45 protein-coding genes and 1 pseudogene (2 of these 46 cut by a window edge) are annotated in these 57,671 nt (G+C 61.9%); 16 read left to right on the top strand and 30 right to left on the bottom strand.

The genetic code is table 11. The features are described 5' to 3' along the window. A protein-coding gene (locus GOX01_RS00710; protein ID WP_062269614.1) for a membrane-bound PQQ-dependent dehydrogenase, glucose/quinate/shikimate family crosses the window boundary here: on the bottom strand, positions 1-353 show its 5' portion. 2,119 nt of this gene lie to the left of the window's left edge; only the first 353 of its 2,472 coding nucleotides appear in the window; its start codon is at positions 351-353; its stop codon lies beyond the left edge, outside the window. Between the two features lie 441 nt (positions 354-794). Between GOX01_RS00710 and GOX01_RS00705 the strand changes: the two genes are divergently transcribed. Further along, positions 795-1,688 (top strand): helix-turn-helix domain-containing protein, encoded by an 894-nt coding sequence (locus GOX01_RS00705; RefSeq protein ID WP_011252095.1) that lies wholly within the window; start codon positions 795-797, stop codon positions 1,686-1,688. Here GOX01_RS00705 and GOX01_RS00700 read toward each other — a convergent pair. Continuing rightward, the gene (locus tag GOX01_RS00700; RefSeq protein ID WP_011252096.1) at positions 1,663-2,043 is read right to left on the bottom strand and encodes an ArsC family reductase; all 381 of its coding nucleotides are present in this window, start codon (positions 2,041-2,043) and stop codon (positions 1,663-1,665) included. The genes GOX01_RS00705 and GOX01_RS00700 overlap by 26 nt on opposite strands. 193 nt (positions 2,044-2,236) lie before the next feature. On the opposite strand from GOX01_RS00700, the gene GOX01_RS00695 reads away from it, so the two are divergent. After that, on the top strand, positions 2,237-5,548 hold the full coding sequence (locus GOX01_RS00695; RefSeq protein WP_011252097.1) for a Hint domain-containing protein: 3,312 nt from the start codon (positions 2,237-2,239) through the stop codon (positions 5,546-5,548). Positions 5,549-5,656: 108 nt separating this feature from the next. On the opposite strand, the gene GOX01_RS00690 is transcribed toward GOX01_RS00695, so the two are convergent. Next, positions 5,657-6,967 (bottom strand): lipase family protein, encoded by a 1,311-nt coding sequence (locus GOX01_RS00690; RefSeq protein WP_062269618.1) that lies wholly within the window; start codon positions 6,965-6,967, stop codon positions 5,657-5,659. A 45-nt stretch (positions 6,968-7,012) separates the two neighbouring features. Then, the gene (gene ggt, locus GOX01_RS00685; RefSeq protein ID WP_011252099.1) at positions 7,013-8,716 is read right to left on the bottom strand and encodes a gamma-glutamyltransferase; all 1,704 of its coding nucleotides are present in this window, start codon (positions 8,714-8,716) and stop codon (positions 7,013-7,015) included. A 224-nt stretch (positions 8,717-8,940) separates the two neighbouring features. On the opposite strand from ggt, the gene GOX01_RS00680 reads away from it, so the two are divergent. The 4 genes from GOX01_RS00680 to GOX01_RS00670 all read left to right on the top strand — a co-directional run bounded on the left by GOX01_RS00680 (position 8,941) and on the right by GOX01_RS00670 (position 13,818). Further along, the gene (locus GOX01_RS00680) at positions 8,941-9,894 is read left to right on the top strand and encodes a LysR family transcriptional regulator (protein WP_231101040.1); all 954 of its coding nucleotides are present in this window, start codon (positions 8,941-8,943) and stop codon (positions 9,892-9,894) included. Positions 9,895-9,926: 32 nt separating this feature from the next. After that, complete coding sequence (locus GOX01_RS00675) at positions 9,927-10,988, top strand: MFS transporter (protein ID WP_228119115.1); 1,062 nt, start codon at positions 9,927-9,929, stop codon at positions 10,986-10,988. Beyond that, complete coding sequence (locus GOX01_RS13085; protein WP_228119114.1) at positions 10,889-11,152, top strand: hypothetical protein; 264 nt, start codon at positions 10,889-10,891, stop codon at positions 11,150-11,152. Before GOX01_RS00675 ends, GOX01_RS13085 begins: the two co-directional genes overlap by 100 nt. A 176-nt stretch (positions 11,153-11,328) precedes the next feature. Continuing rightward, positions 11,329-13,818 (top strand): TonB-dependent receptor, encoded by a 2,490-nt coding sequence (locus GOX01_RS00670; RefSeq protein WP_011252102.1) that lies wholly within the window; start codon positions 11,329-11,331, stop codon positions 13,816-13,818. Positions 13,819-13,860: 42 nt separating this feature from the next. On the opposite strand, the gene GOX01_RS00665 is transcribed toward GOX01_RS00670, so the two are convergent. Then, entirely contained in the window at positions 13,861-14,592 is a 732-nt protein-coding gene (locus tag GOX01_RS00665; RefSeq protein WP_011252103.1) for an SDR family NAD(P)-dependent oxidoreductase, read from the bottom strand. A gap of 136 nt (positions 14,593-14,728) precedes the next feature. On the opposite strand from GOX01_RS00665, the gene GOX01_RS00660 reads away from it, so the two are divergent. Next, positions 14,729-16,417: a SulP family inorganic anion transporter gene (locus GOX01_RS00660; RefSeq protein ID WP_062269622.1), complete on the top strand. Its 1,689-nt coding sequence runs from the start codon at positions 14,729-14,731 to the stop codon at positions 16,415-16,417. Here the strand turns inward: GOX01_RS00660 and GOX01_RS00655 are convergent. Further along, a complete protein-coding gene (locus GOX01_RS00655) occupies positions 16,404-16,754 on the bottom strand; it encodes a zinc ribbon domain-containing protein YjdM (RefSeq protein ID WP_011252105.1) in 351 nt (116 codons plus the stop codon). The two genes, GOX01_RS00660 and GOX01_RS00655, sit on opposite strands and share 14 nt — an antisense overlap. Before the next feature lie 152 nt (positions 16,755-16,906). Here GOX01_RS00655 and GOX01_RS00650 point away from each other — a divergent pair, with 152 nt between their 5' ends. Beyond that, positions 16,907-17,836: a Dyp-type peroxidase gene (locus GOX01_RS00650; RefSeq protein ID WP_011252106.1), complete on the top strand. Its 930-nt coding sequence runs from the start codon at positions 16,907-16,909 to the stop codon at positions 17,834-17,836. Here the strand turns inward: GOX01_RS00650 and GOX01_RS00645 are convergent. The 8 genes from GOX01_RS00645 to GOX01_RS00610 form a co-directional block, all read right to left on the bottom strand. Then, a complete protein-coding gene (locus GOX01_RS00645) occupies positions 17,812-18,678 on the bottom strand; it encodes an NmrA family NAD(P)-binding protein (protein WP_011252107.1) in 867 nt (288 codons plus the stop codon). The genes GOX01_RS00650 and GOX01_RS00645 overlap by 25 nt on opposite strands. Before the next feature lie 38 nt (positions 18,679-18,716). Then, positions 18,717-19,550 (bottom strand): energy transducer TonB, encoded by an 834-nt coding sequence (locus GOX01_RS00640; RefSeq protein ID WP_011252108.1) that lies wholly within the window; start codon positions 19,548-19,550, stop codon positions 18,717-18,719. Next, on the bottom strand, positions 19,550-19,999 hold the full coding sequence (gene exbD, locus GOX01_RS00635; protein ID WP_011252109.1) for a TonB system transport protein ExbD: 450 nt from the start codon (positions 19,997-19,999) through the stop codon (positions 19,550-19,552). Before exbD ends, GOX01_RS00640 begins: the two co-directional genes overlap by 1 nt. A gap of 6 nt (positions 20,000-20,005) precedes the next feature. After that, positions 20,006-20,731: a tonB-system energizer ExbB gene (gene exbB / locus GOX01_RS00630; RefSeq protein ID WP_011252110.1), complete on the bottom strand. Its 726-nt coding sequence runs from the start codon at positions 20,729-20,731 to the stop codon at positions 20,006-20,008. A gap of 160 nt (positions 20,732-20,891) precedes the next feature. After that, positions 20,892-21,467, bottom strand: a complete 576-nt coding sequence (locus GOX01_RS00625) for a hypothetical protein (RefSeq protein WP_011252111.1) — start codon at positions 21,465-21,467, stop codon at positions 20,892-20,894. A gap of 58 nt (positions 21,468-21,525) precedes the next feature. Continuing rightward, positions 21,526-22,101, bottom strand: a complete 576-nt coding sequence (locus tag GOX01_RS00620) for an O-methyltransferase (protein ID WP_011252112.1) — start codon at positions 22,099-22,101, stop codon at positions 21,526-21,528. A 104-nt stretch (positions 22,102-22,205) separates the two neighbouring features. After that, positions 22,206-22,931, bottom strand: coding sequence for a tetratricopeptide repeat protein (locus GOX01_RS00615; protein WP_011252113.1), 726 nt, complete (start codon positions 22,929-22,931; stop codon positions 22,206-22,208). 76 nt (positions 22,932-23,007) lie between these two features. Then, entirely contained in the window at positions 23,008-25,329 is a 2,322-nt protein-coding gene (locus GOX01_RS00610; protein WP_174787462.1) for a TonB-dependent receptor, read from the bottom strand. A gap of 285 nt (positions 25,330-25,614) precedes the next feature. On the opposite strand from GOX01_RS00610, the gene pstS reads away from it, so the two are divergent. From pstS to ppk2, 3 genes are all read left to right on the top strand, one after another. After that, on the top strand, positions 25,615-26,604 hold the full coding sequence (pstS, locus tag GOX01_RS00605) for a phosphate ABC transporter substrate-binding protein PstS (RefSeq protein WP_011252115.1): 990 nt from the start codon (positions 25,615-25,617) through the stop codon (positions 26,602-26,604). Positions 26,605-26,694: 90 nt separating this feature from the next. Continuing rightward, complete coding sequence (locus GOX01_RS00600) at positions 26,695-28,149, top strand: carbohydrate porin (protein WP_011252116.1); 1,455 nt, start codon at positions 26,695-26,697, stop codon at positions 28,147-28,149. Positions 28,150-28,251: 102 nt separating this feature from the next. Next, positions 28,252-29,169 (top strand): polyphosphate kinase 2, encoded by a 918-nt coding sequence (gene ppk2, locus GOX01_RS00595; RefSeq protein WP_011252117.1) that lies wholly within the window; start codon positions 28,252-28,254, stop codon positions 29,167-29,169. 70 nt (positions 29,170-29,239) lie between these two features. Here ppk2 and GOX01_RS13080 read toward each other — a convergent pair whose 3' ends face one another. From GOX01_RS13080 to GOX01_RS00575, 5 genes are all read right to left on the bottom strand, one after another. Beyond that, the gene (locus tag GOX01_RS13080; protein ID WP_011252118.1) at positions 29,240-29,431 is read right to left on the bottom strand and encodes a TonB-dependent receptor; all 192 of its coding nucleotides are present in this window, start codon (positions 29,429-29,431) and stop codon (positions 29,240-29,242) included. Beyond that, a complete protein-coding gene (locus GOX01_RS00590) occupies positions 29,413-31,545 on the bottom strand; it encodes a TonB-dependent receptor (RefSeq protein ID WP_255314055.1) in 2,133 nt (710 codons plus the stop codon). Before GOX01_RS00590 ends, GOX01_RS13080 begins: the two co-directional genes overlap by 19 nt. Before the next feature lie 67 nt (positions 31,546-31,612). Further along, positions 31,613-32,947, bottom strand: coding sequence for an MFS transporter (locus GOX01_RS00585; protein ID WP_011252120.1), 1,335 nt, complete (start codon positions 32,945-32,947; stop codon positions 31,613-31,615). 103 nt (positions 32,948-33,050) lie between these two features. Beyond that, the gene (locus tag GOX01_RS00580) at positions 33,051-34,205 is read right to left on the bottom strand and encodes a M24 family metallopeptidase (RefSeq protein WP_011252121.1); all 1,155 of its coding nucleotides are present in this window, start codon (positions 34,203-34,205) and stop codon (positions 33,051-33,053) included. 180 nt (positions 34,206-34,385) lie between these two features. After that, positions 34,386-35,030, bottom strand: coding sequence for a TetR/AcrR family transcriptional regulator (locus tag GOX01_RS00575; protein ID WP_011252122.1), 645 nt, complete (start codon positions 35,028-35,030; stop codon positions 34,386-34,388). Between the two features lie 291 nt (positions 35,031-35,321). Here GOX01_RS00575 and GOX01_RS00570 point away from each other — a divergent pair, with 291 nt between their 5' ends. After that, positions 35,322-37,475: a TonB-dependent receptor gene (locus GOX01_RS00570; RefSeq protein ID WP_228119113.1), complete on the top strand. Its 2,154-nt coding sequence runs from the start codon at positions 35,322-35,324 to the stop codon at positions 37,473-37,475. Positions 37,476-37,482: 7 nt separating this feature from the next. Here GOX01_RS00570 and GOX01_RS00565 read toward each other — a convergent pair whose 3' ends face one another. From GOX01_RS00565 to GOX01_RS00545, 7 genes and pseudogenes are all read right to left on the bottom strand, one after another. Continuing rightward, a complete protein-coding gene (locus GOX01_RS00565) occupies positions 37,483-38,691 on the bottom strand; it encodes a DUF1501 domain-containing protein (RefSeq protein ID WP_024716568.1) in 1,209 nt (402 codons plus the stop codon). Between the two features lie 3 nt (positions 38,692-38,694). Beyond that, positions 38,695-38,883 (bottom strand): hypothetical protein, encoded by a 189-nt coding sequence (locus GOX01_RS13075; RefSeq protein WP_011252125.1) that lies wholly within the window; start codon positions 38,881-38,883, stop codon positions 38,695-38,697. A gap of 15 nt (positions 38,884-38,898) precedes the next feature. After that, positions 38,899-39,729: pseudogene (locus tag GOX01_RS13070) on the bottom strand (DUF1800 domain-containing protein); the annotation flags it as partial. Positions 39,730-39,741: 12 nt separating this feature from the next. Beyond that, on the bottom strand, positions 39,742-40,008 hold the full coding sequence (locus GOX01_RS13065; protein WP_011252127.1) for a hypothetical protein: 267 nt from the start codon (positions 40,006-40,008) through the stop codon (positions 39,742-39,744). A gap of 107 nt (positions 40,009-40,115) precedes the next feature. Further along, entirely contained in the window at positions 40,116-41,315 is a 1,200-nt protein-coding gene (locus GOX01_RS00555) for a glutathionylspermidine synthase family protein (RefSeq protein ID WP_011252128.1), read from the bottom strand. 9 nt (positions 41,316-41,324) lie between these two features. Continuing rightward, positions 41,325-41,642: a hypothetical protein gene (locus GOX01_RS00550; protein ID WP_131973766.1), complete on the bottom strand. Its 318-nt coding sequence runs from the start codon at positions 41,640-41,642 to the stop codon at positions 41,325-41,327. Positions 41,643-41,723: 81 nt separating this feature from the next. Further along, positions 41,724-42,518 carry a deaminated glutathione amidase gene (locus GOX01_RS00545; protein ID WP_011252129.1) on the bottom strand — a complete coding sequence of 265 codons (795 nt, stop codon included), beginning with the start codon at positions 42,516-42,518 and terminating at the stop codon, positions 41,724-41,726. Between the two features lie 525 nt (positions 42,519-43,043). Between GOX01_RS00545 and GOX01_RS00540 the strand changes: the two genes are divergently transcribed. Then, complete coding sequence (locus GOX01_RS00540; protein WP_011252131.1) at positions 43,044-45,023, top strand: hypothetical protein; 1,980 nt, start codon at positions 43,044-43,046, stop codon at positions 45,021-45,023. Between the two features lie 21 nt (positions 45,024-45,044). Here GOX01_RS00540 and GOX01_RS00535 read toward each other — a convergent pair whose 3' ends face one another. From GOX01_RS00535 to GOX01_RS00525, 3 genes are read right to left on the bottom strand one after another with little or no spacing between them, the layout of a single operon-like run. Next, a complete protein-coding gene (locus GOX01_RS00535) occupies positions 45,045-48,122 on the bottom strand; it encodes an efflux RND transporter permease subunit (protein WP_011252132.1) in 3,078 nt (1,025 codons plus the stop codon). 9 nt (positions 48,123-48,131) lie between these two features. Beyond that, positions 48,132-49,295, bottom strand: a complete 1,164-nt coding sequence (locus GOX01_RS00530) for an efflux RND transporter periplasmic adaptor subunit (protein ID WP_011252133.1) — start codon at positions 49,293-49,295, stop codon at positions 48,132-48,134. Then, entirely contained in the window at positions 49,292-50,590 is a 1,299-nt protein-coding gene (locus tag GOX01_RS00525; protein WP_024716570.1) for a TolC family protein, read from the bottom strand. Before GOX01_RS00525 ends, GOX01_RS00530 begins: the two co-directional genes overlap by 4 nt. Positions 50,591-50,797: 207 nt before the next feature. Between GOX01_RS00525 and GOX01_RS00520 the strand changes: the two genes are divergently transcribed. Next, positions 50,798-51,481, top strand: a complete 684-nt coding sequence (locus GOX01_RS00520; protein ID WP_011252136.1) for a Fe2+-dependent dioxygenase — start codon at positions 50,798-50,800, stop codon at positions 51,479-51,481. 274 nt (positions 51,482-51,755) lie between these two features. Next, complete coding sequence (locus GOX01_RS00515; protein ID WP_161630914.1) at positions 51,756-53,492, top strand: putative bifunctional diguanylate cyclase/phosphodiesterase; 1,737 nt, start codon at positions 51,756-51,758, stop codon at positions 53,490-53,492. Between the two features lie 29 nt (positions 53,493-53,521). Here the strand turns inward: GOX01_RS00515 and GOX01_RS00510 are convergent, their stop codons facing one another. Next, positions 53,522-55,828, bottom strand: a complete 2,307-nt coding sequence (locus tag GOX01_RS00510; RefSeq protein WP_011252138.1) for a TonB-dependent receptor — start codon at positions 55,826-55,828, stop codon at positions 53,522-53,524. A gap of 235 nt (positions 55,829-56,063) precedes the next feature. On the opposite strand from GOX01_RS00510, the gene GOX01_RS00505 reads away from it, so the two are divergent. Then, a protein-coding gene (locus GOX01_RS00505; protein WP_011252139.1) for a TonB-dependent receptor crosses the window boundary here: on the top strand, positions 56,064-57,671 show its 5' portion. 741 nt of this gene lie beyond the right edge of the window; only the first 1,608 of its 2,349 coding nucleotides appear in the window; the start codon lies at positions 56,064-56,066; the stop codon falls past the right edge of the window.

The raw sequence follows: 57,671 nt of genomic DNA, 5'->3' as shown, positions 1-57,671 counted from the left end.
CGCTTGTCCGACACCCAGTTATGACCGGTGCGCCACACCCATGGCAGCAGCATCCAGGCTGCGATGCCGACGAGCGTGAACAGACGGACTTCCAGGCCCCAGATGTCGAAGCCGACCTCAAGAACGGACCAGACGGTCGCCACCAGCAGAAGCGCTGCGTACAGACGCGCGCCCAGCAGCGGGTTACGGAAGCTGACACCAGCAGCCGCGAGCATCACGAGGCCCGCAAGGGCATAGAACCACGAACCGCCGAGAATGAGGAGATATCCTCCCCCTCCCAGCAGGAAAAGCCCGACAAGCGCGAGCAGGATAGAGGTTAATGGAGACATTACCCTCTGGAGTGAAGCAGACATGACACCTCGTTCTTGCGAAAAACGAAAACCATTCTCTCTGAAATGATTTGTCTTTCCTGATCATCGGCGGAACGCGATACCGTTTGCGCTCCGTCATGGCTGTGGCGGACGGGTCAGCCCTGTTCGTACGTCAGGAAGGACAGTGACCGGCGCTTGCAAAAGCTCCGGCTTCATGCCTGCTTCCCTTCCGATCCACAGCACTGAACCGGAAAAGACAAGGAGCGCTGCGTTACCGATGGTTTGCGAAAAAACCCACCTGACACACAACGTTTTACCTTTTCCGGGACCCGTCATTCCTGATTCAGTTCGCCGGGGGCTATCCCACATCGTTGAACCCTCACCCGATTGTGACCGTCCGCGTCGCACCTGTCGCAGAACTGCGACAGGTTTTCGACACCCGGTGTCTTATGTCGCCGCCCGGGGGGCGCGATGAGCACAACCATGTCCCGCACCTGCCTGTCCGATTCATGGGCAAGGTGCTCCACGAACTACAATCTGGATCCGTCCGAGCGCTGGGAAACACAGGTCCTCAGCCAGCCGGAGCTGCGCTTCGTCAGCGGCCGCACGCAGCGCCTGATCCAGAGTGCGCTACCCGAAATGCAGCATCTGCACCGGCTGGTGGATCCGCTGGACTTCACGGTTATGCTGGCCGACCCCACGGGCATCGTTCTCTCCCGACACACCCAGCGCAGCCAGCTCAGTGGCTGCCGGCGCTGGCGCTTCCAGGCCGGAGCGGTGTGGGACGAGCAGAATGCGGGGACCAATGCCATCGGCACCTGCCTGCGTGAAGAACGGCCCGTCATGGTCGTGCATGACCAGCACTGGCGGCTTTGTTTCCGCAAGCTCACGGGCATGGCCGTGCCGGTCTATAATTCCATCGGAGAACTCGCAGGCGCGATGGATATCAGTTCATTTACGGCCGAGAACGTCGTTCCTGCCGCACCGCTGCTGATGGACGCGCTCCTGACGACGGCCCGGCGCGTGGAGGAGAAACTGTTTCATGACCGCTTCGGGCAGGACATGATCGTGACGCTCGGGCCGTCCACGTCATCATCGTCGATGCTGGTCGCTCTCGACCGGGATGGTCATGTCCGGGGGGCGACCCATGCCAGCCGACGGCACATGAACTGGCCCGAGGGCGAACTGTCCAGCCTTCCGGCCCTGCTACCCCTGCTCGATGCGCAGGAAGAGGCGAGTTTCCGCAGGGCTGAAGCGCAGGTCATTCACTCCGCGCTGGCGACGGTCCACGGAAATGTCAGTGCCGCCGCCCGCCTTCTGGGGGTGAGCCGCTCCACGCTGCACCGCAAGATCAGGGCGCTGGGTCTTGAGCGCTGAAGTCTGACAGGGCCGCCACGTACTCGTCCGGGCGGAAGCCCACCAGAAGAAGGCCCGGGCCTTCCAGAACCGGACGGCGGATCATGGCCGGCTGTTCGAGCATGAGCTCAATGGCCCGCTCCGCATCAAGGCCCTCCCGAAGCGCCGGCGCCAGCTTGCGAAACGTCGTTCCCGAACGGTTCAGCAGTTTTTCCCATCCCAGCCGGGCCACCCAGCCTTCAAGACGTGAGCGATCCACACCGTCCCTGCGATAGTCGTGGAAAGTGAACGCGACGGCATGGTCGGTGAGCCATGCGCGCGCCTTGCGCATCGTGTCGCAGTTGGGAATTCCATAAATCGTGACGGATGCGGCCATGAATCCTGTTCCTTTTGTCCCGCCGCAAAGGGGGCGATCGCGATCATGAAACCATGCGCCGGGCGTTCTCACAAACCTGTCGAAAGATGTCCCGAGCAGTCACGTTTTGTTGGAAAAGCCAAAAACCGGTTGTTAATTTTTTTGTGGAGTGCATAGTTAACAAACTATTAACCTTCTTCGGGGCGGCTATCTCATGAGCGAACAGACAGTTACATCTGGCAAGTCAGTCAGCGGTTCCACCGTTTCCAGTGGCGACATCCTGATCGTGTCCTCCGGTGGAAGCACGGTTTCGACCACCGTTCTCGACGGCGGTTCGGTTGACGTTCTCGATGGTGGCGTGATTTCCGCCACCTCCATTTCCGGCGCGGCCGGAACCGAGGACCAGAGCCAGTCCGTCATCGTCCGCAGCGGCGGTTCGGCGGTGGATACGACCGTTTTCCATGACCAGTTCATCGTCCTGAATGGCGCGAGCGCCTCGGGCGTTGTCCTCAACGACGGCGGCATGACGGTTCAGGGCACGGGCTCGGCCACGAACGTCACCGTGAACTCGCAGGGCAACTACGCGGTCTATGTCGACGGCGGCACGATGACCAACACCGTCATCAACAATGGCGGCGGCATGGTCGAGTACAGCGACTCCGGCGACACGACCGGCAAGGGCGGCTCGTCCTACAACACGGTCGTCAACAGCGGCGGCTTCGACGTCGTCCTGAGCGGCAAGTCCGTCAACGAGACCGTCAATGCCGGTGCCTACGAGCAGGTTTATGCCCATGGCGTTGCCAGCGGCACGACCCTTTCCGGCGGCAATCTGTATGACGCGGGTTCGGCGCTCGGCACCACGCTCAGCGGTGGTACCCTGACCGTCGAGGCCGGTGGCGTCGCGGTTGGCACGCAGAACACCAGCGGCTGGTCGGTTGTCGAATCCGGCGGCGTCACGAGCGGGGCCGTCATCAGCGGCCGCGCCGCGTTCCAGAGCGTCGCTTCGGGCGCCGTGGATTCCGCATCCACGATCGCCAACGGCGCCAAGGAATGGCTGTCCGGCACGGCCGTCAATGACGCCGTCTCCGGCGTCGGCGAGCTGCACATCGCATCCGGCGCAACGGCTGCCAACACGACCGTCAGCACGCATGGCCATGAGTATGTCAGCGCAGGCGCCGTCGCTTCCGGCACGACCGTGTCCTATCAGGGCATGGACTATGTGGATGGGACGTCGCAGGACGCCACGCTGTCCACCAACAGCCTCCAGATCGTCAACGCTGACGGCCTGGCCGACCATGCAACGCTGTCCACCGGCGCGGTCCAGTACGACAACGGGATCTCGCAGAACACCGTCCTGAACGCAGGCGGCACCGAAATCGTCGGCCAGTATGGTATGTCCTTTGACACCACGATCAACAATGGCGGCGTCGAGAAGATCAATGCCAGCGGCACGGGCGCCAGCGAGACCGTCAACGCAGGCGGCGTGCTCGATGTCCTGTCCAACGGCAAGAGCTACAATGCCAGCGTGACCGGCGGGACGGAAACGGTCGAGGCCGGTGGCCGCAGCGTCAGCACGAACCTGATCAGCGGCAGCGAAGTTGTCAGCGCCAGCGGACAGGCCATCAACACGGCTGTCAGCGGCGGAACGCTCCTCGATGCCGGCCTTGCGGAAGGCACCACCATAACGGGTGGTTCCATGACGGTTGCAAGCGGCGGCTTTGCCAGCGGCACGACCGAAACCAAGGGTAACATCACCGTCCAGTCCGGCGGTTCGACGGTCGGCACGCTGCTCAGCGGCAGCCAGGCTTACGAGACGGTTCAGGCCGGCGGCGTCGAGAACGGCGCGACCATCATCCGCGGTCAGGACACGGTTGCAGGCTCGGCCTTCGGTGACACCGCCACCACGCTTGGCAAGATCAACGTCCTGTCCGGCGGTTACACCAGCGGCAGCACCGTCACGCGTCATGCCCATGAGACTGTCAGCGCAGGCGGCACCGCCGTCGGCACCGTTCTTGACCAGCAGGGCATGGACTACGTGTACGGCGCCTCCGTCAGCGCCACGGTGAAGGGCGGAAGCCAGCAGTTCATCAGCGCGGGCGGCACGGCAAGCGAGACGACGGTCGGCAGCGGGTCCACCCAGTATGATGCGGGTCGTACCGATCACACCACGCTGCAGCAGGGCGCTTTCGAGACGGTTCTGTCCGGCGGCGTGGCTGACGAAACCACCGTTGCTTCCGGTGCGTGGCTGACGGTGGATGCCGGTGGCGAGATCGACGAGACGGTCCTTGCCGTCGGCGGTCATATCGACATCGACAGCCTCCAGTATGGCGGCGTGGCCAAGGCCGCCATCAATGGTGACACCCTCGTCGTCACGGAAGGCGATGCGAGCTACACCATCGACCTCGAAGGCGATTATTCCGACTATCACGCCGAGATGACCGAAGACCGCGACGGCAGCACGGTTGTCACGCTCGCCAAGGGCAGCGAGATCTGCTTCCTGCCGGGCACGATGATCACGACGCCTTCCGGCACTGCGGCCGTCGAAGACCTGCGCATCGGCGACGAGGTTACGGCCTGGGTCGATGGCAGCCCCGTCAGCCGCAAGGTCACCTGGGTCGGCAGCAAGCGCGTCCGTGCACAGGGTGGCGCCTCGGCTGACCTCTCCGGTCATCCGGTGCGGATCCTCAAGGATGCGATTGCCGCGAACGTGCCGAACAAGGACCTGCTGGTCACGCCGGAACACTGCCTCTTCATCGATGGCCGTTTCGTCCCGACCCGCATGCTCGTCAACGGCCGCTCGGTGTTCTACGACCGCTCCATCAGCGTCTATGACTACTTCCACATCGAGACGGAAAACCACTCCGTCATCATGGCGGACGGCATGCTGACCGAGAGCTATCTCGACACGGGCAACCGTCGCAGCTTCACCCAGCACGGTGAAGTCGCAAGCCTCGGTGGTCGTCAGAAGAGCTGGGAGCAGGATGCTGCCGCAGCCCTGACCGTGGACCGCGCAACGGTGGAGCCGATGTTCCGCCAGATCGCGGACCGCGCCATCGCTGCCGGTCTGGAAAGCCATGAGGCTGCTGCCGAACTGACCCAGGATGCAGACCTGCATCTCGTGGCCGATAACGGCACGGTCATCCGTCAGAGCCGTGAGGCTGCTGGCCGGGCGATCTTCATGATCCCTGCCGAGGTGAGCGCAGTCCGCATCGTCTCCCGCACGGCCCGTCCGTCCGAGACGGTTGGACCGTTCGTTGATGACCGTCGTGAACTGGGCGTTCTGGTCGGCGATGTCGTCCTGTACGACTCCCGCGCCACGCGCTCCATCACGTCGCATCTGACGGATGCCGATCTGGATGGCTGGCAGGTTGCTGACGACGCCACCTGCCGCTGGACGGCTGGCAATGGTCTGCTGATGCTCGGTGAGCGCGATCAGGACAGCCTAGCCCTGCTCTCCATCGAGATCCGCGCCGCTGGTCCGTATCTTGCAGACCGCGCAGTCGAGACGGCCGCGCAGTTCGCCTGATCCTTCAGGCTCCGCGGCGTTCCTTCACGGGATGCCGCGGGACAGAAAAAACCCGGGAGAGGCCTCGCCTTTCCCGGGTTTTTTCATGCCTGACGAAGTAGCACCCGATCAGTTGTTCCAGCGGACACCGGCAAGCGGCTTCTGCAGCTTGGAGATCGGCTTGATGGTCCGGCAGTTCCCGCGCGGCTTGACGCCCTTGAGCAGGCTGAGCGCGAAGGGCACGGAATCATCAGCCGAAACATTGACCGCGCCGTTATGGGTCAGGCCCGGATACTGCTTCCAGGTCACGGGCGTTCCGGCGTCGCACATCGCGGCGACCGCATCATACTGCTGGGACACGCCGGCCTCGTCATCTGCGAGCCCCGTCCCCACGAAGACCGGCATTTTCAGATGCGCGTCCGGAATGGTGAAGGCCGTATCGAAGCCCTGTTCCAGCGGCGAGCGGTCACCGGTGAAGACGTTCTCTTCCGTCATGTCATGAGCGTTGGTGTATTTGAACAGATCACCCAGACAGGACTGACGGGCCTGATGGGAGAGCTCTTTTCCCTTCTCCGTCATGAACTGCCGCACATCCGCCTCCGGATGCAGGCTGGTCATGGAGCCTTCGACCGTCAGGATGCCGTAGGACGCCGACATGTGCGGGGATTCCGGATTGTCCCGCGTGATCTGCGGGTGAGCCGTGTGCGCCGGGACGTGGAACGCGATCACGACACCCGTCGCCACCGTGCCCAGAACATGCAGGTCCGGCGCATATTGCGGGGCGAGCCAGCCGGTTCCGAGAGCTGCTCCTCCTCCCTGCGACTGCCCCACAAGGACGATCTGGTTGCGCAACGTGCCCTTGTACTGCTGAAGCGAGGCGCGCAGCCCGTTCAGGACGCTGTAGCCTTCGGGGCGATACATCAGATACGGATGCGGCCCCGGCGTTCCCAGACCCTGATAATCACTGGCGACCACGGCAAAGCCGGCGGCCAGCCAGCGGTCCAGATAGGCCCGGTCCCGCGAGAAATAGCCGCGCCATGAGGGGGCGCAGATATCGGCAATTCCGGTCGTGCCATGTTCCCAGGCTACGATCGGCCAACCGCCCTTCGGCGGTGTGCCCTTCGGGAAGATGATCTGCCCGGAGACGGCCACCGGCGCGGGCTCTCCGACACCGCTGACGGATGTGTAAAGCGTGCGGACAGCCAGACCGGCATTGTCCGGCAGGTGCTTGCCCTGAATTTCCTCAGTGCGGATCATATTACCTGGGCCGGCCGGAAGCTGCGCCGGCGGCTGATAGAAGGCGCTGACGCCACCATCGCCGTGCGGACGGTCCGGCTCGACCACAGCGACCTGCTGTTTCGGTGCGGGCTGCGGCGTGGCGCAGGCGGCGAGCGTTCCCAGTGCGCTGGCACACAGGAAAAGACGGGCAGGAAACTTCATGACGCTCTCCAGCGGATGGGAAGGATGTCGTTGAAGGTCAAAGGCTTACTGGCCGAGGGCGACGCCGTCGCGATGCGGATCGCCCCAGCCGGTAAGCCCGTCCGGACCAATGGTGATGGCCTGCACGGCGGCATTCATCACGGCAGCATGCGGGTGATGGCCCATGCTCTCAAGCGCGGTTTTCAGTTCGGCAGCTGACGTGCCGTGTTCCAGCTCTTCCGCACGGTTCTGTGCGCCGATACGCGGCTGTTCGATGGCCGTGCGGATGTTCTGGCCCCAGGCGAGGTGGCCGACCAGCGTCTGCACCACGGAATCAATAATCCGCGCGCCACCGCCAGCGCCCACGATCACTTCAGGCTGGCCATCCGCGCCGAATACGATCGTCGGCGCCATCGTTGTGATGGGGCGCTTGCCGGGGGCCGCGATATTGGCGACCGGCTGTCCGTCCACGACAGGATGCGTCGCGAAATTGGTGATCGCGTTGTTGAGCACGACGCCGTCCACCACGATATCCGCCCCGAAGTTGAGATTGATGGTCGTGGTGAAGGACAGCGCGTCTCCGGCCGCATCGCGAATGGAAAGATGCGTCGTGGCGGGCACTGTCATGGCGTCCGAAACCGGAAGGCTGGCCAGACGGTTCTTCAGCACGCCCGGATGGACCTGACCTGCCGCCTCACCTTTCGAGACGAGAGCCGCACGCGCGTCCAGATAGGCGGGGCTCAGCAGTTCGTCTGTTGCAACGGGTGTGTAGTCGGGATCAGCAGCATATTTGCGACGGTCGGCCTCTGCCAGACGTGAAGCTTCGAGCAAAAGATGCGCGGCCTCCACGCTGCCGGGGCGGTATTGGCCGATCTTCAGACGATCAAGGATTGCAAGCTGCTGGAGCACGGACAGTCCACCCGCAACCGGCGGGGCAGCGGAGCAGATGCGACGGCCAAAGGCCTCGACACAGAGCGGCGCACGCTCACGGACCTTGTAGGACGCGAGATCCTTCGGTGTGATGTGGCCCGGATACGGCCCTGTCGCCACGGCAGCGGAAATCTTCCGGGCGAAAGCGGGGCCGTAGAAGTAATCCGCACCCTTTGCCGCCACCTGCGTCAGCGTCTCGGCCAGAGCAGGATTGTGCAGGATCGTGCCTTTGGGCAGCGGATGACCGTCCGCATCGAAATAGGCCTTGAAACTGGCCTTCTGTGCCAGTTCCGGGCGTTCCGTCAGGACGAGGTGCAGATAGCCGGGCATCGCATAGCCATTGCGGGCCGTGGCGATGGCAGCCTGAAACAGGTCGGCCCAGGGGAGCTTGCCGTAACGCCTGTGCAGAAGCTCCAGCGTCCGCAGCGTTCCCGGAACGGCCACAACGCGCCCGCTACGTTCCAGCAGGGCGTGGGGAATGGCGTGACCGTCCGCGTCATGCGCATAATCCCGCGGCACGATAGCAGGAGCGGCGGCCAGACCATCATAGAACGACAGCTTTCCGGCGCCCTTGTCCCAGTACAGGATCGTGGACCCGCCCCCCAGACCGGACGCCTGCGGTTCGACCACGGCCAGCACCATCTGGGCCGCGATGGCGGCGTCAACGGCGCTGCCGCCACGGCGGATCACGTCCATCGCGGCCTGTGAGGCCAGCGGGTTGGCTGTGGCGGCCATGGAGGTCGTGGCCGTACTGGGCGGCGCGACCGGAGCCGGACTGACTGCCGCATGATCCGTCTGCGCACATCCGCCCAGTGCCAGTGTCTGCATCAGTCCCATCATGCCGAACACTCCGCACAGGCTGGCCCGGCGCCGGCTGAAAAGACGGTTGCGAGCCAATGGACGGGATGCAGGAAATGCTCTGGAATGCATGATGCAGCACATACTTTCATGGTCGGAACGGAAAACATCGTAACAGGATCGTTACGGCCTTCAATCGCCCCGATAAATGCTGCTATGATGGAAACATTATCAACCAGCGGTTTGCAATGAACGTTTTTCAGGCCATGACCACCTTCATGGCGGTCGTCGAGACCGGCAGCATGACCGCTGCCGGAGAACGCTGCGGTATTTCCCCCACCATGGTGGGCAATTACGTGCGCCTTCTGGAGGAACGTCTGGGCACGAGCCTTCTGCGCCGTACCACGCGCCGGCAGAGCCTCACGGCGTTCGGGGCCGTCTATTTCGAGAAATGCCAGTCCATTCTCAAACTTCTGGATGAAACCGAACATCTGGCACAGGCTGCGCAGACCCTGCCTTCCGGCACCCTGCGGGTCACGGCCCCGGTCACTTACGGCACCCAGAGCGTTACCCCCTGTCTGGCGCGGTATCTGGCCGAAAATCCGTCCGTGGATGTCGATCTGGTGCTGACGGAACGCAGCGTGGATCTGACGCATGAGAAGTTCGACATCGCCATCCGCCTGGGCGTGCCTGAACCGTCCTCGCTCATGTGCCGCCGGCTGACGGATTACCGCATGACGCTGTGTGCGTCCCCGGAGTATCTCGACCGCCGGGAAGAGCTTCTGGTGCCGCAGCAGCTTGCGACGCATGATGCGCTGGCCTTTGCCTACACGTCCTCATCGCCCTGGCACTGGGCGCGGCATGAGTGGCATTTCGAAAGCCCCAAGGGCCGCGTGACGGTGGAAATGCGCCGGCGTGGGCTGTTCAACAGCACGCAGGCCATGCGACGCGCGGCTCTGGGCGGCCTGGGCATTGCGATGCTGCCGACCGATCTGGTGCAGGACGATCTGAAAGCCGGGACGCTTCAGGCGCTCCTGCCCGATTACACGCTGCCCTCACGGCCGATCTATCTGCTCTATCACAAGGAACGCTACAGCGCGCCGACGCTGCATTCCTTCATCCGGTTCATCATGCGCAATCTCGGGGATCGCCCGACCGGATCAGGACACGGCGGATCAGGCCAGGGCGGAGCGGGCTCCGGTGGAGCCGGAGCATCATGAACGCGGATGGCAGGCCTTCCACGCGTTTCAGGATGACGCTGCCTGTCATTGCTTCCATTCTCGGCAACATCATAGAATATTACGATTTCGTTATTTACGCATCGTTCTCAAGCTCCATCGGGCAGACCTTCTTTCCTGCCGGGCTGGCCTTCTCCCAGATCGCGCTGACCCTTGCGACCTTCGGCTTCACCCTGCTCGCACGCCCTGTCGGCGCCGTCGTGCTCGGGATCTGTACGGATCGCAGGGGCCGGACCTTCACGATGATCCTGTGCATTGCGCTCATGGCGATCGGCAGTCTGCTGATTACCTTCACGCCCGGCTATCAGAGCATCGGCATGGCTGCCCCGCTCCTGATCGTCACGGCGCGTCTGCTGCACGGGTTTTCGCTGGGGGGAGAGTTCGGAAGTGCCACGTCCTTCCTGATCGAACAGGCGCCGGGGCATGAGGCGCGGGCCGCAAGCTGGCAGGCCATCGGGCAGATCGTCGCCTCCCTCGCCGCCGCGATCGTCACACTAAGCCTGACACTGCGGCTGCCCGCGCAGGGTTTTGACAGCTATGGATTCCGGATCGCAGCCGGTCTGGGCGCTCTGGCGGGGCTGCTGGCGCTGGTCCTGCGCTTCAGGCTGATCCGAACGCGCCCCTCGCCTCCCGTTGCGAAAGTCGCAGCTCCGTCCCCGTTCCTGAGGCGGGAGAACCTGCTGCGCACGCTCGCTGTCATGGGGGCCGTCGCGCTGGGAAGCGGCATTACCTATCTGGGCATCTACATGCCCCATTATGCCCGGCTGCACTTCCATGTCGCGGCCCGGCTGGCCTATGCGTCGGCACTGCTGACCTATGGGGGCAGCTTGTGTTCACGCCCCTGCGCTGGAAGCTGGCGGATTATTTCGACAGGACCCGCAGCATCACGCCGATGCTCCTGTCCTGCGCCCTGCTGTTCTGCCTGCCCTGGCCGATGTTCCGGCTGGTCTCGATATGGCCGGAGAGCATCCTTGTCATGCCGCTTCTGTTCAACGTCATCGGGCTGCTCTATTTCGCGGCTCTGGACGGCTTCATCGGCCTTCTGTTCCCGGACCGCCTGCGCGGGCGTGGCCTGACGATCGGCTATTCCTTTGGCGTCGTCCTGTTCGGCGGTCTCGCACCGCTGACGAACGCAGCCCTGATATCCTGGAGCGGTACGGAACAGGCCCCGGCGTTCTATCTGGGGCTGACCGCCCTGATCTCGGCGAGCGCAATTTTCGGAGCCAGACGCCTGCTCTGAACCGGGAACGTTCCGGCGTACCCATATTTCCGCGCCGGAATGGACATCCCTGCTTTACGACAGACTATGAAACTATCAATTATTTCTTCGGAATGTTCTTATGATCATCTCCTTTATCTTCAGTCCCAGATTCATAACGGTATCGTAGCGTTAGTTTTTTCAGGATCCCGCCAGACATGTCTTCCAGAATCCCCGCCCCGTCAGACCCCGTGCGTCCCTGCCGACTGCCCGCGTTCTCTTTTCTTGCCGGGCGTGGAAAAACCATTCTGGCGGCTGCCACGATCCTCAGCAGCGCAACCGTTCTTGCAGCCAATGCCGCCTGGGCCGAAGACACCACGAAGACCAGACATGCCCGCAAGGCGACCCATCACGCCGCGCCCACCTCGACGGAAGTGAAGGGCGGACAGGAATCGATCAGCGTTCTCGGACAGCGGAGCCAGGCGCCCGGTGGCGGCATGATGCGGGCGGAAACGGCGGCGCGCTCGGTTCAGTCGGTCACGCAGGCCTATATCGAGATGCAGAGCCCGACCAGTTCTCCGCTCGACCTGATCAAGAACCTGCCCAGCGTCAATATTTCGACGCCAGATCCTTCCGGGAACGAGGGCGGATCCATCAGCAGCCGCGGCCTGTATGACAACGACATCGGCTTCCTGCTCAATGGCATGCCGATCGCGAACGGGTCCTCGACGGCCGCGTCGAACTTCATCCAGAACTACATCGACAGCAACAACATCGCCTCGGAATCCATGACGCCGGGCTCGATCTCGGTTGAAGATCCGCTGACCTCCGCCGCGGCCGGTGCGCTGAGCATCACCACCCGTGCGCCTTCGCAGAAATTCGGCGGTTTCATCTCCGGAAGCTACGGCTCCTTCAACACGTCGCGCGAGTTCATCCGGCTGGACAGCGGCGAGATCGGCCATTCCGGCATCACGAGCTATGCCTCGTTCTCGAACATGCATTCGGACGCCTGGCGCGGCTCGGGCACCAGCGAGCGCAAGCACATGGACTTCCGGATGACCAAGACGATCGGCGAGCGCAGCTCGATCGACCTCTTCGTGGGCTACAACCACTCGTTCTATTACCAGAACCGCTATCCGACGATGGCGAACTTCTATGCGGACAAGAACGGCCTGCCGGTCACGACCCCGATCAGCTACAACGCTACCTTCAGCGCAACGTCTCCGAGCAGCTATTACGGCGTGCATGGCTCGGACAAGGACCAGTTCTACGCGTCCCTGCCGATGAAGTTCGCGCTGAACCATCTCTTCAGCGTCACCATCACGCCCTATTACCAGCGCGGGGCCATCACGCTGAACAGCGCCTCGCGCCTGCAGGAAGGCCATACCTATGCGGGAACGGCCCTGCAGAAGGTTGACCTCAACGGTGATGGCAAGATCAGCACGGCCACGCGCGCGGCTGTCTCGACCAATGCCATGTCCCTCAACCAGCAGGGCGGCGTCGTTGCCAGCCTTCACTGGCATGGCGAAAACAATGACGGCCAGATCGGCTACTGGCACGAGGAGAATTCCTATTCCCTCAAGACGCCTCTGTCGCGCATGAATCAGGTCACCGGGGCGCAGCCTTCGGACACGGATACGGCCGCCTATTACCGCACCACCAGCGGCAACATCTATTATTCGACCAACTATGTCGGCTCCTACAGCCTCAATTCCGGCTTCATGGAAGACACGCAGTTCTTCCTGAACCACAAGATGTCCCTGACGGGCGGAATCAAGGTTGTGTCCGAAACCCTGCGAGGTCAGGACTTCCTGGCCAGCACGGCAAGCAGCTCGAACCACACCTTCGTCTCCCCGATGCCGCGCATGTCCTGGTCCTGGGACTTTGCTCCGCATCATCAGGTCTACATCAATGCCGAAGGCGACTTCCGCGCGCCCTCACCCGTCAATCTGATCACCCGCTACAGCACGAGCACGGGTGCCATGACGACCTCGGGGGCCAATGCGAAGCCGCAATATTCGATCAAGGAAGAGCTGGGATACCGCTATACGGGTGACGTCTTCCTGGCGGATGTCAGCGTCTACAACTTCAACGTCACCAACCGCCTGCTGTCGCTCAACACGTACAGCAATGACGTGCCGGTCAGCGAGACGCTCAACACGGGCGGCGAGACGATCCGCGGCGTGGACCTGATGCTGTCCACCAAGCCGCTGTTCCATCGCTTCCGGCCGTATCTGTCGTTTGAATACCTGCACGCCACGATGGACAACAATCTGCCGATTGCAGCCGATAACGGGTCGATCGACTATCTGAAGACGCGCGGCAAGACGCCGATCATGACGCCAAAGTTCATGGGCAGCATCGGTCTGACCTATACGGAAGGTCCGTTCTTCCTGAATGCCAGCATCCGTTACACGGACAAACAGTATTCGACGTTCATGAACGACCAGGCGATGCCGTCCTACTTCTCGGACTCCCTGTCCCTGGGCTATCATCTGCCGAAGTTCTTCATCGCGCAGTCGCCGGTCTTCAAGCTGAACTTCACCAACCTGACCGGCCAGTACAAGCTGGGTGGCGTCTATTACTTTGCGGAAAATGCGAAGGCCACGACGGGTGTGTATGGCAACAAGATCTCGGCGGATTCCGCACCGTCCTATTACATCCAGCCGCCTTTCTCGATGATGGGCTCGCTCTCCACCAGCTTCTGAAGCAACGACGGCTCCCTCACAGCGAGGGAGCCGTTTTCGGTCTCAGGCGACGAGACCGCCATCCACCAGGATGGACGCACCCGTGATGTAGGACGCATCCGGGCTGGCGAGGAACGACACGGTGCGGGCAATATCATTGACCTTGCCGTAGGATTCCGTGGCCGTGAATTTGCGAATGACAGCAGCGGCCGCGCCGTCCTCGGGATTGAGATCCGTTGCAATCGGGCCGGGCTCGACGACATTCGCGGTAATACCCTGTGGGCCGAGATCCCGAGCCACACCCTTCGTAAAGCCGATCAGACCGGCCTTCGTCGCTGCATAGAGCGAGATGCCCGGGAATGGCGCACGCTCACCAAAGGCCGAGCCGATATAGATCAGGCGGCCACCCGTCTTCATATATTTCAGGGCCTCAACCGTCTCGACCATCGCAGCGCGCAGGTTGAGGTTCAGGACCTCCTCGATCTGCGTGACGGTCATCTGGGCAATCGGGCCGTAGGGATAGATGCCCGCGTTGCACACCAGCGCATCCAGACGTCCGAAGGCTTCATGTGTCTTCGTGATGGCTGCGATATTGCCATCCGTGCTGCCGCCATCGGCCTGAACGGCGACGGCCTTGCGGCCCAGCGCCTCAACTTCTGACACGACTTTCTGCGCGGCTTTTTCGTTGCGGGCATAGGTGATGGCGATATCGAAGCCATCCTGCGCCAGCTTCAGCGCGATCGCCGCACCGATACCGCGTGATCCACCGGTAATGAGCGCTACTCTGTGGGTCATGATCCTGTTCCTTCTGACTGCACTGACGAAAGATCCGTCTTTGAGCTGCCAGATCATGAGGCATTTTCGGGCCGGACCCAACCACCTGTTGGACATTGTGAAGACATCCTTCCCGCAAAGGCCTAGAACACATCTCATGTCGGAACAGCAGCACCCCACCGGACCCCGTCGCGGGTGGACGGATATTGTCGCAGGTCTTTCCCTTGCCTCGGTGAATATTCCGCAGGTTCTGGGCTATACGCGCATCGCGGCCATGCCAGCAGTCACGGGGCTTTATACGGTCCTGCTGCCACTTGTGGCCTTCGCAGCATTCGGTTCATCCCGGCACCTGGTCGTGGCTGCTGATTCCGCGACGGCGGCCATTTTCTCAAGCGCGATCGGCAAGATGGCACCGCCCGAAAGCGCGCATTACATCGCGCTCGTCAGCATGACCGCACTCCTCTGCGCGGCACTTCTGCTGGTGGCGCGGGTCTTCCGGCTGGGGTTTCTGGCGGATTTCCTGTCCCGCACCGTGCTGACGGGATTTCTGGCCGGGGTGGGCGTGCAGGTCTGCATCGCCATGCTGCATGACATGCTGGGCGTGTCGGTCAGCGCACATAATCCGCTGGTGCAGGCTTACGAGACCTTCCGTCAGATCCCGCATGGGAGCCTCATGGTCGCGGCTCTCTCGGCGGTGACGGTCGGCATTCTCATGACCGGGCAGCGCCTTGCGCCGCATCTTCCGGCCGGGCTCTACGTCGTGATCGGCAGTATTGCGCTGAGCATGGGGCTGAACCTGTCCCATCACGGTGTTCCGACACTGGGACATGTTGCGGGTGGGTTGCCGCATTTCGGCCTGCCGGACGTCTCCTGGAACGAGCTTCTGGCCCTTCTGCCTGTCGCGGCGTTCTGCGTGTTCGTCATCATCGCGCAGAGTGCGGCCACGTCCCGGGTCTTCGGGGAGCGGTTTCATGAAACCGTTGATGAGGACCGCGATCTTCTGGGTCTGTCTGCTGCCAATGTCGCAGCGGGACTGAGCGGGACCTTCACCGTCAATGGCAGCCCGACGCAGACGGCCATGGCCGTGCGGTCCGGTGCCCGCACGCAGGTGGCACAGGTCACGTTCGCCTGCGTGACGCTCATGGTGCTGCTGTTCCTCACGCGACCGCTCGAAGCCCTGCCTCGCTGCGTTCTGGCAGGGATCGTCTTTACCGTTGCGGTCGGCATGATCGATCTGAAAAGCCGGCGTGCGATCCGGCAAGAAAGCCCCGGTGAGTTCTGGCTGGCCGTCACGACAGCCGCCGTCGTTGTGGGGGTTGGCGTCGAGGAAGGCATTTTCCTTGCCATCGCGCTCTCGCTGTTCCGCCATGTCCGGCACAGCTACGAGCCGCATACGATGGTGCTGCAACAGTCCCCGACGGCCGGCGTTCTGGAAGCCCTGCCCGCAAAAGACGGGCTGGAAAGCGCGCCGGGGTTGATCGTCTTCCGCTTCTGCGCGGATCTGTTCTACGCCAATTCGACGCGCTTTCGGCAGGATCTTCTGGATCTGGTGGAGCATGCGCCCCATCCCGTCCGCTGTGTCGTGCTGGATGCAAGCCCCGTCACCGACATCGACTATTCCGCTGCCGCCGACCTGCGGGACCTGATCGCGCAACTGCACCAGCGCGGCATTGCGCTGCTCTTCGGGCGGGTGAGCGTCTATCTGCGGGCCGATATGGACCGGCACCACATCACCCCGGCGCTGGGGGACGGCAATATCTACGCCGAACTGCATACGGCGCTGAAAGCCGCCCACCAGATCCTCGGGGACACCACAGTGCCCCCTCCAACCGTCAGGCCTTCCTGACGAACTCGGATTTGAGGTTCATCGCGCCGATCCCGGGGATCTTGCAGGCGATGTCATGCCCGTCGCCGCCGTCCGAAAGACGGATGTTCTTCACCTTGGTGCCGCCCTTGACGACCATGGACGAGCCCTTGATCTTCAGATCCTTGATGACCGTCACGCTGTCGCCATCGGCCAGGACATTGCCGTTGGCATCGCGGATTTCAGCAGAAGCCTCGCCGCTCTCCGCTGCCGTCTCGGCCGGGTTCCACTCATGCGCGCATTCCGGGCACATCCACAGCGCACCATCCGGATAAACGTGTTCGCACCCGCAGACCGGGCATTTCAGATTACTGTCCATGATAACCTTTTTCCGTTTGTGGCCGGACACTACTGCACGCAGTCCGTATTTCAAAACGGAGCTCACCCGTTTTCGTAATCTGTTCGTTCGACATGGAGCGCGCTATCAACGGGGCAGACATATATTGCCACGCTGATGGAAAGACTGTTCCGATGTCCGACACCACGCCTCAACCCGTTGCCGCGCCCCTGACCCGGGCCGCCATTTTTCTGGTCCTGAACATCAATCCCGGCACGGACGCGGAAAAGACCATCCGCAGTCTGTGCGCGGACCTCTCGGGGCTGCGCCGTACGGTGGGTTTCCGGGACCTGAACGGGCAGCTTTCCTGCGTCCTCGGCTTTGGATCTGCCGCCTGGGACCGTCTCTTTCCCGGTCCGCGTCCGAAAGAACTGCACCCGTTTCAGGAAATCAAAGGCGTCCATCACGCCGTTTCCACGCCCGGCGACATGCTCTTTCATATCCGCGCCACGCGCATGGATATGTGTTTCGAGATGGCCAAGCTGGTCATGGATCGCCTGCGCAGCGTGTGCACGGTTGTCGATGAAGTCCACGGCTTCAAGTATTTCGATGACCGGGACCTGATCGGCTTCGTGGACGGCACGGAAAACCCGGAAAACGCCGCAGCATGCGAAGCCGCAATCATCGGCGATGAAGATCCGGCGTTCAAAGGCGGCAGCTACGTCATCACCCAGAAATACTTCCACGATCTCGACGCCTGGAACACCCTGCCAATCGAGATGCAGGAAAAGATCATCGGCCGTAAAAAGCTCTCCAATGTCGAGCTTGATGACAAAACAAAGCCCGCTTACGCGCATAACGCGCTGAACGTCGTGACGCGCAACGGCAAGCAGGTCGATATCCTGCGGGACAACATGCCGTTCGGTGAAGCCGGAAAGGGCGAGTTCGGCACCTATTTCATCGGCTATGCCCGCTCCCCGTCCGTGACCGAGGAAATGCTGCACAACATGTTCGTCGGCAAGCCGGAAGGGAATTACGACCGCCTGCTGGATTACAGCCGCCCTGTTACGGGCACGCTGTTCTTCGTCCCGTCAGCCGATTATCTGGACGATATCGACGCCTGATTGCGCAGGCAGGTCTGAAGATCCGTCGCACCCCGCAAGGGCGTGCGCGGACGCTCATAGCGTCCGTCCACAAAAATCCCCGTCATCGTGGCATAGGACTGCGCGGCTTCGGGGCAGAAGCCGTGACTGCGATAGAACTCCGGCCACTCCGGACGCGGGATTTCGTCGACTGTCACATCCCGCCCCAGCACGGCGCTGAGGGCTGTTGCGACGTTTTCCAGCGTATAGGTCTCGGGGCCTTCGATGCTGTAAGTACCCGTCTCTTCCACTGGGGCGACCAGAAGACGGGCCGCCAGTTCGTCCACATCCTGCGGCGCGACCATCGGGGCTTTGAGATCCTTTGGCAGCAGGCTGGGAAATACCCCTGACTGCCGCGCAGTGGACAGAGCACCGTACCAGTTGCTCATGAAATACGCCGCCCTCACGACACAGAGCGGCACTCCCATTTCCCGCGCGCCCTGCTCGAAAGTGTACAGGCTCCCCAGATCCCCACAATGCGAGTTGTCCTGCGCGCCATAGGTCGATTGCACGACGATCTTTTCCAGAGAAGCTCCCCGGACGGCGTCAAGAATGGACTGGATCGTGCGGCGTTCTTCGCGGTCCACATCCAGCGACGGGCTGGCAGGCGGGTTCAGCAGAAATGCGCGCCGGGCTTTGCAGAAAGCCGCCGTCAGGGCCGCCGTGTCGTGAACATCGAGCACGGCCACGCTGGCCCCGCGGGCAGACCATGCAGCGGCCTGTTCCGGACGATGCAGAACGACCGTGACCGGCCGCCCCTGCTCCAGCAGGCGTCTGGCGACCGTGCCGCCCACATGTCCTGAGGCGCCGAGAACGATATCCATGTCATTTCCCCCTGCGCGCTGTTTAGGGGGAAAGCGGATCAGTGTTCCAGATAGAACTCGATGGGAACCGTCAGGGACAGCGGATCGCCCTGCACACTGTCGGGCGGAATGGGCAGCGGTTCGGCACGGTGGATCAGGGCCAGCGTCTCCGCATCCAGCAGATCATGCCCCGCGCTGCGCTTGAGGCTGGCGCTCAGGACATGGCCTTTGCGGTCCATGACGAAATGCAGCAGGGACGTTCCTTCCTGATGCGTGGACTGGGCTTCCTGCGGATAGCGCTTGAACCGTTCCAGACGCGCCAGAAGCTCGCCCTGCCAGGTGACGGGGTCATGCGATGCATGACTGGACGTGCTGGCCGAAGCGGCGCTCGGGCTGGTCGTGGGCTGGGCTTCCACAGTGCGCGGGGCTGTTGTCTTTTCCGCAGGCGGCGCTTTGACCGGAACGGGCGGGAGCGGCTTGTGCACACTCGGCTTGTGCGGCCTGATTTTTTCCGGCTTGGGCACCGGGACCGGCGGGCTGGGCGCGGGGCTTGGTGGAGCTTCGACCTTGGGAGGATCTTCCGGCTGCGGCTCCGTCGAGGCCACTGCCTGCTGCGGACCGGGATCAACATCCTGCTGCGGGGCCGGAACCGGCGCGGGGACAGGCGCGAGATCGATGCTGATCGCAGCCGGAGGCGGTTCCGCCGCCAGAATGGGCTGGGGATGGGCAGACGTTACCGCCCAGAGCAGGACAGCCCCTGTGAGGACGACAACGCCCAACGCCGAGCCACCCCAGAGCCTTACGCTCCGGCGGTCTTCCAGACGGCATGTTGCGGCGTACCATTCCCGAAAACTCGGCAGCGTCGCTTGCGCGGAGATCAGCCCGTCCGACATCAGGGCGTCGTTCCGGTCGTCTGGCCTTGTGTCGTCTGGCCTTGAAGCGTCACGAGCGCCACCTTGAGATAGCCCGCGCTTCGCAGATGGTCCATGACGTCCATGAGCGTACCGTAATCCACGGTCTTGTCGGCGCGCAGGAAAATGCGTTCGTCGCGATTGCCCTTGGTCGCGGCCGCGAGTGCTTCGGTCAGCTGCGCGGCGGGCACGTCGTTTTCGCCGAGGGCCAGATTGTGATCCGCCTTGACGGTCAGAAAGACGGGTTCGTCCGGCCGGGGTGCTGTCTGCTGCGTGGAGGATGGCAGATCGACGGGGACGTTGACGGTCGTGAGCGGAGCCGTGACCATGAAGATCACGAGCAGCACCAGCATGACATCAATGAACGGCGTGACATTGATTTCGTGCGCTTCGAGCACGGTTTCGTCCGCATGGCGGATCCGGATGGCCATGGAAGCTTACTCTGCCGCAGCCAGCGTATCGCGGCCAAAGCGGATCACCTTGCCGCCATTGATCCCACGCGCCAGATCCCTCGACACCAGACGCATCACGAGCGACGTCAGATCCGCAAGACAGGCGCGGCAGGCTGCCGTCTGGCGGGCGAGATGATTGTAAATGACTACGGCCGGAATGGCGGCAACGAGCCCGAGTGCGGTTGCCAGAAGCGCTTCGGCAATGCCCGGCGCCACGACGGCGAGGCTGGTGGCATGGGCGGCCGCAATGCCCGTGAAGGATGACATGATGCCCCAGACCGTGCCGAACAGCCCGACAAACGGCGACGTCGCGCCGATGGTCGCAAGAACGCCCGTCCCCCGCATCAGGCGGCGACCTTCAGCGGCTTCCAGCCTTTCAAGATGCAGCACGATCCGCTCCTTGATGCCCTCGCGGTCGCCCGGAATGTCCTGCGAGCGCTGACGCTCCACTTCGGCGGCCATGACCATGGCATGGGCGATACCGGAGCCCGATCCGGTGCGCGTCCATTCCTCGCCGATATCCAGCGTCTCGGCGTCTTCGAGCGTGATTTCCGACTTCTTCAGACGCGAGCGCAGGCGCTGCAGTTCGATGGTTTTGGCAATGAAGATCGTCCAGGTCACGAGCGAGGCCATTGCAAGAATTGTCATGACGCCCCGCACGACCGGGCCGGCGTCGAGAAACATCTGCCAGGGGGAAAAGCTAAGGGACATCACGGCACCTGTTGGAACTGCGGGAATACTGAATCGACGATAATGAGAGTCATTCTCACTATCAAGGATGATTCGCATCCTCTTGCATGTCGTTTCGTGTCCGGGGACCGGATTTCAGGCGGATATGAAAAAGCCCCGGTCAGACCGGGGCTTTTGTATCTCAGTCCTGATGCTGTTCGGGGTGCTGGTGATGGCCCCCATGGCCTGATCCGTCACCCGGACCGGCATGGTCATGCGGGCGCTGAAGGACTGCGACCACCGTATCATTGACGGGATGTCCGGACGCCTTTGCGATATCGTCGAGCGTCTGATCCGCCGAGCTGACCGTATAGCCCTGTGCCTGAAGGCGGTGCACGAGAGCGTCTGCATCCGTATGGACCAGAGGCGCCAGCAGCGTGAGCGGCGCGTGTTCCAGAACCGGGAGCGCCATGAACGCGGTCTGCCGGTTACCCGCATGGCCGCTGGGTGCCTGGAAGAAGAACGGGATGCAGCCCGCGAACGCGATGATCAGCGGCACATACAGCGTCTTGCGACGGGCGTAATTGACCAGCGAGGTCCAGTTCTTCACCAGATGAAGGATGAAGGGTGCGAGAAGCACCATGCTCAGCCATTCATGGATGGGATGAAACGCTGTCGGCCCCCAGTGGAAGAACAGCGCCACGCCCGTGACGCCGGAGACAATGAAGAACCCGGTCGTCAGTGGGGTTCCGTATCGGTTCATGAATGTCTTGAACATGTTGCTTTCTTGTGCCGGCACAGCGCCGGACGCAGTTTGATGTCAGAAAAACAGGGATTTAAACGGGGAGATACCGGCTGACTTCGAGCCCTGTCCCCACGGGCAGCGGCACGCTCAGCATGTGCGGGATGGCGCGGACGGCTTGCTGGTACTTTCGCGCATCTTCGCCACCGGGAACGCGCATGTTGTCCGCCACGATGATGGCGCCCGGAGCGAGCTTCGGCAGGACGGCCTCAAGGCAGGGCACATAGAGGTCCTTCCACAGATCCATCAGGACGAAGTCGATGCCATCGTCCATCCGGCCGATCAGGCTCAGCGCATCGCCGTGGCGGAAATCGACGTAATCGGCCAACCCGGCCCGCTCCGCCATGTCGCGGGCATAGGCGATCTTGTGCGGCTCCAGCTCCATCGTCACGAGCCGCCCGCCCGCAGTCCGTGCTGCCTCTGCCAGCCAGATTGTGGAATAGCCGTAGGACGTTCCCAGTTCGAGAATGCTGATGAGCTGTCCGGTCCGGCGGCCCACAGCCAGAAACCGTTCGGAATTGGGGCGGTGGATCCCGGCATTGCGCTCTTCGCGCTCGGCCTGAAGCCGCTCGTGATAAAGCTCCAGAACCTGTGCGACACGATCATCCATGCAACGCGATCCTTCTCTGAAACCAATATCCTGTCATGGTTTCAGGCGCTGTCACCTCACCATTCTGTATGAAAAACGCACGGTCTGTAAGGCGATGTTTCAGCTCAGGCGGCATGGGAGACGCCCCTCGCCGCCTGGGCCTCCAGCAGCGCAAGGCAGCGGATCATGACAGCCTGGAACACGCGCTCCCGCGCATGGGGGCGGATCAGGGCCAGCACGGCGTCGGGCACGCCGATGATCGCGCAATCCAGCGCTTTTTCAAGCGCCTCCGCTGCCTCGGACCAGGCGCCCCGTTCCAGCGCAAGACGCGCCAGATTGAGCCAGGCCCAGCAGTCCCCGCCCTCGGCCGCGGCCTGATAAAACTGATGGGCCGTGTCCGGATCAGGCCCCCCTGCCGGGGCTGAACCGTCCTCGTGCATGATCCCCAGCATGTTCAGGGCCTTGGCGTTTCCGGTCCGGGCGGCATCCACATAGAGCCGGTAAGCCCGCTGCGTATTCTTTGGCACCCCGTCCCCGGCCAGGAACAGATCGGCCAGATTGAACATGGCCCAGCCGTCTCCGCCCTCGATCGCGGTTTCAAAACATCGCGCCGCCATGGCCGGGTTGCGCTTCACGCCCCAGCCCCGCTCATAGGCGCGACCGAGCATGTTCAGCGCCACGGGATGTCCGCTGCGCGCCGCGATCGCGAAACAGGAAAAGGCGTCTTCCCGACGCCCTGCATCCAGATGGGTCTGCGCCAGAATCAGCTGTGCCTTCACCTGTTCGGGAACAGGCAAAGGCGCAGGCCGGGCGGTCCCGTCATCCTGATGCGCTCCTGACACTGATGACATCGCGTTCCTTTCTGGTCCGGTCTTTCACGCGGGGTGAAAGACCGGGGTTTTTTGCAGGACAGGGGAATGGTCCGGATCAGAAACCGATGCCGAAATTGCCCATGAAGGTCCGGCCGGACTGCGGCACGGCACGGCCCGTACTGAAGGCCGAAGCATAGTTCAGGTGATCGGACAGGTTGTTGGCGTTGAACTGCACATGATACCGGCCGTACTGGTAGGAAATCATGGTATTCAGCGAGAAGTTGTACGGCATGCGGGCCGTGTTTGCCTCGTTCGCCCAGTAGCCGGAGCTGTACTGCGCGCCACCACCGACACTCAGCTTGCCCTGACCCGGCTTGAGCAGCACCGGCGACAGATCATAGGACGTCCAGACCGAGAAGTTGTTGTGCGGGAGCTGCGGGGCCTGCTTGCCGTCCGTCGTGGTAGAATTCGTTACCTTGCCGCCCATGTAGGAATACGCGGCATAGATTTCCCATTCCTTCGTGATCTTGCCCGTCAGGCTCAGTTCCGCACCGCGGATCTCACGCCCGGTTCCTGCATCCTGGAAGCCGGTAATGATATTGCCGCTCTCGTCGTAGGTGTACGAGTTGTTCTGTTCGATCTGATACAGCGCCGCCGTCATGCCCAGATGCTTGTTGAGGAAGTCCATCTTGGTGCCGACTTCGAACAGGTCGCTGCGCTGCGGCTTAAGGTTCTTTCCGTTGACAGGGACGTCTCCAACGCTCGCCTGATTGGTGATTTCAGACGACGCATCCGTTCCGACCGGCTTGTAGGAGCGGGAGAACGTGAAATAGACGGTCTTGTTGTCGTCCAGGTCATACATAAGGCTCGCGGACGGGCTGAACTTGTTGGACGACTGGGACTGCACGCCCGAAGAGGCTGCCGCCGCACTCCAGTATGTGCTCTCGAAGCTGTCCCAGCGGAACGTTCCGAACAGGGACAGACGCTTGGTGATGTGGATCTTGTCCGCCAGAAAGAGACCCAGATCGCGGAAATCCGCCGTCCGGTGCCCGCTGGAGGGCCAGGTGATATAGGTGCCCGGCGAGGAATAGGACGGGTTGCGGATCGTCTGGTCGTTCACACGGTTCACATACGTGCCCATGATCCGGTCGTCCTTGGTGTAGTTGATGTCCACACCCGCGCGGACGTCATGATGCAGGAAGCCCGTATTGAACTTCGCCCGAGCCATCATAACGTTCTGGATGCCCCAGCCATCCTGCTGATAGGCCACACCACCGTCGGCGCCGTAAGGCAGCGTCGGGTTGCCGCCTGACAGGAACGACGTGACACAGGTTCCGGTACAGGCATTCGGGGTCGTTGCGGAGTAGTCACGATGGTAGTGCGTAAAACGCGTATCGTTGTTGAACGTCAGCCAGCGCGCGATTTCCGACGAGAACTTCGACGTCACCATGTGGATGTTCGAATTGTCCATGTTGAAGCTGCGCGCATAGCTCGTATCGCGGTTCAGACCATGGCTCGTGATCGGGGAATAGATGCCGCCGATCTGGATCATCGGAACACCGTAATCCGGCGTGCCACGGCTGCCGAGCCACTGGTAATTCAGGTGATAGGTCGTTTTCGTCCCCAGACCGAAACCAAGATCCGCCGCCACGCCATAACGGTCCGTGCGGATGTTGTCGCGATCGGCCACGTCCTGCTTGTTGTACATGCCGTTCACGCGCAGGGCAGTATGCTTGCCAAGCTGGTAGTTCACATCCGCCGTGCCGCGATACTGCATGCCGCTGGCGAAAGTCTGGTCCAGATCGTAATGGTTGCCCAGATGCGCCTTCTTGAGCGTCTGGTTGATCACGCCACCCACATTGCCCGCACCGAAATACTCGCCGCTCGGTCCCTTGATGACTTCGACGCTCTCGGTATTGAACGTGTCACGCACATAGGTTCCGAAGTCCCGCAGGCCATCTTCATAGATGTCGCCACGCGCCTGCTGGCCGCGGATGCGGAACTGGTCGCCGTTCAGGCCGCCATTGCCTTCGCCCGTGGACATCGTAATGCCCGGAACATTGGCAAGTGCCTGATCCAGCGTGAACAGGCGCTGCTGGATGATCAGCTCTTTCGGCACGACGCTGATGGTCTGCGGCGTGTCACGGACCGTGCCCGGCATGCGCCCGATATCGAGAGACGTGTTGTTCGTATTGCTGCTGTCAGCGTCCACCTGACCGTGAACGCGCACGGCGGAGAGGTTGATCGTGCTGTCGGTCGCGGTCGTGCCCGTATCCGTTCCGTCCTGTGCCTCGGCGTCCCCGGCTTCTGCGACACCCAGACCTGCGCCGAGCGCGAGCATGACGAGGGCCGACCATTTCTGGCCCGAACCGTCGCGGGATGACCTGAGGGATGCGCCCGATGGCGATGGGATCGAAAAATCGTTTTCTGAAGGCATGCAGCACCTGAACTCTGGAAACTTCACAAATCTTCCGCCGGCTTCCGCCTGATCCCGAAGGGACCACGCGTCAGGCAAAACCGCCGCGACGTTCTGACTGGGGTCTGTTTCCCGCATCCCAGATGTTAATGCAAATGATTCTCATTAGCAATATTGTGTAATAATGACATTGTTGCTTCGAGGCCACAGGTGACCGCTTAAACCTTGATGACAGGCATGGTCACGACGTTCCCCGCAGTGATACTGACAGGGCAGCCGGAGCATCAGAACGGAGCGTGGTCAGGCATGTTTCATCGTGTGGGGTTTATCGCGCGCGGCCTTGCGGTCGCTCTTGTTGTCATGGTCTTCGGGACGGCGCATTCCGCCACTCTCACAGGGGGCGGATCGAGCTTCGCCGCGCCCCTTTACCGAGCCTGGAGCGCTGAACTCCACCGCCAGACCGGCTTTTCCCTGACATACCGCAGCGTCGGTTCCGGCGAGGGACAGAGGCTCATCATGGCGGGAGCCGTGGATTTCGGGGCGTCGGATCTCCCGCTTTCGGGGGACGTTCTGGATGAACGGGGGCTTTACCAGTTCCCGACGGCGATCGGCGCGATCGTGGTGGTCATCAATGTTCCCGGCATCGCGTCCAACCAGATGAAGCTGGACGGACCAACGCTTGCCGCCCTGTTTGACGGCAGGATCACGTCATGGGCCGATCCGCGCATCCGTGCGCTCAATCCCGGCCTGCGCCTGCCGGATCTGGATGTGCTGCCCATCCATCGTGAGGAGGCCTCGGGCACCAGTCAGGTCTTCAGCGACTATCTTCATGCCGTCGCCCCCGACTGGAAAGCCGGGATGTGGGGTGATGGCTCGGAAGCGCGGGGCAATGACGGGGTTGCGGCCAGCGTGCGGCAGTCCATCGGCGGGATCGGCTTTGTGGAATACGCCTTCGCGCGTCGGGACAGGCTGAATACCGTTCGGCTGAAAAACCATGCCGGGCAGTTCGTCGCCCCCGGCAAAGCGGCTTTCACAGGTGCGGCCAGCAGCGCGGACTGGCTCCATGCGGACCATTATGCCGTCAATCTTCTGGCCGCACCGGGGGCTCAGGCCTGGCCGATCATGAGCGCGACCTTCGCCCTCGTTCCCGTCCATCCGGCGGCCCCAGCAACGCGCGCCGCCGTAAAAGCATTTTTCAGATACGGCCTGAAACAGAGCGATGATGCCACGCGGGATCTGGATTACGTGCCGTTACCGACGCCCGTAAAAGAAAGGATTCTGGCCAGCTGGCCCTGAGCGGACGTCATAATAACTTCACTTCCCATCCCCCTCCCCTTGCTGTGAATGATCGTGACATTCCAGCACCTTGGGTAAAGGGGACCCGTCTTGTCAGACCGCGTTCCGGATCGTTGGCGTCTGGCCGGTCTGTGCAGTGTTCTGGGGGTCCTGATCGGGACAGCACATGCTGCCACAGCGCCACTGGTCACGGATGTTCTGCCTTCCGGCGTGCCGCTGCCCTCGCCCGCGCCTGGATTTGTCCTGCCCCCTGAGGACACCGGCACCGAACTTCTCGGCAATGTGGGTGGCGCACGCTCCTGGCTGGCCCGCAAGGGGATCAGGTTCAATCTTCAGGACGTCGAGGAAATCTGGGGCCTGACCTCGGGCGGCATGCATCCTGGTCCGACCTATGACGGCATGACGGCAGCAACACTTCTGCTGGAAACCCGGCGCGCCTTTGGCTGGCATGACGGGCTGCTCAATATCAGTGCCATTCAGGTGCGGGGACGTTCGCTTGCCGGAGAACGCCTTGGGTCGCTGAACCCGGTCAGTGGTTATGATGCGGGCCGCACGACGCGCCTGTTCGAGCTCTGGTACGGGCAGGGTTTCTTCGGAAACCGGCTGGATATCCGCGTCGGCACGATCGATCTGGATACCGAGTTTCTTGTCAGCCAGAACGCGTCCCTGTTTCTGAATGCCAGTTTCGGCTGGCCGCTCTCGACGTCCAGCAATCTCTATTCGGGCGGCCCCTCATGGCCCTTTTCCGCCGTCGGCACCCGGATCAAATGGTCCCCCGCCTATCCGCTGGTGCTCATGCTGGCCATCACCGACGACAATCCGACCAAAGGGCCGTTTTACAGCAACATCAGCCCGACCCGCATCGACCCGTCGGGCACAACCTTTTCCACCAGCGGCGGCACATTGTTCATGGGGGAAGCGCAGCTCTGGGTGGATGCCGCCCAAAGTCTTTCGGGAAAGGACGCGCCAGCCCTTCCCGGAACATGGAAAATCGGTGGCCTGTACGATACCGGACGCTTCCCCGACCCGCGCTATGACAGTCATGGCGGCCTGCTCGGCAGTCCCGACAGCACGGGGAAACCGCTGTATCATTCCGGAACCTGGCTGGGATATGTCGTGCTGGATCAGGCCCTGTGGCGCACGGTGAGCGAGCCCGTAAAGGCGATCAACGCCTTCGTCCGCGCCACCCTTGCCAGCGGGACGCGCAACCGCTTCACGACGGAAGTGGAGGCCGGTCTGACCTTTCAGGGTTTCGTCCCGTCCCGCCCCAATGATGTGATCGGGATCGGCTGGGGCACCGGGTTTTACAGTCATCGCGCAAAGGAAAACGCGCGGGACGTCATCCGCCTGTCGGACAGTTCGGGCCGACTTCTGGTGCCGGAACATCATATCGAACTGACGTGGCAGCTCCCCGTGCGCGACTACATCACCCTTCAGCCGGACTTCCAGTATTTCTGGAACCTTGGTGGACAGGAGCCGGAAAAAGGGGCGGTTTCCGCATCCCGCGGCGCCGTTCTGGGACTGAACATGACCACGACATTCTGAAAACCTACATTATGATTTCAATTAACTTTCAAACTTCGGCGGCCCTGTGCCCGGTAAGGTTCCGTTCACGGCCCGTGATGCCGATGACAAAGGAACCAATCCATGACGCAGGACAACGATTTCGTGGGCCTTTCGCCAGACGAACAGGCCCGGGAGCGCATGCGCTACGAAATCATCGATGACCTGGATGAGGAATTCGAGCTCTCCCTGGAAGAAAACGAAGGGAAAGGCCTCGATCCTGCGGAGCGTGCTTTCCGTCGCACCTATTTCCGCGAGTTGATCCGCCTTCAGGGCGAGCTCATCAAGCTTCAGGACTGGGTCAAGGCCACGGGCGAGCGCATTGTCGTCGTGTTCGAGGGGCGTGACGCTGCCGGCAAGGGAGGCGCCATCAAGCGCATCACCCAGCGCCTGAACCCGCGCATCTGCCGCGTCGCCGCCCTGCCCGCCCCGAATGACCGCGAGCGCACGCAGTGGTATTTCCAGCGCTATGTGGCCCATCTTCCGGCCGCGGGCGAAATCGTCCTGTTCGACCGCAGCTGGTATAACCGCGCCGGCGTCGAGCGCGTCATGGGGTTCTGCACGGAGGAGGAATACGAAGAGTTCTTCCGCTCCGTTCCGGAATTCGAGCGGATGCTGGTCCGCAGCGGCATCCGGGTCATCAAGTTCTGGTTCTCGATCACCGACGAGGAGCAGGAATCACGCTTCCGCGCCCGCATCGAGGACCCGCTGAAGCAGTGGAAGCTCAGCCCGATGGACCTTGAAAGCCGCCGCCGCTGGGAAAACTATACCCTGGCCAAGGAAGTCATGCTGGAACGCTCCAGCATTCCCGAAGCCCCGTGGTGGGTCGTTCCGGCCGTCGACAAGAAGCGCGCGCGCCTGAACTGCATCGCGCATCTGCTGTCCCTCGTGCCCTACGAACCTGTCACCCGCCCCGAAGTGGTCCTGCCCGAGCGCGTGTTCCATCCGGATTACGAGCGCGAACCCACGCCCGATGACATGCTCGTGCCCGAGCGCTACTGAAAACCGCTGGCCCTCTTCCCGCCCCGTCGAACGGGAAGAGGACCAGCATCGCATCTGGCGGAGCGCAGGCTCAGAAATCCACCCGCAGCCGTCCGCCCACCATCCGCGGCGTTCCCGGAATGCCGAAAATTCCGTTCAGCCCGGTCTGGCGCGTCACGTCATAACGCCGGTCCAGGATGTTGTTGACATAGGCCCCGAGAGACCATTTTCCGCTTTTCGGCGCGAAGGTCAGACCGACATCCATCAGGAAATACTCCGGCATCCGGTACAGGTTGTTCCCCGGCCATCGAGCTGCGATCCGCGATAGCTGTAGTCAAGATACGACGTCAGCGTCCACCGCGTCCCGAGCTTCGCCTTGTAGGATGCCGAGCCTTCGAGCGTCAGTTTCGGGATCCCCATATCGACCCCGGCGTAGCTGCGATACAGCGCCACCAGCTTGCCCGTCCGGATATAGGTCGCCGCGACGGCCGTGGAATCGATCGCGCTGTAATCCTCGTAATTTCCGCGCTCGTAACCGAAGTGCTGATGCAGCAGCAGACCCGGAATGGGATTGGCATCGATCTCCATTTCCACACCCCAGATCCGGCTCTTGGGAATGTTGACGTACTGGCCGACCACACCATAGTTCGACACCACGGCAAGCCCGGCCACCTGCTGCCCGTGATAGTCGTACCAGAACGCATCGCCATTGAGGCGGATTTTGTGGTTCCAGTAGTCAGACTTGAAACCGACCTCATAGGCCAGCAGGGATTCCGGTTTGGTCGGATTGAGCTGCGAGGCCACGACCGTATTGTTCGCTGTAAAACCACCTGGCTTGAAGCCCTTGCGGATGGAGCCATAGAACATCAGGTTGTCGAGCGCCTGATACTCGATCCCGCCCATCCCCGAAAACTGGTTCGTCAGCGCCCCGCGGCGCCCGTAATGGTTGTCGAACGGTGTGGGATAGATGGCCGTATTATAGCGCATCGTCTGCATGTTATAGAGATCGCGGTCATCGGACTCATGCGTGATCCCCGCCAGAAGATGCAGCCGCTTCGTGACCGTCAGACGCAGATGGCCGTACTGGCTGAACGCCTGCTGATCCTGATTATAACTCGTCCGCTGGATATAAGGCCGCGATCCCGAGCCGGTATAATCATTGAAAATGACTGAGTGCATCTGCGTGCGGTCATAATACATGCCCACATTCCACTGCAGCCGGTCATGCGGATTGCGCGACGCCAGCTTCACTTCCTGCGAAAACAGGTTAGCATCCGTATTGACGTCGTCGTCATAGATCGCATAGCGCGTGCCATCCAGATCCATCAGGTTGTGCACATACATCTGCTGGAACGCGCTGATGGTGCTCAGATCGGCAAAACCCAGATTGCGGGTGAAATTGACGCCCGCCCCCCAGAACGTGTTGTTGTAGGACGGCTTCGTCCCCGCGGAATTACCCGTGATTTTCAGGAAATCCGGCGTAAAGCCCCAGCCCGTGTTCCGGTTGTTCTGATAGGTCGGCGTATTGCGCGCCAGATCCTGGATATTGTAGGCGCCCATCGCCTGGGAATCATCCTGCATCCAGTTGCTGCTGAAGACGATGTTCGTCCTGTCATCCGGCTGCCAGGCAACCTTGGCCCGCAGCCCGCCCTTGTTGGCATTTCCCAGCGACTGCCCGGTATTGATGTTCTTCTGAAAGCCTCCGCCCTGCTGCGTAAAACCCGCAATGCGGTACTGCACATTGGACGACAGCGGTCCCGACACATACAGGTTCGTAATGCTGCGATCATAGGTCGCAATGTCTTCCGACGCCCCGTAATGGAACGTCTTCGTCGGATCGGCCGTCTTGATGTTGATCTCACCGGCCGTCACCGTCTGACCATGCGTAAAGCCCGATGGCCCGGTACTCACATCAACCCCGGCCATGTCGAACATCGCGGCCCCTGCCATATAGCCGATCGGCAGCGTCACGCCGTCCACATAGGTCATGACCGACGGTGTATTATTCGCGGTAAAGTCGTTCAGTCCCACACCGCGCAGCGTGAAGTTCACTGCCGAACTCGAACCCTGCGGCTGCACCGTCAGGTTCGGAGCAAAGTTCATCAGCCCCTTCACATCCGTCACCTGATGCCGCGCCAGTTCGGTTGAATCGATATGCGTGACCGACACGCTCTGATGCTGCATCGCCAGCTGCCCGAACGCATTTTTCCTGCGGTACACCTGGATCGATTCCGGATCCGAAGACGGCACGACATGCCGCACCCGCACAACCGAAGGCGGGACAGCAGGGTGACCTTTCGTTCCATGCACGGCCTTGCCCGACGTCGTTGCCGCAACAGCTGGCAGCGTCAGAACCAGCGCACTTGTACACAGAAGGATATTGTTAAATCGGAACATTTCAGGTCTCCCCGGGACAACTCCGGTTTCAGAAGATGTGGCAGTCATGCGAAACGCATGGAAAAACTCAGTACGCGTCCCCGATCTCTTCCAGAGACCGGTTCACGGTTGAGGGTCCGAAGATCAGGATGCTCAGCGCGCCAGCCAGCAGGATCAGCGCCGTCAGTCCGAACACCCCGGCAAACCCGGCCCGCGGATACAGCGCCCCGATCAGCAGGGGAGCGGCGATCGCGCCGGTCCGTCCGACAGCCGAGGCGCTTCCCATTCCCGTCGCCCGCAGGACGGTCGGGAAAATTTCGGGCGTGTAGGCATAAAGTCCGGCAAAAGCGCCGTTCATGAAGAAGGAAAGCAGCATCCCTGCTGCAAGAATGCCGCCGGATGACGACACGAGCGCCATCGCGACCGCACTCAGCATGGCAGCAGCGAGATACGTCACGACCGTTGCCTTGCGGCCGAAATACTCGTTGCAGAACCCCGCACTGAAATAACCCGGGATCTGTGCCACACAGATGGCGATCGAAAACCCGAAACTGTGCGTAATGGTGAACCCACGCGCGATCAGAAGCGTGGGAAGCCAGGAAAAGAACGCGTAATAACTGAACGTGACCGACAGCCACAGAACCCAGCTCATGGCCGTCACCCGCCGCAGCCCACTACCCCACAGCCGCGCGAACTGCCCGCCCACCGACGGGCGCTCCAGCGTCACCGCACCCGGTTCATAAGCCGGAGACACAACGCCAACGCTCTTTTCGATACCGCAAAGAACGGAATGTGCGGCCTTACTCCGGCCCATGCTTTCAAGCCAGCGCGGTGATTCCGGCAAAGCCCGACGCCACCACAGCAGCATGACCACCGGGCACGCCGTCAGCCCCACCGCCCAGCGCCAGCCATTCGCTGAGCCCGGCACCAGCGCATATCCCAGCAGCGACGCCCCCACGAACCCGAAGGAGAAAAATCCCGCCAGCGCGCCCGTAAACACCCCGCGATACCGCCGCGGCACGAATTCCGACAGATATGGCGCAATGATCGCGGATTCAGCGCCCGTCCCAAGCCCGGCCACCACGCGCGCCAGCACAAAACCATGCCAGTTCATACAGAGCGCCGAGACGAGAGAGCCCACGCAGTAACACGCCAGCGCCCACATCATCACGGACCGCCGGCCCCACCGGTCCGCCACCAGCCCCGCAGACAGCGCGCCGATGAAATATCCGAAAAATGCTCCGCTCCCCAGCAGACCAAGCTGGGCCATCGACAGCCCCCACAGATGCTGCAGGGCCGGCATGACGAAGGCGAGGATGGCGCCATCCAGCCCGTCAAAACAGTATCCCGCGCCCCCGAGAAACAGGAGCCGGTAGTGAAACCCGGAGAACGAAAGACGTTCCAGTCGATCTGCAATGGACATAGGTTTCTATCCCGGAACGAAAGGCAGCAGAGGAATGCAATTTCTTCCGGCAGTTCCCGCGCCCCCTAGCCTTTCACGGCAGGGGGCGCAGGCCGGAAGGGCTTTACCCGACGATCAGGTCTTCTTTTCTGTCGGGATATTGCGTGAGGATCTCGTAGCCGTTCTCCGTCATCAGAACCGTGTCGGAATGGCGATACCCACCCTTCCCCTTGATGTAGATCCCCGGCTCGATGCTGAAAATCATGCCCGGCTGGATGACATTATCCTCACCCAGTGCCAGGAACGGCGCTTCATGGCTCGTGACGCCGAAGCTGTGACCCGTCCGGTGCAGCGGCGTTTCATAGCCGGCCCTATGCGCGATCGCCTGACAGGCGGCATCGATTTCCGAACCGATCGCCCCGGGTTTGAGCATGTCATAGGCCTTGTAGCGCATTTCCATCATCGTATCGAAAGGCCGCTTCGCCTCTTCAGGGATGGTCTGGAGGAAGAAAGTGCGCTCTATTTCGGCTCCGTAACCGTTTATCTTGCCAGCCACGAGCCCGAGGAACGGACCACCCGGTTCACAGGTCGCCGTCAGACAGGAAAAATTATGCGGATCATCCGTATAGGCCGGCGGCTGGATCAGTCCGGCCGCATGGCTCGACATGACGTTATACTGCGGAGATTCCGTCAGGCAGCGCTGATAGAAATACGGCGTCACGTCACCAATGGCATGCGCGACCATCACACCGGGCTGAACCTTGCCCAGCATCATCGCCAGCACTTTCGTCATCACATCGCTCGTCCAGGCGATGCGCGAAATCTCATGCGCCGACTTGATCTCGCGGACCTCGTCAATGATGTTCAGCACCTTCACCGGATTGGAGATCTGCGCCTGCAGATAAGCAGGGCAAGCCCCCTCGATCCCGACCGTCCCCTGCTTCGGGAGTGCCTCGGCAAACCGGTCGGACCAGCGCGATCCCACGACTGCCGGGAACTCCGCATAGCTCAGCAGTCTGAAGTCCCCGACCTTGTGACGCAGCACATGCGGCACTTCGAGCACCGGCACGACAAAAAACGTCTCGGCCATCGTGAGCACGAGCACAAACGGCCGCTCATGCACGAAATTCGCAAAATTCGTCAGGTAATAGACATTGTTCGGATCAAAGGAGACAAAGGCCGAAAGCCCGGCCTTCTCCATTTTCTCACGAACCTTCCGATGACGTTCGGCGATCTCGGGTGCGGAAACCTGTGCGGCAGTCAGAGGCGGCATTGTCATGTTTGACCTTATCTGTCCGGAACAAGCGCCTTTTCCCTTACGGGGCAGGCCGTTCGTGAATCCAATATAAAAGCAATACAACCTACTTGTTTTATAAGCGTCAAGAAAATTATTCTAAAAATGCAATGATCCCAGGCCGGCGCGGCATTCCTTCCCGGAGCATGCCGTTTTAGGGGCGCTTCAGGCCGAAAGGTCCGCAATCCTGAGAAATTCTGCTCTGGAGAAGCGCCGCCAGACTTCAAAGGACCGCGCCAGATCCTCCAGCGGAACACCACGCGCGCGCTCGACCGCCAGCCCGCGCAACAGCGCCGAATTGAGCAGCCGCAACTCGACGAAACGCGGGTCCGGCGGGGCCATGCGGCGCCCTGAAAGCCAGCGGGTCATGAACTGATCGATCCGTGCCAGAACCGGTGCCGTCACTGCTTCCAGATCCGGATCACTCCGCCGCGCCAGTTCGATCTCCACGGTCGCCAGGAATTCCGGTCCATCCGTCACCAGCCGCCACATCGTGTCCAGCATGGCATCCACGCGCGCTTCGGGACTGCCTTTCATGCTCAGCGCCCGCCGGTACAGCCGCGCGCGCTTGACCGCATAATGCCGCAGCACCATCGCCATGACCTGCGCCTTGGTGGGAAACTGATGCTGCAAAGCCCCCAGACTGACGCCCGCCGTTTTGGCGATGCGCTGGACGGTCGTTGCGGCATAGCCCTGCGTCTGCAGCAGCATGACGGTTGCCTGAATGACCTTGCCGCGCGTCTCCGCACTGCGATCGGCCTGTGTCCGACGACGGACGACCACAGGAGCGGGAGGGGATGAAACAGTCATAGGCCTGAGGAAAATTCCCTGACGAAAAACAGTCCGGAACGAGGTTCCCTCTTACAGACACTCCCCCCGATAGGAAATGCCCCATCGATCAGCGCGCTGCTCCGAAAACCCCGTGCCAATCAATATAGCATATTGCATATCATGACGCAGATGCGTTACTCCTGACGGACTTCCATCACCCATGATGCCCCAAACCCCGTTCCCAGGCCGCCTTCCATGCACACCACCAGATATAGCATAAGCTATATAATAATCAGTTTACTATCACGAAATACGCGCTTCTGTGCGTGGATGAGCGTCAGTCTGACCGTTCTCGGGACGGCCCTTGCAGACCCAGCATTGCCCGAAACAGAACCGCAGACCGTCAGGAAAGCCGCCTCGTCCGAAAAGCCCCCTGCCCCCGAGCAGATCAGCGTCACAGGGCATCTCAACCGCGAACGGGCCCGCATTTTTCCGGGTCTTGGCGCGGTGGATTACACCATCGACCAGCACCAGATCACGACCACACCGGGCGGTCAGAACGCGGCCTTCAACCAGATCCTCCTGCGCGTCCCCGGTGTCGTTCTCGACAGTTATGGCGAGGTACATGTGCGGGGTGAGCATGGCGGACTGACCTATCGCGTCAACGGAGTTCTGCTGCCTGAAGGGCTGAACGGTTTCGGCCAGGAACTCGACACCCGCATCATCCAGTCCGTGGACCTGCTGACCGGCACCCTCCCCGCGCAGTTCGGCTTTCGCACTGCAGGCGTGGTGGACGTAACGACCAAGACCGGTGACAGCCTTAAACACAATCAGGTCTCGCTTTACGGGGGGAGCTACAACACGTTTGTCCCCTCCGTGCAGCTTGGCGGCCAGCGCGGAAAGCTGGATTATTTCACCACGCTGTCCTTCACCCGCAACAACATCGGCATCGAAAATCCCAGCGACACATTCCGCGCGATCCATGATGTGACGGAACAGGAAAAAGCGTTTTCGTATCTCTCCTGGCATCTGGACGAAGCGAGCCGCCTCACGCTGCTGACCAGCGCCTCTTACGCGGATTTCGAGATCCCCAATTCCTTCAAGACCTTCGATACGAACAGCCCGGATTACACGACGCTTTATGATGTCGCAGGCGTAAACCCGCATGATCCGGCCATGAACTGGGCCAGCCTGAACGACAGCCAGACCGAACAGAACTACTATGCCGTCCTGTCGTATCAGCGCACGACCGACCGGCTGAACCTTCAGGTCTCACCCTATTTCCGCTACGGCCGGATCGACTACACGCCGGATCGTGACCGGGACCTGATCTATCAGGGCGTGTCCGAACATGAGGTCAATGATTTCACGACGGGCGGCATGCAGGCCGATCTGTCTTACGAGATCGCACGCCATCACACCTTACGGGCCGGACTTCTGGGACAGTACACGTCCGAACGCCTCGATACTGACACGCTCGCTTTTCCCGTGGATGAGGCGGGAAACCAGAGCGCGAATACGCCCGTGCGTCTGATGGACAACACCGGGAACTGGTCGGTGGAGGCCGGGGCCTATATTCAGGACGAATACAGGATCACGCGGAGCCTGACCTTCAATTACGGCATCCGTTACGACCGTTTCGCCTCATCTTTCGACAATGAAGGCCAGTTAAGCCCACGTGCGAACATGGTCTGGAAACCGACGCGCAGCACGACCCTGCATCTCGGCTATTCGCGCTATTTCGCTCCGCCTTCCCCGCAATATGTCTACCCGTCCACACTGGCCCGCTTTGTGGGGACGACGAACGCAGCGGCCAACACCATCGACAGCGCCACGAAGGTCGAGAAATCGCATTATGTGGATGGCGGCATCCTTCAGCGCATCACACCCGATTTTCAGATTACACTCGATGCCTATGCCAAATGGGCGCATGACCTTACCGACCTCGGGCAGTTCGGTCGTGCGGTGATTTTAGCCCCTTTCAGCTACAGGCGCGGGCGCGTCTATGGCGCTGAATTCGGCAGTTCCTGGCGGCATGGGCCGTGGTCGCTTTTCGGCAATTTTTCCTACGTCAAAACCTCGGCCCGCGACATCAATTCCGCGCAGTACCAGTTCGATCCGGCCGTACTGGCCTATATCCGCAATCACGCGATCCAGCTTGACCATCAGGGCGAATTCACCGCTACGGCCGGGGCCTCGTGGACCACGAAACACGACATGGCCTATGCCGATTTCGTTTATGGCTATGGCCTACGCAGTGGCTTTGCCAATCTGGAGAAGGAGCCGCAATACGACGTCTTCAATATCGGCTACCAGCATACCTTCACGAAGGCACCGTTTGGGCATGACATCAAAGTCCGCGCCGATGTCGTCAACCTGTTCGACAAACGCTACCAGCTTCGGGATGGCAGCGGGGTTGGCATTTATCAGGCGCAATATGGACAGCGCCGGGGTACGTTCTTCGCGGTTGTTTCGGAGTTCTGAAACGCGTTCAGACTGTCTCGACCAGCCCTTTCATGGGATCCACGGCCGGGCCCGGGAAGACCGTAGCAACGGCACGCGACGGCAGACGCAGGTGGTCGCAGAGAACGCCTGCCGCCACCGCCCGCAGATCCGTCGTAGGGGCGAGATCCCGGTTTTCGAACAGCTGACTGCTCCGCAGACCCGGCCAGGTTCCCCCGACTTTCCCGCCGGCTACGGCCCCACCGGCCAGAAAGGCAACCGTGCCCGTTCCGTGATCTGTCCCGCCTGTGCCGTTGATGCGGACGGTCCGTCCGAATTCCGTCATCGCGAGAACCACCGTGTGTTTCCAGCTCTCACCAAGTCGCTGACGCAGCGCCCCGATACCGCGATCGAGCTGCGCCAGCGGACTGCCGAGCCGTCCGAGCTGGCCGGCATGCGTGTCCCATCCGCCGATTTCCAGAGCCGCGATCCGGGGCCCATGTGGCGTGGCCAGCATCTGCCCGGCCGCCGTGGAGAGGTGGGTAAAGGCATCGGGCTTGCGGGACTTTTCCGGAACCGCTGTGCCGCCCATGTCCATCCGGGACGCCTCGGAAAATCCGCGGGCCTTCAAAGCGTTGCGGAAAGCGGGGCCTGTCACGGGGTCATGGGCATTCAGGGCGAGGATCTGGCTGTAGAGATCGGCGTCCGGATGCTGGCTTCCGGCCGGGGCATAGCTGCCTACCCGCGCCGCCCCCCGCAGCAGAAGCGGCACCGTCAGCCCCATGGCCAGCCCGTAGCCATCCGGCCGGTTGGCTTTCCCCTGAAGCACCGAAACGGCACGGTTCAGCCACCCGCTGTCCAGACGCTCATCCGCGCCGCTTTCCAGATAATCCTGGGCCTCGAAATGCGACCGGCTGCGATAATGCCCGGCCACCGCGTGGATCGGGAGCATCTGGCCTTCTCCGTACAGCCCGTGCAGGGTCGCAAGCGACGGATGCAGGCCATAGAAGCCGCCCAGATCGAGCAATCCGCCCTCCTGTCCCGGTTCGGGGAGAACGAGCGCCCGACGATATGTCACGAGGTCGGGGTCGCCATAAGGAGTGACGGCGGACAGGCCATCCAGCGCACCGCGAAGGATCACGACGACCAGACGCGGATCATCCGGCCCACCGGACGAGCCCGCAAAGGCCAGTGAAGAACGTCCCAGTGTCCAGCTGGCAGCCAGACCGAGCAGAGCAGTACGACGGGGGATCATCATGACTCAGCGCCTCTGGAATTCGGGGGAAGAAAACAGCAGGGCCAGCGCATCCTGACGCGACCCGGCGTGGTGCATGGCGGTGCGGGTCTGCGGACGCAGGGCGGGGCCCAGGGCAATATCGGCGATGTCCATCGGATCACCGCTTCGGACATGCGCGGCCACCCGCCATGCCCAGTCCGCACGGGCCAGCATGTCCGCGGGCGGGCATCAGTCCGCGGCATTGTCGCTCCAGCCATTGGGCAGCGGTGCGGTCCACAGCGGCTGCCCGAGTGTGCTGAAAGCCGACGCCAGCTGATGGGCGGGAGAATGCGGATCGTCCGGCCGGCTGGGCTCTCCACCGATGGATAATGCCCGGAGCACGGCCGTGGCATAGTCCATGGGCGAGCGGAACTTGCCCCCGCCAGGCCCCGGATCGGGCAGGTCCGCCAGCGCGAGGGATGCCGCCTGCAGATCGCCTTCACTGTCCCGCAGAACGGTCTCGACATGCCGCACGGAAGCGGGTGACGGCGTATCGGACACGAAATGCCGGACCATCTGCGTGGCGATGTGGTGGTAGGTCGCCGGATGCGTGCCAAGGAAGTGCAGGGCCTGCACGCCGCCCTCCTCGCCTTCGGGAAAGGTCTGTCCCATGAGCGTTTTCGGTCCCGGTTCGTGCGCCTTTTCCCGGAACACGAAACCCGGCCGTTCTGCCTTCATGTCCACGCCCCAGCCTGTCAGGATCGCGGCGAAGGACGTCACATCTCCCTGACTGTATCCGGCGGCGGGCGAGACGGTGTGCAGCTCCAGACATTCGCGGGCCAGGTTCTCGTTCAGCCCGTGATGGCTCCTGCGCCCGGTCGCGCTGTCCGGCCCGATGGAGGACGCATTGTCCAGATACATCAGCATGGCCGGATGCCGCATGACCGCCAGAAGCATATCCGAAAAGCGCCCGGTCACATGCGGGCGGATGGCCTCGCGCATATAGGCGCCGATGACAGCCCGCGTGCTGCCCTGCCGCAGGCTCACGGTGAAATGGTTGAACCAGAACCACGCCAGACGCTCCCGGAAAGGCTAATCCGTCAGCAGCAGGGTGTCCATCTGCGTAGCGACTTCCGCCTGGAAGATCGGCTTGACCAGCGGGTCACCCTGAACCTTCGTGCGACGCTGTTCCCGCAATGCGATCAGCCCATCCACACAGGGAGACACGCCTCTGAACGTGGCGGTGTCAGGCCCGGTCAGCTGATGCGCGAGCCAGTCATGCAGTGACAGACCCGCGCCCTCCCGCGCGCTGTCCCGCTGGCCCCACCCAAATCTGTTGATTGCACTGACAGGTCGCATGGCATCCTCACGATATCGGAAGTCGGCACCCTGAAGGACGCTGATCCCATCATGTGGCAAAAACGGGGCGGTGTTATGTGAAGTTTTCAGACATGCTCTGCGATCGCTCACCCCGAGCGCAGCAGTCTGCGCATGAAGCCCGGCCTGCGGACCAGATGCGGCACGATCGGCGAGGTATGCCGCACGATGGGGGCCTGGCTCTCCCGCATGGTCAGACCGGCAAAGCTGTCCCCGACAATCCAGGCCCCGACCGATGCCGTTACCCCGTCGATCCGGTGATCGGCGAACTCCTGGTAGATTTTCGGATACGCGCCATAGGTCCCGGCCTCGGCACAAAGGGCGCGGCCATCGCGCAGGATGCGCACATTCTCGCCCCCGCGCGCATGAATCGGCTTTTCCACATAGGCGCGGGGAGAAGATCGCCCGTGCCTGCCGATCACGTCCTGTGGGGCATATCCGGCCGCCAGCAGATTGGGATGCCCCGGATAGCGCTTCCACAAGGCGGGCAGCAGCGCCTTGTTGGACAGCAGCGCCGTCCAGGGCGGGTTCAGAAACGTGCAGCCACAGTGCTCAAGGTGTCGGGCGCCGGAATCGCGGAACATCAGTTCCCAGGGATACATGCGGATCATGCTCCGGACGATGCGTCCGCGATGCAGAAGCTGGCCGCCATGCGTGATTTCCAGATCGCGCAATTCGCAATGGATCGCCTCAAGTCCGGCCTGTTCGGCCCATTGCCGGTAATAGACGGCATGCGTCGTGTCTTCGAGATTGTCCGGATAGGGCACGATGTGAAGGGTGCGATCAATCAGCCCCTTCCGTCGCAGATCCGCCAGCCGGTCCACAAGGGCCTGCGCGTCCAGAGGTGCATGGGTATGCGGATGCCCTCTCTGCCGATGCCATGCGGTCTGCATCCGCGTGCGTTCGGGAAGTGTTGCGGGCGTATCGGCATTATATTCGATCAGCCGGGGCTGGCCGCCGCACCAGGCAAGATCGAAGCGCCCGATCAGGAACGGATCACGCCGCGCCCAGGACTGGCGCACCACGTCCTGCACGGCAGGCGGAATGTGAAACGCATCCAGCCCGCCCGGTTGCCTGACAGTCTCGTCCACGACCGACAGGCAGAGCCGGTGCAGCGTTTCGGAGACTTTCCGGATGAGCGCGACCGCAGCCGCATCGAACTCGTAGCGGACATCTTCGCGCCAGGCGAAGCTGCCATCGGCATTGCGGTAATAATGATAGCCGAGCCGGTCTGCCTCAGCCTGCCAGTCCGGCCTTGCGGAAGAGGTCAGGCGGCGAAGCTGAACCATGCGCGAAAACTATTCGCCCCCGCCCGCATGGGCGCCCGCGCTTTCGCCAAAGCCGGCATGTCCCGCCGAACTCTCGTCTCCCCCTCCACGGCCACCACGCTCATCGTCGGACCTTCTGGTGGATGTTGGAACATATACGGCGCCCGAGGAATGGCCGGAATCCGAACAGTTCTGGGGACGCTGGGCCTGCGCGGCCGCAGAAGCGCACGGATCAGGACGTGTGGCCGCAGCCTGCATTCCCTGTGGATTCCGCAGGCTCAGCCCTAGCACGCCGAGCCCCATGATGAGAGCACCGGCCCCTACACCCCACGCGATACCGTTTTTCATTGTTCCCACGAAGTAATGTTCAGTAGAAACTTACCGTAACATATCTGATCGCAGAAGATAGATTCTCGGTCCTGAGGTGTTTCAGTTTTTCAAATCGGCCAGAACCGGGGCCGCAAAGCGCCGGTTTTCCAAGACCGGCAGAACCTGCCGGGCATGAGCGATCCGCTCCCGGTCCAGCGTGGCAAAGCCGAGAGCCGGCGCCTCGCCCAGAGCCAGCGTCACGACGCCCAGCGGATCGACCACCATGCTGAATCCGGTATTGCGCGCGCCACATTCCCCGACCGCCACGACATAGCAGGTGTTTTCCAGCGCCCGCGCCACGGACATAATTTCCCAATGCCGTTCCTTGCCAGGACCCCGCACCCAGGCAGCCGGCAGCAGCAGAACTTCCGCCCCCGCCAGTGCCAGATGACGTGCCAGTTCCGGAAAACGCACATCATAGCAGGTCATCAGACCCACCTTCATGTCCCCGATCTGCACCACGGGCGGCAGTTCCAGCCCCGGCGAGGTGCGCTGGGATTCCTTCATGCTGAACGCGTCATACAGATGCAGCTTGCGATACGTTGCAATGAACGCTCCATCCCGCAGCACGAACTGCGTGTTGTAAAACCGTCCATTCCCGTCCGGCACATTCACGCATCCGGCCACGGCAATGCCCTGACTGGCCTTGCGCAGTCCCTCCATGAACGGTCCGTCCAGCGGCTGCGCCGTCTGCGGCAGGAGTTCCGGATTATTGATGTCCTGCGCCAGGATCCCTTCGGGCAGGACCAGAAGCTCGGCCCCTCCCTCCCGCGCCCGTGCGATCAGGTCGAGGCATTGCCGCTGGTTGGTTTCCCAGTCCGGCGCAACAGCAAACTGTCCCAGAGCAACTCTCATCACCGCATTCCATTTCCAAAAAGCCGCATGGACCATCATGCCCGTCGGCACAGCATGCCAGAGCGGCAGGATGGGGTGAAGACGGAATACAGAACCCGTGCGGGCGATCCTGTCAGACCCCGGCGCCCCGAGCGGCTTCTGATACTTTTTATTACAGAAGAAAGATCGTCATATCGAAAAGAAAATGAAGCAATAATAAAAATGTCGAGCAGGACACAAATCAAGATCGAACAAGTTATGAATAAAAAATTATATTAAATCTGAATTTATTTAAAAATATATTTAATGACTTTGCATTCAATTTTCCTGAATTCCTGTTTGTTCTTTCAGGAAATACCGCTCCCCTCACGGGAAACAATTTCACGATTCCGTGACTTTGCCCGAAATCCAGACGGGAATATTGCGTGTTCCCCGCACTTTCCTGCGGTCTGCGGCGCGTCAGAGCCGACCTGAAAATCTTTTTAAAAGCTATCGCGCCCGAGTTCATGCACATGTTCAGGACATCTTTTGACATGGGGGAATTAGTTGAAACTGCTCACCTTCCGCACGCTGCGCTCCCTGCGGTTATCGGGACGCGGATATCTGTTTCTCGGCACGACACTGGGCGCCCTCATGCTGGGCACAGCGGCTCGTGCCGATGACGATATCGTTTCAAGAATGGAACAGGAAATGAGCCGCCTTCAGGCCGCTCAGGCCCATGTGCAGGAAGAACAGCGCGCCATCAATCACGACATGGCCGTGCTGAAAGCGGAAATCGCCCGACACCATGCCTCGGGCAGCTCTGCCTCCCATGCCTCCGCCCCCCATGACGGACAGCTTGCCACCGCCCGTCCGGACGCCCGCAGTGACGTCCACGCAGAGCATGGCGAACGGATCACCACCGCATCCGCGCGCCGTCATGGCCTTAAAACCGCCGAAGCTCCCCAGTTCACGGCTACGCCTGGCGAAATGACCGCTGCCGCCGGAGCCGAACCTGTCCGCGGCGCTGTGGCACGACGCGACCGCGTTTCCCTCTCCCCCACCGGACGCGGGGTGATCGACACCGACAAGGGCTCCGAACTCGCAGTCGTTGGGCATCGCGCCGAAGACGTGCTCGTCCATTTCGCGGAAAATGGCGTGGGTCCGCATCCGCGTGAGACGCTGGGCGCGCAGTCCGCAGGTGCCGTCGGCGATCACGGCGTGTTCCATCTGGGTCCGGTCACGCTCATGCTCGGCGGTTTCGTCGATACGGCCGCCGTGCTCGAGAACCGCCATGTCGCATCCGATACGTTCAATTACTGGCAGGACATGCCGTATCCGAACGAGCCGCGCTATCACACCAACAATTTTGACGGCGGCGCCCGCTACAGCCGCCTGTCCCTGCTCGCACGCGGCAACATCAATTCCGAAGCCACGATCTCGGGCTTCTTTGAATCCGATTTCGGCGCCGGCGCCGTCACGACTGACCCTTACGAGAGCAACAGCTACTCCTTCCGGCTGCGTCAGGCCTATCTGGCCTATGACGACAACAAGGAAGGCTGGCATTTCCTTGGCGGTCAGGCCTGGAGCCTTCTGACACCGGGCCGTGCGGGTATCGTCGCACGACAGGAAAGCCTTCCGGAAACGATCGAAGCCTCGATGCTCGCAGGCCAGACCTGGTCCCGCCAGTGGCAGGTCCGCATCGTGAAGGATTTCTTCCATCACCGTCTGTGGACCGGTCTTTCAATCGAAAACCCCGCCACGCTGTATGACACGACCGGCTTTTCCGCCAGCAACGGTGCGGTGTCGATGCCCAACGGCTCCACCGTCACGATCGGCGAGAACGGTGTTGGCCTAACCAATGACACGGCCAATTTCTCCAATGAAATCGCGCCTGACGTCATCGGCAAGGTCGCCTACGATCCCGTCTGGGGCCATTACGAAATGGAAGGCATCCTGCACTTCCCCCATGACCGCGTGACCATGGGCAATACCGGCCATAATAACACCGCCATCGGCGGCGGCGCGGGCGGCTCCATGATCCTGCCGCTCATTTCCGGCAAGGTGGAACTGCGCATGGCCGGCCTCGCAGGCTGGGGCATCAACCGCTATGGCTCCGTCCTGCTGCCTGATACCACGCTCAAGGCCAATGGCAGCCCCGATCCGCTCTTTGGCGTCCAGGCCCAGGCCGGCGTCATCGCGCATCCCAACCCGCGCATCGATGTCTACGGCTATTTCGGCACGCAGCGCGTCGGCCATTCCTATTTCAACGAAAACGGCAGCTCCTACGGCTACGGCAACCCGGGCTATTCCAACGCGGGCTGTCTGCAGGAACTCTCCACGCTCTCCTGCACAGCCAATACCCGCAGCGTTTCGGAGATCACGATCGGCGGCTGGTGGCGCTTCTTCAAGGGCAAGTTCGGCACCGTGGAAGCAGGCACGCAGCTTGCCTATTCGCGGCGGCAGATCTGGTCCGGCATTGGCGGCGATCCGCATACCAGCATGAGCCAGATCTTCTTCGACTTCCGCTACCTGCCCTTCCAGTAAGGCCCCCCGCCCCGGACAGGCTCATCCCCTGTCCGGGGCGCTTTCATTTTCGCGACCAAAGAACCGCGCATAAAGCGTCGGCAATACGAACAGCGTCAGAAGTGTGGAGGACACCAGCCCTCCGATCACGACAGACGCCAGAGGCCGCTCCACTTCCGCGCCCGATCCGCCAGAAAATGCCATTGGAAAGAACCCCAGACTGGCCACGGACGCCGTTGCCAGAACCGGCCGCAACCGGCTGCGCGCCGCCTGAAACGCCGCATCCGCCGCCGCCAGACCTTCCTGCCGGAAGACCCGGATCTGGCTCACCAGCACCACACCGTTCAGGATCGCCACGCCAAACAGCGCGATGAACCCGATCCCCGCCGCAATGCTGAACGGCAGGCCCCGGAGCGCAAGTACGAAAATCCCGCCCGTCGCCGCCATCGGCAGATTGGCAAAGACCAGCGCCGCCGCCCCGAACGACCCCAGAGCCGCCACCAGCAGCAGGAAGATCAACGCCAGCGCGATCGGCACGACAATGAACAGACGGTGCAGCGCGGATTGCAGGTTCCGGAACTGCCCGGCCCAGACCATCCTGTAGCCCTGCGGCATCCTGACCTTCTGCGCCACGGCCTGCTGCGCCGCCGCCACGAACGAACTTACATCCCGCCCGCGGATATTGGCCTGCACGATCACCCGGCGATGGATATTGTCCCGGTCAATCCGCGATACGCCATCCGACAGTACGATTTCCGCCACCTGTGACAGCAGAACCCAGCCTTGCCCGTCCGCCCGGCGCACCTGCAGATGCCCGATCCGGTCCGCCGAACTGACCGCATCCTCCCGCAGACGCACCTGCGTCGGAATGATCGCGCCCTGAACCGTCACGGGCTTGCCAACATGCCCACCCACGGCTTCCACAACCGCCAGAATATCCGGCACCGATACCCCCAGCCGCGCCGCCGCATCCCGGTTCACGTCGATATGCAGGAACGGCACCGTCCCGCTCCCCTGCAACGCCACATCCGCCGCACCGCGCACGGTCCGCAGCGTCTCGACAACCTGCCCCGCAATCCGGTTCAGCTCCGACAAATCATCGCCATAGACCGAAATCGCAAGCTGCGTCCGCACACCCGCCAGCAGATCATCCATCCGCATCTGGATCGGCTGCGACCAGGAATACGCCGCCTCCGGCCGCCTCGCCTGCAGGGCGGCATTGAACTTCTCGACCAGTCCCGCCTGCGTCGTAGCCGTCTTCCACGTACTGCGCGGCCGCAGGAAAATGAACGTATCAGTCTCGTTCGTTCCCATCGGGTCCGTGGGAATGGCCGCCGTCCCCGTGCTGCTTACAACCGTCTGGACCTCCGGGAAGGAGCGCAGGATCCGCTCTTCCTCAGTCACCCCCTCCAGAACCGTGGTCAGAGACGCACCAGGCAGGCGCATCGCATTGAGCGCCAACGATCCTTCCTCAAGCTGCGGCACGAACTCCCCGCCAAGCCGCCCCCCCACCAGCACCGCCAGCAGAAAAGCCCCCACAGTCACAATCAGCAGCCGCCCGCTGTGATGCTCGGTCCAGCGCAGCGCCGGCTCATAATACCGCCGGACCGTCCGCACGAACCAGGTTTCCCGATCCGGCAGGCTGTTGCGCATCACCAGCACCGCCAGAACCGGCACACAGACGAAGCAGTAAGCCAGCGAAGTCAGCAGCGCCATGATGACCGTCTGTGCCATCGGGCGGAACATCTTGCCCTCGATGCCCTGAAGCGTCAGCACCGGCAGATACACCATAACGATGATCAGGATTGCGAAACTGACCGGCCGCACCACGGCCTTTGCGGCCTCCACCGTCAGTTCGGCAAAGGATTTCGACTCCCGCGTGGCAGCGCGCTCGACCATGATATGCTCCACCACCACGAGCGAACTGTCCACGATCATCCCGAAATCGATCGCCCCCAGACTCAGCAGATTGGCCGAAACGCCAAACAGCCGCATCCCCGCCATGGCCGCCACCAGAGCCGCCGGAATGACCGATACGATCACCAGCGCCGCCCGCCAGTCCCCCAGCACGACGACAAGCACGAACAGCACCAGCCCCGCGCCGATCAGCAGGTTTTCCTTCACCGTATGGATGGTCTGCCCCGTCAGGGTCGCCCGGCTGTAATAAGGCTCCAGCGTCACACCCGACGGCAGGGACTGCCGGATCGCCGGCAAAGCCCGCCCGATCGCACCCAGCGTCGCATTCGAGCTGGCCCCGGTCTGCATCATCACGACGCCAATGACCACCTCACCCTGCCCGTCCCGCGTCACGGCCCCAAGCCGCGTCCTCGGCCCGGCGGACACAACCCCCATGTCCCGCAGCCGGATCACATGGCCGCCCGCTCCCAGCTTCACGGGAATGGCGCCAAAATCCGCCAGACTGCCTACCAGCGCCCGGCCCACAACCACGTTCTGCTCGGCATGATGCGCAATCCAGCCGCCACCGGACGACGCATTGTTCGTATCGACAGCCTGCACGATCTCGCTGATCGAAACCCCGAACGTCCGCATCCGCGCCGGATCAACCGCCACCTGATACGTCTCGACCGATCCGCCATTGACGTTGACGTCCACAACGCCCGGCACCAGCCGCAACTGCGGCACGACCGTCCAGGTCATGAGCCGGTTCAGCTCCATCAGCGAGAGCCCGGCGCCACGGATCTGCAACTGCATGATCTCGCCCATGCCCGTCGCCAGCGGCCCCATCGAGACGCTCACACCCGGCATGGTGATGCTGTCCCGTGCCGCCTGCAACCGCTCCGAAACCCGCGTCCGGTCCAGATCGATATCCGTCGCGTCATCGAACTGCAGATAAACCGCCGACACCCCAGTCCGCGACACGGAGCGCAGGTCCGTCACACCCGGAATCCCCGTCAGGCTCGCCTCAACCGGAAAGGTGATAAGCTTCTCGACTTCTTCCGTCGCCAGCCCCGGCGCAGTCACCGAAACCATGACCTGCTTGGGCGAAATATCCGGCACCGGCTCGACCGGCAGTCCCGGCACGGTCATCACCCCGCCGATCATCAGCGCAACAAGCAGACCCAGCAGGACAAAACGGTTGGACTGGAAAAAATGCAGCATGAAACCCGGTCAGTCCGTATCCAGCCCGCTGACGAGCGACATGGATTTCAGGGCAAAACTGCCCTCCGTCACCACAGCATCTCCCGCCTTCAGATTGCCCTGCACGACGACACTCTCATCCGTCGCCAGCCGCACCCGGACCTCGCGCGGCGCATACTGCCCTTCGGCCGTCTGCACATAGACAAGGTCATGCCCCTCGATCGTCTGCACCGCATTTGATGGCACGATCATGCCGTCCACGGCCTCGCTGGTTTCAAGCGCCGCATCCAGCATGATCCCCGGCCGCAGGAACGCCACCGGCCGGTCCACGACACACACCACCCGCACCAGCCCCGTCACCGGATCGGCCACACCATCAATCGTCGTAATCTTCGCCCGGAACGGCTCGGCCCGCGCATTCCCCGACGGACGAACCGTCACAACGCCACCGGGCACCAGCCGCGACACCTCATCCGGCCGCAGATCCGCGACAATCCATACGCCCGACAGATCCACGACCGTCGCCACAGGCTGCCCCGGCGTCACATCCGACGCCACGGAGGTCTGAATGGACTGCACGACACCCCGCACCGGCGAAATCAGCGTGGACGCCTCATCCTGCACAATCTTTTCCGTCACGGAGGTGAACTCCTCCGTCAGCCGATGCTGGATCAGCCCGATATCTGCTTCCCGCGCCACGACCGTACTACGCGCCTGCTGCACCGCCGCCTGACGCCGCCTTACTTCCCCGGCCGATACCGTACTGCCCACCAGCGACTGCCCGCGCCGGTACGACAGTTCGGCCTCCCCCAGCGTCGCCTTCGCCGAGGCCAGAGCCGCCTCGTCCTGCTCAAGCTGAAGATGCAGCACGTGAAGGGAATGATCCGTGTAATCAATGAGCGCCTGCCCGGGCACCACAGTCTGCCCCGGTGTCACCCGCACCGCCGTGACTTTCCCGTCCCCGCTCGTGCGGATCACGACCGTCCGCGACAGATCCGCGCTCACCCGCGCCAGTGCCGATACCGTGTCATGCAGCGTCCCCTGCCGCACCAATGCGGTCTGGAGATGCTCGCCGTCCCGCGCCTCGGCCCCAAGCGTCAGCGGCTGCATCCAGCCCGGCGCATCCGCTGCCCGCGCACGCGACAGAGCACACAGCGCCACCCCACAGACCAGAAAACGCACAAACCGGCTCATGGAATGGTCCCCGTCGCAATACCCATCCGGATGATCGCCGCATGCCAGGCAATCTCCGCACGGTTCAGATCCAGCAGCGCCCGATACGCATCCATCCGCGCCCGCAGAGCCTCGATCAGCGGTGTCTCACCCACCCGCCAGGACCGCTCCATCCCATCCGCCCGGCGCAGCATGGAACTCGCCTCGACCCGCGAATTCGACAACGATCCCGTCGCCGCCACCAGATGCGCCCGCACCTGCGCCATCTCGTTGCGCACGGCCCGCCGCGCCTCGATTTCCTGTCGCGTCGCCGCTGCCATCCGGTCGCGGGCGGCGGATTCCTGCGGCGTATTCGTCACCGCACTGGGCAGCGGCACCCGCAGATTAACCCCTACCTGTGTATCCCAGGGGCTCTGATACTGCCCCTGATCGATCGCATCAACGCCAATTTCCGGATTGGGCATGAAGCTCTTTCGCACCAGCTTCATCTGGTTCTGCGCCGCAATCACCGCCTGATGCGTCGCCCGCACCCGGGGGTCAATGTCCTCGACCCAGCGCGCATCATTGGCCCGCGTCAGCGCCAGCCAGTGCTCATCCGCCTGCGTGATATCCGGCACCCCTGGCAGCCCCGTCAGCGTCCGCAACTGACTCGCCGTGGTCTCGATTTCCTCGGCCGCCATGTCAGCTTCGCTGCGGGCCTGCGCCAGTTGCGCCTCCACGGCCTGCTGGTCCGACACCGCAATTTCCCCGGCATGCCCGGCCCGCTGCACATCCGCTTCGATCCGCCGCAATGCGGCCACCGTCGCCAACGCCGCCGTCTGCCGACGCATGGCCATGATCGCAGCCCCCGCCGCATCCACGACCCGTACCGCAACCGACATCCGCTCTACATCAAGACGAACGGTTGCAGTCTTCGCCTCGGCCTTGGCCACGTTCTCGGTCGCTGTCCCCTGCCCTGGCAGCCACAGCGGCACCGAAACCCCGCCCTGCCAGGTGATATAGCCATGATTGGAACCGCTGATGCGGTCATCATAGTAATCGCCCGTCAGCGTCGGGCCGCCCGCAAACCAGGACTGCGCTGCCTTCGCCCGCACATCGGCGGAATCCTGATTGGTCTCAAGCTCTGCACGCACGGGATCGATCTTCCAGGCAGCGGCGATTGCATCATGAACAGATAGCGGAGCCACCATTCCCCCTGCGGCGAAAGTCTGCCCCACCCCCGCGATCCATCCCACCACCACGATTCCGAAGACACGCGCCAGACGGACACGCCGCAGCCCCAGACACCGCGCAACGGAAATGAAATGAAATGCCATATCCGTTTAATTCCCTCTCGCCCCCGCCCTGTCAATGCAAGGAAATACGACAATTCATGTTTTTTTCGTAAGAATAATCACGTCTTTTACAAAAGGTTCCGTGCCATTTCCCAATTGCGCAACCTGCAGATCAGTTCTATGAAGGTCAATATAAGAGTAATTATCATTTACAATACCGGGCCATACTTGCTCTGGAGGCCGAATCCCGTGCTGCTTCACATTCCGAACGTCCTCTCCCCCGAAGAAGTCCGCTACTTCCGTGACAGACTGGAAGACGCCGAATGGACGGACGGGCGCGTCACTGCGGGGGAACAATCCGCCAAGGCCAAGCTGAATCTCCAGATCCCGCAGGACTCTGCCGAATGCCGCGAACTCGGGGAGTTCGTCCTGCGCGCGCTTGGCCGCAACCCGACCTTCAACAGCGCCGCCCTGCCCCTGCGCGTCTATCCGCCGCTCTTCAACCGCTACGACACCGGCATGCATTTCGACGCCCATGTGGACAATGCCATCCGCCCGATCCCCGGTGCGGGGATGCGCATCCGCACGGACGTCTCCTCCACGCTCTTCCTCACCGGCCCGGATGAATATGACGGCGGCGAACTCGTCATCCAGGACACCTACGGCACCCAGAGCGTCAAGCTCCCCGCCGGCGACATGGTGCTCTACCCCTCGACCAGCCTGCACAGCGTCAACCGTATCACGCGCGGCAGCCGCTGGGCCTCGTTCTTCTGGTCCCAGTCCATGGTCCGCGACGATACGAAGCGCCGTCTGCTTTACGAATTCGACTGCTCCATCATCGAAACCCGCAAGGCCCTGCCCGACAGCCACCCTGCCGTCCTCGGCCTGACCTCGACCTATCACAACCTGCTGCGCCAGTGGGCCGAACTGTAAGAAAAAGGGCGCCCCATTAAGGGTTCTGAAAGGGCTGGGGACGCCTCATTCTGTTAAAAAAATCCTCTCACGAAGCAGTCAAAATAAAACTGACATTTCCCGCAGGAAGAAAGAAAAACTCCGAAACAGACCTTCAAAAATATACCTGAAAACAGCAGGATATCCTTTTAACGAACGCTTAATTATTCTATGATATTACTCAGATCTCCTATCGAGAGAGCCAGCCTGGGTGATGGAAAAGCAAGAGGATGATTTCAGGAGAAGCCTGGATTATGTGAAGAACTGGCCTCAGGGCCCCCGCGACGATTTCGTTCTTCATGCCCTGGACTGTTCCGCCATTGTCGCCATTACCGACACCCGCGGCCGCATTCTTTCCGTCAACAGCCGGTTCGAGGAAATCAGCGGCTATACCCGGGACGAGCTCATCGGAAATGACCACCGGATGCTGCGTTCCGGCCAACATGACCGGAAATTCTTCCGGGAGATGTACCGGACGATCGCCTCAGGCCATGTCTGGCACGGCGAGATCTGCAACCGCCGGCGCGACGGCTCCCTTTACTGGGTCGACACCACGATCGTTCCCCATATTTCGGAAAGCGGAAAGGTCACGAGCTATGTGGCCATCCGCTTTGACATCACGGCGCGCAAACAGGCAGAAAACCACCTGAAATCCAGCCGCCAGAAGCTCCAGCATGCCGTCAATACGGACTTCCTGACCAAGATTTCCAACCGCCTGCACTTCTCCCATACCCTGCGCAAAACCCTGCGCCAGAGTAGCGCAGGCTATATCTGTCTGGCTCTGCTCGACATCGACACGTTCAAGACGATCAACGACACGTCCGGGCACGATTCCGGAGACCGGCTGCTGCGCAAGGTCGCCGAGAAGCTTCAGTCCTTCCAGAATGACAGCTGTTTCATTGCCCGTATCGGTGGGGACGAATTCGCCATCCTCCTGACGGGCGACTGTCCGGCGCTGTTCGAGAAGATCCTTCTCGAAATCCACGAGCAGATGCGTTTCAGCTTCCGCAACCGCACCATGACCCATGCCTGCACCGTCAGCATCGGCTATGTCCGCGTCCCCCTGGTCGATGCGCGGGAAAAAGCCCTGCTGAAATGCGCCGATCTCGCGCTCTATGCCGCCAAGACCAGCGGCCGGAACCGTATCCGGGAATATCATCCCGTCATGGAAGAGAAACTGGACCATGCCGCCCGCCTGCGCAGGCGTGTTCAGACCGGACTGCGCAACCAGAGCATCACGGTCTTTTACCAGCCCATCTTTTCCCTGAGCACGCCCGGCAATATTTCCTTCGAGGCTCTGCTGCACTGGGACCATCCGCAGCACCGCGTCCTCTCGCCACAGCATTTCCCCGAAGTCTTTGAAGACCCCCGCCTGACGCTGACGCTGAACACCTTCGTCACCCGCCAGGTCATGCAGGACATGCGCAAGCTGCGCGAACAGAACATCCGCTTTGAACGCATCGCCATCAACATCACGTCCTGTGATTTCGAGGGCAGCGATTTCTTCCGGAAAGTCGCTCTCCTTGCCGGGGAAATGAATATCCCGCTTACCTCCCTGGCGCTCGAAATCACCGAGAACATTTTCTCGCGCCCACATCACAGGCAGATCGAGCAGGAACTCGACACCCTTCACTGCCAGGGCATCCAGATTTCCCTCGATGATTTCGGGACGGGATTTGCATCCCTGACGCATCTCAAGACCATCACGTTCGATGCGGTGAAGATCAACCGGGCCTTTGTGGCCGGTCTGGAACGGCACGAGACAGATGCCGCGATCATCAGGGGCGTGATCGACATCGTCCACAGCCTCGGGCGCAAGGTCGTGGCCGAGGGGATCGGAAACGCCACGCAGGTCCGCGCGCTTCTGGAGATGGAATGCGATTTCGTGCAGGGAGATTTTCTGTGCGAGGCCGTGCCGGTCATGGACATCCCGGCCGCTCTTGAAAAGATCCGCTACCAGGCGCTTCTGCCCCCGGCAGCCAAACCAGCCTGACGGATCGTCCGACCCGTCAGGCACCAGCGTCAGAAACGCTGGTCAATACCGGTGAGGATCGTCCGGCGCAGACCATACTGCGGCGCACCCACACCGATGCCGCTGCCGTCACGCAGCAGATAGGTCCGGTCGAACAGGTTGGTCACGTCCAGACGCAGCTGTGTGCGCTTGAGGAACGGCACCTGGAACAGATCCTTGAAGGACTGGACCAGCGACAGGTTGAACGTCGCATACTGAGGCACGGAATCCCCGTTCGGCGTCGCGCCATCGGCCCGCAGACCGCTGCCATAGACCATCGTGGCAGACAGGCGCAGCGGATGGCCGGTTCTGTGGAAGAACGAGTAGCTTGCGCCGGCAGACGCCGTCCAGCGCTGGTCATGATCCAGATGGATCCAGTGCTTGCTGGTATAAGCCAGATCGTCGGGATCGAAGTTCCACTGCGCCGTGGTGATGTCCTTGCCGATGGCGCGCGACCAGGAAAAATTGCCGTACACGCTGAAGGCGCCGCGGGTGTAGTCCGTGGCGAATTCATAACCATGAACCTGACCGCGACGGTAGTTGAACGCCGACAGGATGACCGGGGAGCCGAACTGCCCTTCGTCGATCATGTTCTTGGCGAGCTTCACATACGCATCGAAGGACGCATGCCAGCCCGGCAGGATCGTCTGCGAGAAGCCGGCGTCGAAGTAATGATCGCGCTCGGCCTTCACGTTGCTGTTCAGGAACGTCCCAGGAGCCGCTGACGTATTGGCGAACTTGTTGAGCGACGTACCGCCCACGAGTTCGAACGGCGGCGGCGTGAAATAACGCGAATATCCCGCATGGAACGTGCCACCGTGCCAGGGCTTGTAGACAATGTTCAGACGCGGACTGACCTGCTTGGCATGGGTATATTCATCCACACCGTCAAACCGCAGACCGTAATTGATGGTCAGGTTCTTCAGCGGGCGCCACTCGTCCTGCGCATAAAGGCCGTACATCCAGCCCGTCCGGCCCGTGCCGTCATGGATGGTGAGCGGATTGTCGGAATAGACTGCATTGCCGTCAGAATCCTCGCCGCTCTGCGGATAGACGGTCGAATCCGATTTGGAAACGTTCCGTTCCACATAGATCTGATAGCCGAAGCGAACCGTATGATCCTTGGCCGCCTGCCAGGTGGCGTCGGACTGCGTTCCCGTCGAGAAGACCGAACGCGCCGCGCGCTGGGCAATACCGTTATAGACCAGATCTCCCAGCGGATCGGGCGAGTAGCGCAGGGAGCTGTAACGCAGCACGGCGGAGGTCTGGAAGCTCAGCTTGCCCATGTCCTTCTGCAGGGACAGGATGCCGAAATCCGTGATTTCCTTCTGATGCTCGGTCAGGCTCGAGCTGTCGCCATTACCATAGAGCTTCTGCGACAGGTCACTATTGGCAAAGGACGGATTGGCGAACTGGCGCTGCTGTCCCGGATTGTTGGGAAGCTGGTATTCGGCATTGGATACACCGGCGGTCAGGCTGATCCGCGTGTTCTCGTCCACCGTGTAACGGGCATGACCCAGAAAGTGATACTGGTTCGTCAGATCGTGGATCGCATTGAAGCTCGGCGTGGTGTTTTCGATGCCGACACGGTTGTGAACGAAATCACCCGTCGCAAACCAGTCCCACTTGCCATGATGGCCGCCAAACTGCGCGGACGGGAAGAAATAGTCACGTGAGCCGCCATAGATCGAAACGTCACCACCAGCATCCGAATAGCCGTTCTTGGTGTTGATATCGATCACACCGGCCTGAAGGAAACCGTACTCACTGGGCAGTGCTCCGGTCGTCAGCGACATGGAATGGGCAAAACGCGTCATGAGCGTCTGTCCGAACACGCTCATGCCTTCCGGAAGCGCCACACCATCCAGACGGAACTGCACTTCGTTATGGTCGCCACGGATATGGATCTGTCCGTAGCTGTCCTGCGCCACACCCGGAGCCTGAAGCAGCAGCGTGTTCAGACCTGCATTGTCGCCGCCGGGATTCGTCTCGATGGCCTGCCGCGAGAAATTATAGGTCGTCGCACCCGTCGAAGGCTGAAGGGCAGCGCGGGCGCGCTCGAGATGGGCGTTGACGGTAATGTCATCTTCGCCCGTGCGACTGCTCTCCGTCGTTGTCGTACCATGCTGGTCGTCGGCATGACCGAAGCTGGCGCGGGCAGCTGTGGACTCATCATCCGTCTGGGTTTCAGCGGTGGCCGCAGCCGCCTGGGAAGACGTTACGGACGGGGTCACCGACTGTGCGAACGCGGAATCGGCAAGGGCGGTAGTGCAGCCCAGAAGCAGAAGAAAGGAACGGGCAGACACGATAGACGGCATGAAGCCTCCGGACAGGGGGATACGGCAGAGACGAAAGATTGTCAGAGCGGAATGCTTATTATGTTATATCATAACAGTTCAAGCAAAATCTGCGCCTCTGTGCGTCATTGTGCATCGAGGGTTTGCTCTGTTGCATGAGTACAATATAAGCACGGTGATTTTTCGGGCTTTGCTGTCCTTTTTCAGGAAGACTGCCCGCTTGGAACGCCCCCTCTTCAGGAGAACCGCCCTTTCCATGACGCTTCGCAAGGCCCTTCTCCTGAGCGCCAGCCTCAGTGCCAGCTTCAGCGCCAGTCTCCTTGGCCCGTCCCTCGCCCTGGCGGCCTCGCCGGAAAAGGCGAAGCCTCTGGCAGGCAAGAGCGAAGCGTCCCATCACGCCAGTGCCCATCATCCGGCCGCAAAGCCTGTAGCCCGCAAAGCCGCCCCCCAGTCCATCCAGGCCCGTGACACCGAAACGATCGCCGTCACTGCACGCCGGACGGACTTCGCCTTTGCTGCAGCACAGCACAGCCCGGACGCCGATACGCGCCTGACCGCCGACCGCCTGACCCAGCGCGGTGTCGTGACCCTACGTGATCTGGAACGCGTGGCGCCCAATCTGACGATCCAGTCCATCAACGGCACGGCCTCGACCAATTTCTATCTGCGTGGCGTCGGCTTCAACGACTTCACCCAGAACAACATCCCCACCGTCATGACCTATTTCGATGACGTGCCGTTCGCGTTCTCGACCATGGCGAGCGGTTTGATGTTCGATCTGGCGGACGCGACCGTTACTCCCGGCCCGGTCGGCACCACACATGGACAGTCCGACACCGGCGGCGAAGTCCGCTTCCGAACCGCTGATCCGACCAGCACCCTGCATTACGGGGCCAGTCAGGACATCGCCTCCTATGCCCGCAGCCGCAGCGAGGCCTATATTTCCGGCCCGATCGCCAAGGGGCTGGATTTCCGTCTGGCTGGGCAGATCCGGCAGGGCGGTGGCTGGCAGACCGACCCGCAGAACGGCGCCCATCTTGGAGACGCAGATTCCTACGCCCTGCGCGGCAAGCTGCGCTGGCACTCGGATGACAACCGCACCACGATCCTGCTGTCCGGCCATTTCGTGCAGGACAACAGCCAGGTCGTCACCAGCCAGGCCGTCCACCGCCTGATCGGCACGACCGGCCTGCCCCAGCTTGGCCAGACGCAGGCCGAATGGTCTGTCCGTCCGCAATTCGCCAACCTGATCGGACGTCCGGAAAGCCTCAAACCCAGCGAACACAACCAGTTCTGGGGCTGGGACCTGCACATGGACCATGATTTCGGGTTCGCGAAACTCACCTCCGTCTCCGCATTCGAGACCGAGCGGCAGGGCGAATATACCGATCAGGACGGCACGTCCCGCTCCGAAGCCGACACCTACCGCACCATCAGCGCCAATGCCTTTACGCAGGAGCTGCGTCTGGGCTCCAGCAATCCAGACAGCCGCCTGCAATGGGTGGTCGGGGCGTTCTACCAGCGCAGCCGCATGAAACAGCGCTTCTTTTTCGACTATACCGACTATGCGGCGCGCGGTTACATGATGGCCACGTCCTTCACCATGAATCAGGAGAGCACGTCCGAATTCGGCCACATCAGCTACCGCCTGCCCCATAACGTGACGCTGTTCGCAGGCCTGCTGCACGAAATCGACGACCGCAGCCTGCCCGGCCTGACGTCGGAAATCTTCGGCGGCAAGACGACAGCCTTCCACGGCGAAAGCACGGCCTCGGCCCAGTTTGCGGGACAGGTTGGCGTGTCATGGCAGGCGACAAAAAGCACGCTCGTCTATTACAAAATGAGCAAGGGCTTCAAACCCGGG

The organism is Gluconobacter oxydans (genome assembly GCF_006539685.1).
Classification (GTDB): domain Bacteria; phylum Pseudomonadota; class Alphaproteobacteria; order Acetobacterales; family Acetobacteraceae; genus Gluconobacter; species Gluconobacter oxydans.
This window is presented reverse-complemented; position numbering and strand designations above follow the sequence as displayed.

What these genes read in the sequence shown, in the direction of transcription:
- GOX01_RS00665 (WP_011252103.1), bottom strand. Translation starts at nt 14,592, where the DNA reads ATGACCCACAGAGTAGCGCTCATTACCGGTGGATCACGCGGTATCGGT.
- GOX01_RS00530 (WP_011252133.1), bottom strand. Translation starts at nt 49,295, where the DNA reads ATGAGCCGGTTTGTGCGTTTTCTGGTCTGTGGGGTGGCGCTGTGTGCT.
- GOX01_RS00660 (WP_062269622.1), top strand. Translation starts at nt 14,729, where the DNA reads ATGTCGGAACAGCAGCACCCCACCGGACCCCGTCGCGGGTGGACGGAT.
- GOX01_RS00670 (WP_011252102.1), top strand. Translation starts at nt 11,329, where the DNA reads ATGTCTTCCAGAATCCCCGCCCCGTCAGACCCCGTGCGTCCCTGCCGA.
- pstS (WP_011252115.1), top strand. Translation starts at nt 25,615, where the DNA reads ATGTTTCATCGTGTGGGGTTTATCGCGCGCGGCCTTGCGGTCGCTCTT.
- GOX01_RS00655 (WP_011252105.1), bottom strand. Translation starts at nt 16,754, where the DNA reads ATGGACAGTAATCTGAAATGCCCGGTCTGCGGGTGCGAACACGTTTAT.
- GOX01_RS00705 (WP_011252095.1), top strand. Translation starts at nt 795, where the DNA reads ATGTCCCGCACCTGCCTGTCCGATTCATGGGCAAGGTGCTCCACGAAC.
- GOX01_RS00590 (WP_255314055.1), bottom strand. Translation starts at nt 31,545, where the DNA reads ATGTTCCGATTTAACAATATCCTTCTGTGTACAAGTGCGCTGGTTCTG.
- ppk2 (WP_011252117.1), top strand. Translation starts at nt 28,252, where the DNA reads ATGACGCAGGACAACGATTTCGTGGGCCTTTCGCCAGACGAACAGGCC.
- GOX01_RS00690 (WP_062269618.1), bottom strand. Translation starts at nt 6,967, where the DNA reads ATGAAGTTTCCTGCCCGTCTTTTCCTGTGTGCCAGCGCACTGGGAACG.
- GOX01_RS00695 (WP_011252097.1), top strand. Translation starts at nt 2,237, where the DNA reads ATGAGCGAACAGACAGTTACATCTGGCAAGTCAGTCAGCGGTTCCACC.
- GOX01_RS00680 (WP_231101040.1), top strand. Translation starts at nt 8,941, where the DNA reads ATGACCACCTTCATGGCGGTCGTCGAGACCGGCAGCATGACCGCTGCC.
- GOX01_RS00700 (WP_011252096.1), bottom strand. Translation starts at nt 2,043, where the DNA reads ATGGCCGCATCCGTCACGATTTATGGAATTCCCAACTGCGACACGATG.
- GOX01_RS00525 (WP_024716570.1), bottom strand. Translation starts at nt 50,590, where the DNA reads ATGGCATTTCATTTCATTTCCGTTGCGCGGTGTCTGGGGCTGCGGCGT.
- GOX01_RS13080 (WP_011252118.1), bottom strand. Translation starts at nt 29,431, where the DNA reads ATGCCGGAGTATTTCCTGATGGATGTCGGTCTGACCTTCGCGCCGAAA.
- GOX01_RS00565 (WP_024716568.1), bottom strand. Translation starts at nt 38,691, where the DNA reads ATGATGATCCCCCGTCGTACTGCTCTGCTCGGTCTGGCTGCCAGCTGG.
- ggt (WP_011252099.1), bottom strand. Translation starts at nt 8,716, where the DNA reads ATGATGGGACTGATGCAGACACTGGCACTGGGCGGATGTGCGCAGACG.
- GOX01_RS00625 (WP_011252111.1), bottom strand. Translation starts at nt 21,467, where the DNA reads ATGTTCAAGACATTCATGAACCGATACGGAACCCCACTGACGACCGGG.
- GOX01_RS00550 (WP_131973766.1), bottom strand. Translation starts at nt 41,642, where the DNA reads ATGAAAAACGGTATCGCGTGGGGTGTAGGGGCCGGTGCTCTCATCATG.
- GOX01_RS13075 (WP_011252125.1), bottom strand. Translation starts at nt 38,883, where the DNA reads ATGCTGGCCCGTGCGGACTGGGCATGGCGGGTGGCCGCGCATGTCCGA.
- GOX01_RS00535 (WP_011252132.1), bottom strand. Translation starts at nt 48,122, where the DNA reads ATGCTGCATTTTTTCCAGTCCAACCGTTTTGTCCTGCTGGGTCTGCTT.
- GOX01_RS00675 (WP_228119115.1), top strand. Translation starts at nt 9,927, where the DNA reads ATGACGCTGCCTGTCATTGCTTCCATTCTCGGCAACATCATAGAATAT.
- GOX01_RS00645 (WP_011252107.1), bottom strand. Translation starts at nt 18,678, where the DNA reads ATGGATATCGTTCTCGGCGCCTCAGGACATGTGGGCGGCACGGTCGCC.
- GOX01_RS00640 (WP_011252108.1), bottom strand. Translation starts at nt 19,550, where the DNA reads ATGTCGGACGGGCTGATCTCCGCGCAAGCGACGCTGCCGAGTTTTCGG.
- GOX01_RS00620 (WP_011252112.1), bottom strand. Translation starts at nt 22,101, where the DNA reads ATGGATGATCGTGTCGCACAGGTTCTGGAGCTTTATCACGAGCGGCTT.
- GOX01_RS00650 (WP_011252106.1), top strand. Translation starts at nt 16,907, where the DNA reads ATGTCCGACACCACGCCTCAACCCGTTGCCGCGCCCCTGACCCGGGCC.
- GOX01_RS00615 (WP_011252113.1), bottom strand. Translation starts at nt 22,931, where the DNA reads ATGTCATCAGTGTCAGGAGCGCATCAGGATGACGGGACCGCCCGGCCT.
- GOX01_RS00510 (WP_011252138.1), bottom strand. Translation starts at nt 55,828, where the DNA reads ATGCCGTCTATCGTGTCTGCCCGTTCCTTTCTTCTGCTTCTGGGCTGC.
- GOX01_RS13065 (WP_011252127.1), bottom strand. Translation starts at nt 40,008, where the DNA reads ATGCGACCTGTCAGTGCAATCAACAGATTTGGGTGGGGCCAGCGGGAC.
- GOX01_RS00585 (WP_011252120.1), bottom strand. Translation starts at nt 32,947, where the DNA reads ATGTCCATTGCAGATCGACTGGAACGTCTTTCGTTCTCCGGGTTTCAC.
- GOX01_RS13085 (WP_228119114.1), top strand. Translation starts at nt 10,889, where the DNA reads ATGCCGCTTCTGTTCAACGTCATCGGGCTGCTCTATTTCGCGGCTCTG.
- GOX01_RS00545 (WP_011252129.1), bottom strand. Translation starts at nt 42,518, where the DNA reads ATGAGAGTTGCTCTGGGACAGTTTGCTGTTGCGCCGGACTGGGAAACC.
- GOX01_RS00575 (WP_011252122.1), bottom strand. Translation starts at nt 35,030, where the DNA reads ATGACTGTTTCATCCCCTCCCGCTCCTGTGGTCGTCCGTCGTCGGACA.
- GOX01_RS00570 (WP_228119113.1), top strand. Translation starts at nt 35,322, where the DNA reads ATGAGCGTCAGTCTGACCGTTCTCGGGACGGCCCTTGCAGACCCAGCA.
- exbB (WP_011252110.1), bottom strand. Translation starts at nt 20,731, where the DNA reads ATGTCCCTTAGCTTTTCCCCCTGGCAGATGTTTCTCGACGCCGGCCCG.
- GOX01_RS00610 (WP_174787462.1), bottom strand. Translation starts at nt 25,329, where the DNA reads ATGCCTTCAGAAAACGATTTTTCGATCCCATCGCCATCGGGCGCATCC.
- GOX01_RS00555 (WP_011252128.1), bottom strand. Translation starts at nt 41,315, where the DNA reads ATGGTTCAGCTTCGCCGCCTGACCTCTTCCGCAAGGCCGGACTGGCAG.
- GOX01_RS00580 (WP_011252121.1), bottom strand. Translation starts at nt 34,205, where the DNA reads ATGACAATGCCGCCTCTGACTGCCGCACAGGTTTCCGCACCCGAGATC.
- exbD (WP_011252109.1), bottom strand. Translation starts at nt 19,999, where the DNA reads ATGGCCATCCGGATCCGCCATGCGGACGAAACCGTGCTCGAAGCGCAC.